51 protein-coding genes (2 of these 51 cut by a window edge) are annotated in these 57,671 nt (G+C 59.4%); 21 read left to right on the forward strand and 30 right to left on the reverse strand.

From position 1 onward, the window contains the following. Both HQL98_11515 and HQL98_11520 read right to left on the reverse strand, forming a co-directional pair. A protein-coding gene (locus HQL98_11515) for an efflux RND transporter periplasmic adaptor subunit (protein ID MBF0272677.1) crosses the window boundary here: on the reverse strand, positions 1–1,255 show its 5' portion. It extends 119 nt beyond the left edge of the window; the window shows 1,255 of its 1,374 coding nt (coding positions 1–1,255); its start codon is at positions 1,253–1,255; its stop codon lies off the left edge, out of view. A gap of 50 nt (positions 1,256–1,305) precedes the next feature. After that, positions 1,306–2,577 carry a TolC family protein gene (locus HQL98_11520; protein MBF0272678.1) on the reverse strand — a complete coding sequence of 424 codons (1,272 nt, stop codon included), beginning with the start codon at positions 2,575–2,577 and terminating at the stop codon, positions 1,306–1,308. A gap of 168 nt (positions 2,578–2,745) precedes the next feature. On the opposite strand from HQL98_11520, the gene grpE reads away from it, so the two are divergent. The 5 genes from grpE to HQL98_11545 all read left to right on the forward strand — a co-directional run bounded on the left by grpE (position 2,746) and on the right by HQL98_11545 (position 7,984). Next, positions 2,746–3,414 (forward strand): nucleotide exchange factor GrpE, encoded by a 669-nt coding sequence (gene grpE, locus HQL98_11525; protein MBF0272679.1) that lies wholly within the window; start codon positions 2,746–2,748, stop codon positions 3,412–3,414. 112 nt (positions 3,415–3,526) lie between these two features. After that, positions 3,527–5,467: a molecular chaperone DnaK gene (gene dnaK, locus HQL98_11530; protein MBF0272680.1), complete on the forward strand. Its 1,941-nt coding sequence runs from the start codon at positions 3,527–3,529 to the stop codon at positions 5,465–5,467. Continuing rightward, complete coding sequence (gene dnaJ, locus HQL98_11535; protein ID MBF0272681.1) at positions 5,464–6,618, forward strand: molecular chaperone DnaJ; 1,155 nt, start codon at positions 5,464–5,466, stop codon at positions 6,616–6,618. The genes dnaK and dnaJ overlap by 4 nt, the downstream gene beginning before the upstream one ends. 12 nt (positions 6,619–6,630) lie before the next feature. Next, the gene (gene dapB, locus HQL98_11540) at positions 6,631–7,452 is read left to right on the forward strand and encodes a 4-hydroxy-tetrahydrodipicolinate reductase (GenBank protein MBF0272682.1); all 822 of its coding nucleotides are present in this window, start codon (positions 6,631–6,633) and stop codon (positions 7,450–7,452) included. A gap of 280 nt (positions 7,453–7,732) precedes the next feature. Next, complete coding sequence (locus HQL98_11545) at positions 7,733–7,984, forward strand: hypothetical protein (GenBank protein ID MBF0272683.1); 252 nt, start codon at positions 7,733–7,735, stop codon at positions 7,982–7,984. A gap of 151 nt (positions 7,985–8,135) precedes the next feature. On the opposite strand, the gene HQL98_11550 is transcribed toward HQL98_11545, so the two are convergent. Then, positions 8,136–10,169 carry a TonB-dependent copper receptor gene (locus tag HQL98_11550; protein ID MBF0272684.1) on the reverse strand — a complete coding sequence of 678 codons (2,034 nt, stop codon included), beginning with the start codon at positions 10,167–10,169 and terminating at the stop codon, positions 8,136–8,138. 486 nt (positions 10,170–10,655) lie between these two features. Between HQL98_11550 and HQL98_11555 the strand changes: the two genes are divergently transcribed. The 5 genes from HQL98_11555 to HQL98_11575 all read left to right on the forward strand — a co-directional run bounded on the left by HQL98_11555 (position 10,656) and on the right by HQL98_11575 (position 14,405). Further along, positions 10,656–11,399, forward strand: coding sequence for a TonB family protein (locus tag HQL98_11555; protein MBF0272685.1), 744 nt, complete (start codon positions 10,656–10,658; stop codon positions 11,397–11,399). A gap of 34 nt (positions 11,400–11,433) precedes the next feature. Beyond that, positions 11,434–12,048, forward strand: a complete 615-nt coding sequence (locus HQL98_11560; GenBank protein ID MBF0272686.1) for a MotA/TolQ/ExbB proton channel family protein — start codon at positions 11,434–11,436, stop codon at positions 12,046–12,048. After that, positions 12,041–12,442, forward strand: a complete 402-nt coding sequence (locus tag HQL98_11565; GenBank protein MBF0272687.1) for a biopolymer transporter ExbD — start codon at positions 12,041–12,043, stop codon at positions 12,440–12,442. The genes HQL98_11560 and HQL98_11565 overlap by 8 nt, the downstream gene beginning before the upstream one ends. A 233-nt stretch (positions 12,443–12,675) precedes the next feature. After that, positions 12,676–13,416: a sulfite exporter TauE/SafE family protein gene (locus tag HQL98_11570; GenBank protein MBF0272688.1), complete on the forward strand. Its 741-nt coding sequence runs from the start codon at positions 12,676–12,678 to the stop codon at positions 13,414–13,416. Further along, positions 13,413–14,405 carry a sigma-54-dependent Fis family transcriptional regulator gene (locus HQL98_11575; protein MBF0272689.1) on the forward strand — a complete coding sequence of 331 codons (993 nt, stop codon included), beginning with the start codon at positions 13,413–13,415 and terminating at the stop codon, positions 14,403–14,405. Before HQL98_11570 ends, HQL98_11575 begins: the two co-directional genes overlap by 4 nt. A 196-nt stretch (positions 14,406–14,601) precedes the next feature. Here HQL98_11575 and cyoE read toward each other — a convergent pair whose 3' ends face one another. The 6 genes from cyoE to HQL98_11605 all read right to left on the reverse strand — a co-directional run bounded on the left by cyoE (position 14,602) and on the right by HQL98_11605 (position 19,953). Continuing rightward, positions 14,602–15,483, reverse strand: a complete 882-nt coding sequence (gene cyoE / locus HQL98_11580) for a protoheme IX farnesyltransferase (GenBank protein ID MBF0272690.1) — start codon at positions 15,481–15,483, stop codon at positions 14,602–14,604. Between the two features lie 47 nt (positions 15,484–15,530). Then, the gene (locus tag HQL98_11585) at positions 15,531–15,743 is read right to left on the reverse strand and encodes a hypothetical protein (protein ID MBF0272691.1); all 213 of its coding nucleotides are present in this window, start codon (positions 15,741–15,743) and stop codon (positions 15,531–15,533) included. A gap of 87 nt (positions 15,744–15,830) precedes the next feature. After that, entirely contained in the window at positions 15,831–17,435 is a 1,605-nt protein-coding gene (locus HQL98_11590; GenBank protein MBF0272692.1) for a cbb3-type cytochrome c oxidase subunit I, read from the reverse strand. Positions 17,436–17,494: 59 nt separating this feature from the next. After that, positions 17,495–18,226, reverse strand: a complete 732-nt coding sequence (locus HQL98_11595) for a hypothetical protein (GenBank protein MBF0272693.1) — start codon at positions 18,224–18,226, stop codon at positions 17,495–17,497. Positions 18,227–18,237: 11 nt separating this feature from the next. After that, positions 18,238–19,053 carry a hypothetical protein gene (locus tag HQL98_11600; protein ID MBF0272694.1) on the reverse strand — a complete coding sequence of 272 codons (816 nt, stop codon included), beginning with the start codon at positions 19,051–19,053 and terminating at the stop codon, positions 18,238–18,240. A gap of 123 nt (positions 19,054–19,176) precedes the next feature. Next, complete coding sequence (locus HQL98_11605; protein MBF0272695.1) at positions 19,177–19,953, reverse strand: heme-copper oxidase subunit III; 777 nt, start codon at positions 19,951–19,953, stop codon at positions 19,177–19,179. 357 nt (positions 19,954–20,310) lie between these two features. On the opposite strand from HQL98_11605, the gene HQL98_11610 reads away from it, so the two are divergent. Continuing rightward, the gene (locus HQL98_11610; protein ID MBF0272696.1) at positions 20,311–21,030 is read left to right on the forward strand and encodes a helix-turn-helix domain-containing protein; all 720 of its coding nucleotides are present in this window, start codon (positions 20,311–20,313) and stop codon (positions 21,028–21,030) included. A 45-nt stretch (positions 21,031–21,075) separates the two neighbouring features. Here the strand turns inward: HQL98_11610 and ccoP are convergent, their stop codons facing one another. Genes ccoP through ccoN form a run of 3 tightly spaced genes read right to left on the reverse strand, consistent with a single transcriptional unit; the run spans position 21,076 to position 24,208 of the window. Beyond that, positions 21,076–21,987 carry a cytochrome-c oxidase, cbb3-type subunit III gene (ccoP, locus tag HQL98_11615; protein MBF0272697.1) on the reverse strand — a complete coding sequence of 304 codons (912 nt, stop codon included), beginning with the start codon at positions 21,985–21,987 and terminating at the stop codon, positions 21,076–21,078. Positions 21,988–22,004: 17 nt separating this feature from the next. Beyond that, positions 22,005–22,721 carry a cytochrome-c oxidase, cbb3-type subunit II gene (gene ccoO, locus HQL98_11620; protein ID MBF0272698.1) on the reverse strand — a complete coding sequence of 239 codons (717 nt, stop codon included), beginning with the start codon at positions 22,719–22,721 and terminating at the stop codon, positions 22,005–22,007. Positions 22,722–22,735: 14 nt separating this feature from the next. Beyond that, positions 22,736–24,208, reverse strand: a complete 1,473-nt coding sequence (gene ccoN, locus HQL98_11625) for a cytochrome-c oxidase, cbb3-type subunit I (GenBank protein ID MBF0272699.1) — start codon at positions 24,206–24,208, stop codon at positions 22,736–22,738. Between the two features lie 103 nt (positions 24,209–24,311). Here ccoN and ccoG point away from each other — a divergent pair, with 103 nt between their 5' ends. Genes ccoG through HQL98_11645 form a run of 4 tightly spaced genes read left to right on the forward strand, consistent with a single transcriptional unit; the run spans position 24,312 to position 27,285 of the window. Beyond that, positions 24,312–25,718, forward strand: coding sequence for a cytochrome c oxidase accessory protein CcoG (gene ccoG / locus HQL98_11630; GenBank protein MBF0272700.1), 1,407 nt, complete (start codon positions 24,312–24,314; stop codon positions 25,716–25,718). An 11-nt stretch (positions 25,719–25,729) separates the two neighbouring features. After that, positions 25,730–26,245, forward strand: coding sequence for a FixH family protein (locus HQL98_11635; protein MBF0272701.1), 516 nt, complete (start codon positions 25,730–25,732; stop codon positions 26,243–26,245). Between the two features lies 1 nt (position 26,246). After that, positions 26,247–26,402: a cbb3-type cytochrome c oxidase subunit 3 gene (locus HQL98_11640; protein MBF0272702.1), complete on the forward strand. Its 156-nt coding sequence runs from the start codon at positions 26,247–26,249 to the stop codon at positions 26,400–26,402. Next, on the forward strand, positions 26,395–27,285 hold the full coding sequence (locus HQL98_11645; protein ID MBF0272703.1) for a hypothetical protein: 891 nt from the start codon (positions 26,395–26,397) through the stop codon (positions 27,283–27,285). Before HQL98_11640 ends, HQL98_11645 begins: the two co-directional genes overlap by 8 nt. 59 nt (positions 27,286–27,344) lie before the next feature. Here HQL98_11645 and HQL98_11650 read toward each other — a convergent pair whose 3' ends face one another. The 17 genes from HQL98_11650 to HQL98_11730 form a co-directional block, all read right to left on the reverse strand. Next, on the reverse strand, positions 27,345–28,586 hold the full coding sequence (locus HQL98_11650) for an FkbM family methyltransferase (protein ID MBF0272704.1): 1,242 nt from the start codon (positions 28,584–28,586) through the stop codon (positions 27,345–27,347). A 29-nt stretch (positions 28,587–28,615) separates the two neighbouring features. Next, positions 28,616–30,277 (reverse strand): NAD(P)/FAD-dependent oxidoreductase, encoded by a 1,662-nt coding sequence (locus HQL98_11655; GenBank protein MBF0272705.1) that lies wholly within the window; start codon positions 30,275–30,277, stop codon positions 28,616–28,618. A gap of 21 nt (positions 30,278–30,298) precedes the next feature. Beyond that, positions 30,299–32,338 (reverse strand): TolC family protein, encoded by a 2,040-nt coding sequence (locus HQL98_11660; GenBank protein MBF0272706.1) that lies wholly within the window; start codon positions 32,336–32,338, stop codon positions 30,299–30,301. Position 32,339: 1 nt separating this feature from the next. Then, positions 32,340–33,617, reverse strand: coding sequence for an HlyD family type I secretion periplasmic adaptor subunit (locus HQL98_11665; protein ID MBF0272707.1), 1,278 nt, complete (start codon positions 33,615–33,617; stop codon positions 32,340–32,342). Between the two features lie 2 nt (positions 33,618–33,619). Beyond that, the gene (locus HQL98_11670) at positions 33,620–35,254 is read right to left on the reverse strand and encodes an ATP-binding cassette domain-containing protein (GenBank protein ID MBF0272708.1); all 1,635 of its coding nucleotides are present in this window, start codon (positions 35,252–35,254) and stop codon (positions 33,620–33,622) included. A gap of 37 nt (positions 35,255–35,291) precedes the next feature. Further along, positions 35,292–38,381 carry an ABC transporter substrate-binding protein gene (locus tag HQL98_11675; protein ID MBF0272709.1) on the reverse strand — a complete coding sequence of 1,030 codons (3,090 nt, stop codon included), beginning with the start codon at positions 38,379–38,381 and terminating at the stop codon, positions 35,292–35,294. A 127-nt stretch (positions 38,382–38,508) separates the two neighbouring features. Then, on the reverse strand, positions 38,509–39,114 hold the full coding sequence (locus tag HQL98_11680) for a V-type ATP synthase subunit D (GenBank protein MBF0272710.1): 606 nt from the start codon (positions 39,112–39,114) through the stop codon (positions 38,509–38,511). A 6-nt stretch (positions 39,115–39,120) separates the two neighbouring features. Beyond that, positions 39,121–40,521, reverse strand: a complete 1,401-nt coding sequence (locus HQL98_11685; GenBank protein MBF0272711.1) for a V-type ATP synthase subunit B — start codon at positions 40,519–40,521, stop codon at positions 39,121–39,123. Continuing rightward, the gene (locus tag HQL98_11690) at positions 40,518–42,284 is read right to left on the reverse strand and encodes a V-type ATP synthase subunit A (protein MBF0272712.1); all 1,767 of its coding nucleotides are present in this window, start codon (positions 42,282–42,284) and stop codon (positions 40,518–40,520) included. Before HQL98_11690 ends, HQL98_11685 begins: the two co-directional genes overlap by 4 nt. Continuing rightward, a complete protein-coding gene (locus tag HQL98_11695) occupies positions 42,281–42,892 on the reverse strand; it encodes a hypothetical protein (protein MBF0272713.1) in 612 nt (203 codons plus the stop codon). The genes HQL98_11690 and HQL98_11695 overlap by 4 nt, the downstream gene beginning before the upstream one ends. Next, positions 42,889–43,191, reverse strand: a complete 303-nt coding sequence (locus HQL98_11700) for a V-type ATP synthase subunit F (GenBank protein ID MBF0272714.1) — start codon at positions 43,189–43,191, stop codon at positions 42,889–42,891. Before HQL98_11700 ends, HQL98_11695 begins: the two co-directional genes overlap by 4 nt. Then, positions 43,191–43,544, reverse strand: a complete 354-nt coding sequence (locus HQL98_11705) for a H+transporting two-sector ATPase C subunit (protein MBF0272715.1) — start codon at positions 43,542–43,544, stop codon at positions 43,191–43,193. The genes HQL98_11700 and HQL98_11705 overlap by 1 nt, the downstream gene beginning before the upstream one ends. Positions 43,545–43,579: 35 nt before the next feature. After that, complete coding sequence (locus HQL98_11710; protein ID MBF0272716.1) at positions 43,580–45,412, reverse strand: hypothetical protein; 1,833 nt, start codon at positions 45,410–45,412, stop codon at positions 43,580–43,582. After that, the gene (locus HQL98_11715; GenBank protein MBF0272717.1) at positions 45,409–46,110 is read right to left on the reverse strand and encodes a hypothetical protein; all 702 of its coding nucleotides are present in this window, start codon (positions 46,108–46,110) and stop codon (positions 45,409–45,411) included. Before HQL98_11715 ends, HQL98_11710 begins: the two co-directional genes overlap by 4 nt. 8 nt (positions 46,111–46,118) lie before the next feature. After that, on the reverse strand, positions 46,119–46,466 hold the full coding sequence (locus HQL98_11720; GenBank protein MBF0272718.1) for a hypothetical protein: 348 nt from the start codon (positions 46,464–46,466) through the stop codon (positions 46,119–46,121). Positions 46,467–46,649: 183 nt separating this feature from the next. Continuing rightward, the gene (gene glnA, locus HQL98_11725) at positions 46,650–48,071 is read right to left on the reverse strand and encodes a type I glutamate--ammonia ligase (GenBank protein MBF0272719.1); all 1,422 of its coding nucleotides are present in this window, start codon (positions 48,069–48,071) and stop codon (positions 46,650–46,652) included. An 84-nt stretch (positions 48,072–48,155) separates the two neighbouring features. Then, complete coding sequence (locus HQL98_11730; protein MBF0272720.1) at positions 48,156–49,448, reverse strand: ammonium transporter; 1,293 nt, start codon at positions 49,446–49,448, stop codon at positions 48,156–48,158. A gap of 357 nt (positions 49,449–49,805) precedes the next feature. Here HQL98_11730 and HQL98_11735 point away from each other — a divergent pair, with 357 nt between their 5' ends. The 6 genes from HQL98_11735 (at position 49,806) to HQL98_11760 (ending at position 57,517) form a co-directional block, all read left to right on the forward strand. Beyond that, positions 49,806–50,762: an ATP-binding cassette domain-containing protein gene (locus HQL98_11735; GenBank protein MBF0272721.1), complete on the forward strand. Its 957-nt coding sequence runs from the start codon at positions 49,806–49,808 to the stop codon at positions 50,760–50,762. Then, positions 50,759–51,526: an ABC transporter permease subunit gene (locus HQL98_11740; protein MBF0272722.1), complete on the forward strand. Its 768-nt coding sequence runs from the start codon at positions 50,759–50,761 to the stop codon at positions 51,524–51,526. The genes HQL98_11735 and HQL98_11740 overlap by 4 nt, the downstream gene beginning before the upstream one ends. 29 nt (positions 51,527–51,555) lie before the next feature. Continuing rightward, positions 51,556–52,920 carry a GldG family protein gene (locus HQL98_11745; GenBank protein ID MBF0272723.1) on the forward strand — a complete coding sequence of 455 codons (1,365 nt, stop codon included), beginning with the start codon at positions 51,556–51,558 and terminating at the stop codon, positions 52,918–52,920. 18 nt (positions 52,921–52,938) lie between these two features. After that, a complete protein-coding gene (locus tag HQL98_11750; GenBank protein MBF0272724.1) occupies positions 52,939–54,207 on the forward strand; it encodes a DUF4340 domain-containing protein in 1,269 nt (422 codons plus the stop codon). A gap of 144 nt (positions 54,208–54,351) precedes the next feature. Further along, complete coding sequence (locus HQL98_11755) at positions 54,352–54,858, forward strand: hypothetical protein (GenBank protein ID MBF0272725.1); 507 nt, start codon at positions 54,352–54,354, stop codon at positions 54,856–54,858. A 337-nt stretch (positions 54,859–55,195) separates the two neighbouring features. Then, a complete protein-coding gene (locus tag HQL98_11760; GenBank protein ID MBF0272726.1) occupies positions 55,196–57,517 on the forward strand; it encodes a methyl-accepting chemotaxis protein in 2,322 nt (773 codons plus the stop codon). Between the two features lie 27 nt (positions 57,518–57,544). On the opposite strand, the gene HQL98_11765 is transcribed toward HQL98_11760, so the two are convergent. Continuing rightward, positions 57,545–57,671, reverse strand: partial view of a glutamine amidotransferase gene (locus HQL98_11765; GenBank protein MBF0272727.1) — the end only. 578 nt of this gene lie beyond the right edge of the window; only the last 127 of its 705 coding nucleotides appear in the window; its start codon lies off the right edge, out of view; the stop codon is at positions 57,545–57,547.

Genomic DNA, 57,671 nt, shown 5'->3' on the forward strand with positions numbered 1-57,671 from the left:
TGCCCTTGGCCCCGGCCCGCACCGGTCGCGGTTCGTACAGCCCTTCGCCCCGTTCCACCAGCACCACCTGACGGGAGCCGCTGTCCAGCAGGGCGGAGTCGGGGATGGAAACCAGGGAGACGTTGCCCGGTGTTTGCAACTGCACGGCGGCGTAGAGGGCGGGACGCAAGGCGCCATCCGGATTGGCCAGTTCGATGCGCACCTTGATGGTGCGGGTTTCGGTGGTGAGGGTGGGATTCATGAAGGCCACCTTGCCGTGAAAGGTTTTGCCCGGCATGGCGGTCAGGGTCACTTCGGCTTTTTGTCCCACCTGGACAAATCCCATATCCTGCTCGAACACATCCGCCAGCACCCACACGGTGGACAGATCGGCAATGCGGTAGAGCATCTCTCCGGGCATGAAACGCATTCCCTGAATGGCGTTCTTCTCCAGGATCACCCCGGAAACCGGAGAGGGGATGGTCAAGGTCCGACTGGCGGCGCGTTTTTCCCGCAGTCGTTGAATCTGACCTTCGGACAGATCCCAGTTGCGCAGTCGGATCAGGGAGCTTTCCGCCAGATCGGCCGCTGTGCGCCGGGTCTCCGGATCGGCATCCCGCAGCGTTTCCGTGGCGCGCATCGTGGCCAGATACTCCTGCTGGGCCTGTACCAGGGAGGGGGCGTAGACCTCCATGAGGGGCTGGCCACGTCGCACGTTTTGTCCGGTGACATCCGCGTGCAGTGTTTCGATCCAGCCTTCGTATTTCAGATTCACCACATGCAGACGCCGTTCATCCACCGTGACGGTGCCCACAGCCCGGATGGAACGGGTGACCGGATTCCGGGTGGCGGTTTCGGTTCTGACCCCGAGCTTTTGCACCTTGTCCAGATTGATGCGCACCGCGTTGGCCGCTTCCGGTGGCGGGGCCTCGTCCGCGTAAACCGGTACATAGTCCATGCCCATGGAGTCTTTTTTGGGGGTGGGTGAGGTGTCGGGCTGTCCCATGGGGTTTCGGTAATACAGGATTTTGCGTTCGGCCTTCGGGGCCGGGGTTGTTTCGGGTGGCGGGGCTTCATCGACATAAACCGGTATATAGTCCATGCCCATGGAGTCTTTTTTGGGGGTGGGTGAGGTGTCGGGCTGTCCCATGGGGTTGCGGTAATACAGGATCTTGCGCTCGGCTTTGGCAGGGGTGGCCGCTGCGGGGAGCGGGGAGGCGTGTCCTTCGTGGCCCTCCTGGGCGCCGCTGCGGACCTCGGGGGCGAAGCAGAGCATCCCGATCAACACGGTGGGAATCCAGAGCCGTTTCAACCCGTTCATGCCGTTCACAAGTCACCTCCGATCAACCGTTCGATCTCCGCCAGTCGTACCTGCTGCTCGAACTGGGCCTTGACCCGTTCGATCTGGAATTTTTTCAACCGTTGCACCGCGTCCAGCACCGTGGTGGCTTCGGCGATGCCGGCTTCATAACCTTTGAGGGCCGACTGCAAGGCGATGCGTGCCTGGGGCAGGAGAATTTCCGTGGCGCTTTTTTCCACTTGACGGGCCTCTTCCAGACTGAGCAGTGCCTCCCGCAAGCCGGATTCCAGTTTCAGCCGTGCCAAGTTCACCCGTTCTCCGGCGGCCTGTTTTTTGGCGAGGGCCTCTTGTTCGGCGCTGGTGCGCCAACCGGTCCGGATCGGCAGATTGAGCCCCACCATGGCCTCGAACCCATCCTGCATGCCTTCTTCCCGTCGATCCACCAGACCGAACCCCACCTCCACATCCGGCAGCCAGTTCTTGCCCGCCAGACGATTTTCCCCTTCGGCGCCTTCCAGACGGGCTTGACTCATTTTCAGATCCGGATTGGCCGCCAAGGCCCGTTCCAGCAATTGCGCCGGATCCAGGGCACGGTCCGCAGGCATGGGACGCAGATGGGGATGTTCCACCAAAGGGGCGTCCGGGGGACGATTCACCAGGGCGTTCAGGCGGGCCCGGATGCGGTGACGCTCTTTTTCCAGCCGGGTCAGCTCTACGGACAAGGCTCCCCGTTCCGCCTCGGCGGAGGTGGCCTCCAGTTGTTGTCCCGCCCCCTGGGCATAGCGGACCCGGGCGAATTCCACCAGGGCGCGCATCACCTGGATCAGTTCGCTGGTCTGGTCCATGGACAGATGCACCCGGTGATAATCCGCATAGGCGGTTTTGACCCGCATCATCACTTCGGCCACGCGTTCTTCCAGTTGAGCGTTCGCCTCCCGACTGCCCGCCTCGGCAATGGCCCGACGGGTGGCCCGTTTGCCCCAACCGGGTATTTCTTGTTGCACGGTGTATTTGTAGATTCCGGTCTGACTCGGCCAACCGGCGTCGTTTTTGGAGATTTCGTCGAAGGTGATTTTGAGCTTGGGATCGGGCAGGGCGTCGGATCCTTGGATGCGCGCCTTGGCGGCATCGTTGTCCAGGGCGGCGGCGGCCAACTCCGGATTTAAGGTTTTGGCCAACTGCAACAACTCTTCGACGCTGGCTCCCACGGGTTGGGTGACCGGAGGGGCGGTTGGGGCTCCCCAGGCAGGCCAGGAGGTTGCCAACAACCATAAAAGCGCCAAAGCGCGTGCTTTCATGAGAACGCTCCCGGAATCCATGGGCGTGAAGTGTCGTTCAAACGGATTCTATCCATACAAGGCTTTCTTTCATCATAGAGCGAATTGATTGACAGGGAAAGTCTTGGAGGCTAACATGTTCAGGTTTTTGTGTCGATCACCCGTGCCTTTTTTTGAAACGAGATCAACATGTCCAGAAAAACAGTCGATGCGGGGGAAGAGACCCCCATGACCGGTCAGGAGCCGGATGTCGAGAACAACGCCCCGGAGGAGTCTGTGCCCGTGGAAGACAACGAAGCGCTGGATGACGCGACCCCCATGGAAGGAGATGGATTCGACGAGGAACCGGAGGAGAAATCCGAAGGGTATATCTCTCCCATGGAACTGCTGATCCAGGCCCAGGCCAAGGCCGAGGAGTATCGCAACGATTATTTGCGCGCTCTGGCCGACATGAAAAATTTGCGGCAACGCACCGAACGGGAGATCCAGCAGGCGCGCCAGTTCGCCATCGAGGCCTTTGCCAAGGATCTGTTGCAGGTGGCCGACAACCTGGAACGGGCCTTGAGCGCCATTCCCGCCAGCGACGATCCGGTGAGCGTGGCCGTGACCGACGGGGTGCGCATGGTGGCTTCCGGATTGGAAAATACCTTGAAAAAACATGGTGTCACCCGCATTCAGGCCATGAACGCCCCCTTTGATCCCAATCTTCACCAGGCGGTGATGCAGGTGGAAGATCCCACCGTGGAACCGGATCGGGTGGTGCGGGAGCTGCAAAGCGGGTATCTGCTCAATCAACGGCTGCTGCGTCCCTCGATGGTCGGGATTTCCCAGGGCGGAAGCCGGAATGGGAATTCTTGATCCGGATGGTCTTGACAAGCCGCGGGGGGATTCCCATATCAACATCGAATCCCGCATAATACGGGTTCCACCAACGATTCGCCAAACGGCATGTGGATGAGGGTATTAGAACATGGGCAAAGTCATCGGTATTGATCTGGGCACCACCAATTCGTGCGTGGCAATCATGGAGGGGGGTGACCCCAAGGTGATCGAGAACAGCGAGGGAAGTCGCACCACGCCGTCCATGGTCGCTTTCACCTCAAGCAACGAACGTCTGGTTGGACAGTCCGCGAAACGGCAGGCGGTCACCAATCCCAAAAATACTTTGTTTGCCATCAAGCGTCTGATCGGACGCCGCTATGATGATCCCACCACCCAGCGGGATCGGAAACAGGTTCCCTACGAGATCATCAAGGCGGACAACGGCGACGCGTGGGTCAATGGCGGGGACAAAAAAATGAGTCCCTCGGAAATTTCCGCCATGATCCTGCAAAAGATGCGTCAGACCGCGGAAGACTATCTGGGAGAGAAGGTCACGGATGCCGTGGTGACGGTTCCGGCCTACTTCAACGACGCGCAACGTCAGGCCACCAAGGATGCGGGACGCATCGCCGGCCTCAACGTGATGCGCATCATCAACGAACCCACGGCGGCGGCTCTGGCCTATGGCCTGGACAAAAAGGGCAGCCAGACCATCGCGGTCTATGACCTGGGCGGCGGTACCTTCGACATCTCCATTCTGGACATCGGCGAAGGGGTCTTCGAGGTCAAATCCACCAATGGCGATACCTTCTTGGGTGGTGAGGATTTCGATCACGCCATCATCCAGTATCTGGCGGAGACCTTCCAGAAAGAGAGCGGCATCAATCTGCGTCAGGACAACATGGCCCTGCAACGCCTCAAGGAGGCGGCGGAAAAGGCCAAGATCGAGCTGTCCAACAGCACCCAGACCGATATCAATCTGCCGTTCATCACCGCCGATGCCAGTGGTCCCAAGCACTTGAACGTGAGCATGACCCGGGCCAAGCTGGAAGCCCTGGTGGACGACCTGCTGCAACGCACTCTGGAGCCCTGCCGCATCGCCTTGAAGGACGCGGGCATTTCCACCCGGGATGTCCATGAGGTGATCCTGGTGGGTGGCATGACCCGCATGCCCAAGGTGCAAAGCCTGGTGGCCGAGTTCTTTGGCAGAGAGCCCCACAAGGGGGTCAACCCCGACGAGGTGGTGGCCATCGGCGCCGCCATTCAGGGCGGGGTGCTCAAGGGCGATGTCAAGGATGTGCTGCTGCTGGACGTGACCCCGCTTTCGTTGGGCATCGAGACCCTGGGCGGTGTCTTCACCAAGCTGATCGACAAGAACACCACCGTGCCGACCCGCAAGTCCCAGGTCTTCTCCACCGCCTCCGACAGCCAGTCCGCGGTCACCATCCGCGTGGCCCAGGGGGAACGGGAGATGTTCTCGGACAACAAACTGCTGGGTCAATTCGATCTGGTGGGTCTTCCCCCGGCTCCCCGTGGTGTGCCCCAGATTGAAGTCACCTTCGACATCGACGCCAATGGCATGGTCCATGTGTCCGCCAAGGACAAGGGCACCGGTCGGGAGCAGTCCATCAAGATCCAGGCCTCGGGTGGTCTGACCCAGGACGAGATCGACAAGATGGTCCGTGACGCCCAGTCCCACGCCAGCGAAGATGCCAAGAAGCGCAAATTGATCGACGCTCGCAACCATGCGGATTCTCTGGTTTACGCCACCGAGAAGTCGTTGAAAGAGCATGGCGACAAGGTGGATGGCGGCGTGAAAAAATCCATCGAGGATGCCTTGTCTTCCCTGAAAGCGGTTCTCGACGGGGATGACGCCGAAAAGATCGAAAGCTGCACCCAGGCCCTGATGGAAGTCTCCCTCAAACTGGGGGAGGCGGTCTACAAGGACAATGAGCAGTCTGCTCCCGGCGCGGGTTTTGGTGGAGACGCCCATGCCGCAGGCGGGAAAAAGGGCGCCCAATCCGGCAAGCCGGAGGACGTGGTCGAAGCGGACTATGAGGAAGTCCATAACGATAAAGACACCAAATAATGTCCAGGGATTTATACGAGATCCTGGGCGTTCCCAAAGACGCCTCGGACGCCGCCATCAAGAAGGCTTATCGTGGCTTGGCCATGGAACTGCACCCGGATCGCAATCCGGGTGACAAGACCGCCGAGTCCAAATTCAAGGAGGTCAACGCCGCTTACGAGGTGTTGAAGGACTCCAAAAAACGCGCCATCTATGATCAGTTCGGTCATGCCGGATTGAATCAGGCCAGTGGCGGCGGAGGTGGAGGTGGTTTCTCGGGGGATCCGTCCGGTTTCGGCGGGGGCTTCGGGGACATCTTCGAGGAGTTCTTCGGGGACATCTTTGGCGGTGGCCGGGGTGGCGGTGGTCGGGGCGGACCGCAGAAAGGCGAGGACTTTCGTTATGACATGACCGTCTCTTTGGAAACGGTCATGCACGGAGCCAGTGAACGGATCCGTATCCCCTCCATCGTGCGTTGTGAGACCTGCCGAGGCTCGGGCGCCAAGCCCGGAAGCGGTCCAGAGACCTGTTCCGCCTGTGGCGGCGCGGGTCAGGTTCGCACCCAGCAGGGATTTTTCTCCATCTCCCGGCCTTGTCCGACCTGTCGTGGGCAGGGCCGCATCATTCGCAATCCCTGTGGCGACTGTCAGGGTCAGGGGCGTCAGCGCTCCGAAAAGACCCTGACCGTGAAAATTCCTCCGGGTGTCGAAACCGGTACCCGCATCCGCCTCACCGGTGAAGGGGGGGCGGGACCATTGGGGGGACCGGCCGGGGATCTGTACATCATCATCGAGGTGGCTCCCCATCCGATTTTCGAGCGGTTCGGGCCGGACATTCTCTGTCACGCGCCCATCACCTTTCCCCAGGCTGCTCTGGGGGGCAAGCTGGAAGTGCCCACCTTGATCGGTCGGGCCATCGTCACCTTGCCTCCGGGGGTGCAGACCGGCAAGCGTCTCGCCTTGCGTGGCAAGGGGTTGCCCCATCTGAATCGTCCGGGGGTGTTTGGCGATCTGGTGGTGGAAGTGCGGGTGGAAACTCCGGTCACCTTGACCAAACGGCAAAAAGAGCTGTTGCAGGAGTTCGAGGAACTGTCCAACCAGGAGTCCCAGCCCGAGTCCCATTCGTTTTTGGGCAAGGTCAAGGAATTTCTCGACAAGATGTCTTCCAAGTAGGGAATGGTCGTCATGGGCGCGCAGCAAACAGAAATCACTGTGGTCGGAGCGGGTGGACGCATGGGTCGGATGTTGATCCAGGCGATCCAGGCCAATCCCTCGGCCCGTCTGGTGGCCGCCACCGAACATCCGGACTCCCCCTTTGTGGGTCAAGAGGCCGGGGAATTGGCTGGTGTTGGTCCTCTCGGGGTGATGATTTCCGGAGATGGGGCGTCGGGCTTTCAACCGGGTCGGGTGGTGATCGATTTTACCCGTCCCCAGGCAACTCTTGCCCATCTGGAATGGGCCATGGCGCAGAAAGCCCCCATGGTGATTGGTACCACCGGTTTCGATGCCGCAGGCCGGGAGGCGATTCGGCGCGCTTCGGAATGGATCCCCATCGTCTTCGCGCCCAACTTCAGCGTGGGGGTTAACCTCATGTTTCGATTGGCCGCAGAGGCCGCCAAGGCCCTGGGGGAGACGGTGGATATCGAGATCATCGAGGCCCATCATCGCCATAAGGTGGATGCCCCTTCGGGGACCGCGTTGGGATTGGGTCAGGCCATCGCGGGCGCATTGGATCGCGACTTGCAAGATGTTGCCGTGTATGGTCGTGAAGGCCATACCGGAGCCCGGGATCGTCGCACCATCGGATTTGCCACGGTTCGTGGCGGGGACATTGTGGGGGATCATACCGCCTTGTTCGCCGGCGAGGGGGAACGGTTGGAAATCACCCATCGCGCTTCCAGTCGCATGACGTTCGCCCAGGGCGCGGTTCGGGCGGCGGTGTGGGTGGGTTCCCGAAATGCCGGATTGTTCGATATGGGCGATATTTTGGGGTTTGGAAAAAGTTAGGGCTATTGCGTTGATTTTAATTGTCAAAAAAAACGCGGCCCGCAGGTCGCGTTTTTTTTTGGAACTTTCCTGCAAGGAGGGGGGTCAAATTCAATAGACAGCCCATCATGGAAGAGCCCATTCAGGGTGCGGAACGTTGACAAGCGTCCATTCATGATCCAAGCAGGTGAGCCAGCCAATCCATGGCGTTCACCATGGGCCTAAGGCATGAAGGAACCGATGGCCAAACATTCGACCAAAACGTTTCAGAGTGCACTTTACTAAAAAAGGAGAGATGCTAATGAACACTGGATTCGATTCGTTTGAAATGGAAGGTTACGGCCTGTGCAACGGTGTGCGTGACCATGTGCATATCGCGATGGGAGACAATGGTTTCAGTGTCTGTCGCAACGATCAGGCGCGGATTGGTGATTGCCTCATCGAGGGGATTCCGGATCTGGGGGTCGCTCACGAGTTGACCGAAATGCTGATCGGTGAGATCGAACAAAAGGCCCTGGAGGCGCAACAACGACCGGGTCTGATTTTTGGTTGATTCGGACGGTCTGAAAACCGGAAAAACAAAAATGCCAGGGGCGCTCCCCCTGGCATTTTTGTTGATGGGGTGATCAAGCCCGGTGGCAGGGGGGATGGCAGGCCGTGGAATGCGGAACTGGATCCGGTCATGCCACGGCCTTTGGTTTTTTTTAACGATCCAGATCGAAACTGAGCTTGACCCATACGGTGCGGCCCGGTTCGTTGATGCGGGTGTTGGCGGGAAAGCCCAGGGCGGCGAGGCCGTCGTTGGAGAGGTGTTCGGCGTAGGCCTTGTCGAGTACATTGTCAACGCCGGCAGTCCATTTGATCTCTTTGTTCAGCCGATATCCCCCATTGATCGAAAGCACCCCGAAACCGGCACTTTCATTGATGTCCGCGCCGCCAAAGACGATATTCCCGGAACCGATGTCGAGGCGATCTTGACTGGCGGCCAGACGCCACAAGACCCCGGCGGAGTAGGTCTTGTCGTCGTAGTCGGCGGCCAGGCGGAACTCCAGGGGAGGTTGTTGGGCCAGGGGTTTGTTGTCGGTATCGTTGTCCCCATGCACATAGGCCAAGGAGGAGCGCAGGGTCATGGTCTCGTTGATCTTGTAGGCCAAATCCGCCTCGCCTCCCAGCACGGTGGCATCCACGTTGCGGGTCAGGGTGGGGGCGGGAGACCAGCGAATCAGGATATAGTCGTCGATTTTGGCGTAGAATCCGGATAACGATCCTTGCCATGGCCCCTGATGCCAATTCAATCCCAGGTCCAACTGGGTGGTTTTTTCCGGATCTGTGGTGAGAAAGGCGCTGGTGCCGGTGGCGAGGGCCGTGGTGGTGGATGAGAATTTGTTGCGTTCCCAATAGTCGGCGGTGCGTTCGGCATGTCCCAACCCCGCATACCAAACCCCTTGATCACCGGACAACGCATGTTCGTAGCGGATGAAGCCGCTGGGCAGGGTTTCCCGGTCCACCGCTCCTTGCGTGTTGTTGCCCGCCGTTTGTTGACAGACGCCACCAGCGCTGCTCAGGCAGTTGCGACTGTCTTCCCCCCGATGACTGTCCAGACGTGTCCCGGCCAGCAGCGTGGCATCTTTGGAGAGTTGATGATTCATCTCTGCAAAGATGCCGTACTGGCTGAACTCCATATCCTGGATGCGGGGTGCGGCCAGCAGCGCGGCTTGCGCGATGGCCGCTGTGGCGCCACTGCCGCTGCGTGCGGTATGGATATCCTGTTTGCCATCGACTCCGAGGACCAGATTGGTCTTGTCAGTCACGGCCAGGGTGGTTTTCAGGTGGGCGCCAGTGGTTTCCCGGTCCGGATTGCTGGCCATCTGCATTCCGGTGACGGAGCGCAGGGTGTAGTTGTCCATCACGTGGTCCACGTAGTTGTAATAGATCTGGGCATCCACTTTCTGGATCAACGGGGTGATGTTCTTGCGTACCAGTTTGAGGGCGTAATGGTCCCGTTCAAACTGGCTGCCATCCATGGATCGGTCCGCGTAGGCCGCCTCTCCATCGCTGTGGGTGGTGGAGAACTCCAGCAGGGTATTCTGGTTCGGTGTCCATCCCAAGGACCCGTTGCCACTCCAGCGGGTGTAGTCCGAATGGATGGTTTTGCCGGCGCCATCCTGGTAGTTGCCGGATTCGGTTCGGGTCGCCCCCACTGCCAGATAGCCGGTGGAATTGCCGACACGGGCGTTGCCCACCTGATCGTTGCGACCCGCGCTGCCGACGGTCAGACCTCCATGCCCGGACCACCCCGGTTTCTGGAAGGTACTCTCCTTGTGTTCAAACAGGACGGCTCCTGCCGAACTGCCCGCGCCATTCAAGACTGACTGGGGGCCTTTGATCACGCTGACCTGATCGTAGCTTTCCGGAAACACGTAGGCGGTGGGGGGATCCATGCGATTGCCGCATCCGCCGTAGATTTGTTGACCGTCCAGCAGAATGTTCAGACGGGAGCCGGACATGCCCCGCAACACCGGATCTCCGTCGGTGCCGCCTTTGCGGATTTGGGAAAAACCGGGGATGCTTTTGAGATATTCCGAGCCGTCATGGGCGGGAATCGGCTGGCGGGGACTTTTGGGATTGGTGCGTACGGTCAGGGGTTCATCACTTTGGGGGGCGGTGACCACCACCTCGTCCAGAATGTCCATGGTATTTCCGGATTGGTTCTGTTGTGCATGACCGGTGATGGCCATACAAACCAATCCCCCGCCGGATAATAATTGTAACAGTATCTTTGGACGATTTGAAACTCCCATTTCAGGCCTCCCGGTTTCGATTTTCGTTTGTATTATTTTGAACCAAGCAATGATGTTCTGCAAAGGATGGACCGTTTTACTGTTTTGTTGTAAATCATGGTGTTGGTGATCCAGTTTTGTGAATATTTTTTATTGTCTGTGTGTTATGACGATATTGGTGTGTCAAATCACACAATTGGAAGTTTATATTCAGGAGTAGGCACTGTGTTGGTCGTGCAGGGGTTGAGGTTGACCCTGTATTGAAGATCATCTAGAATCTCTCTTTGGTCAGCATTCATTGTCCGCTCCTGCCCGATTGATGTTTCCGCCATGCCCATGTTTTCATCCAGCGTCACGGGGGAGGTTGTACAGGGCAGCAGCCGGGCATGGCGGTCGTTTGGCCTTTCGGTGTTGGTCCATGGGATGGTGGCGGGTGGGTTTTGGATGTCACCCCCGTTTGTGGTCCGGCCCGAGCCGATTGCGATTCCCTTCGAGGTGGTTCCCGCGTCGGATGCAGTGGCGACGGTTGCTCCCGGTCCGACTTCGGTAGCCGGCGCGTCGCCGTCCCAACCCGAAGTGCCGCCTCCCAAACCTGTGGAGACACCGCCCCAACCCGTGGAGACACCGCTCCAACCTGAGGTCTCCTCCCCGCCGGTGCGTCCCCCAGAGGTGAGCCGGAAGCCGTCCAGGCCCAGGGATCGACCCGTGGTGCGTACGGTGGCCAAGGCGTCGGCTTCCACTCCGGTTCCGGCGGTGGATGCGGTCCCGGCTCCGTCTCCCGCGGTGGATGTGGCCCCGGTTGCCGCATCCCAGCCTGCCGCGTCCGTGCCGCCGACGGTCCCCCGGATGGGGAATCCGGCCTTGGCCGGGTCTGATGGTCTGTCCCGGACGGTGGCGGAAGATCGACTCCCGGATGTGAAGGCGGCCATGGCCGCCAATCCCAAACCCGACTATCCCCGTTCGGCTCGGCGTCTGGGGCAGGAGGGAACCGTGCTACTCACGGTGGAGGTGACCGCCGCAGGGGGGGTGGCGGGCGTGGGGGTTCGGAAAAGTTCCGGCTTCGAGTCGTTGGATCAGGCGGCCACGGAAGCGGTCCGCCGTTGGCGTTTCATACCGGCGCGACGCAACGGCCTACTGGTCGCGGCGACCGTGAGTGTGCCGATTCGTTTTGCCTTGCAGGCCGAATAGGCGGTTGTTGGATCGGAAAAGAGAGAGGAATGACATGAACGATTCGGTATCCTGGATGGCTTGGTGGGTCCATGCCGACGGGGTGGTCAAGGGGATTTTTGTGGTGTTGATCCTTTTGTCCATTACCGGATGGACCATCATCTTGCACAAGTGGGGACGGTTTCAGGGATGGCTCAGACAGGAACGGCGGGTGCGCACCGCTTTGGATCAGGGGGAGCGGGTGGAACCGGTGGCGCTGCTGTTGGGTCCGGGTATGGCGGTCCCGGTCGGGAGGAGCATTGTTTTGCAAGAGGCCCGGTTGGCCCAGGCGGTGCGGGAGAAGCGGGTGGAACTGGAGAGCGGGTTGACCTTTTTGGCTTCCATTGGGGTTTCGACCCCGTTCATCGGACTGCTGGGCACGGTCTGGGGAATCATGCATGCGTTGGCCGGATTGGGTCACGGGGCGGCCTTGTCGTTGGATCTGGTGGCGGGACCGGTGGCCGAGGCGTTGGTGGCGACCGCAGCCGGATTGTTTGCCGCCATTCCCGCGGCGGTGGGATACAATCTGCTGGTGCGGCGCCTGCGGCGGGTGATGACCCTGGCGGAAGGCAATCTGTTGCGTTTGGTGTCTATCGGGCCGGGAGGTTCCCATGGCCGGATGGATGGTTGACCCGGATGGGGGGGAGGATCGGCCCCTGGCCGAGATCAATGTCACCCCATTGGTGGATGTGATGCTGGTATTGCTGGTGATTTTCATCATTCTCGCCCCGGCCATGGCCAATTCCCTGAAAGTGAATTTGCCCAAGGCCTCCGGGGATCCCACCCTCTCCCAAACCCCGTTGACCGTGATTCTGCATGCCGACGGTTCCACCCGGCTCAACGATGAACCCGTGGATGCCACCGTGCTGGCCCAACGTCTGCAAGAGGCGGTTCAGCGGGATCCGGAACTGCTGTTGCGCATCGATGGTGATGGGGCGACCCCCTATCAGCAGGTGGCGCAACTGCTCGCTTTGGTGCAGGGACAGGGCATACGCAAGATCGCGTTCACCACCTTGCGTCCGTAGGGAATTTTGAAGTTGCCCAGGGGGGAAAATCCAGGTAAGAATAGACCGTTGCCCGGCATCATGGTGGCACTTCGACTCGGGAGCAGGGTATGAGTACGTTCTGGATTGTGGGGATTGTGATCAACGTCACGTTGACCGGTCTGGGGATCTATTGGTTGTGGAGCAATCGGGCCAAAGATGATTCCGGGAAAAAATCCTAGCGTCTTTTGCGCTTGGGATTTTTCAACGGTCACGTGGATCACTTTTCGGTTTTGATTCCTTTGCTGCTGGCGTTGTCCAGCCTGCTGCACTGTCTGGGCATGTGCGGCGGGATCGTCGGGGCGATTTCGTTTCATCTGACCTCCGGCATGGGAGCAGTGCGGCGTCCCATCTGGCCTTTTTTGCTGGCGGCCAACCTGGGACGGTTGGTCAGTTACGCCATCGCCGGGGGATTGGTGGCGAGCTTCGGTCGTACCGTGTTTGAAACCTTGTCCCCGGATTACGGTCACACCCTGTTGCAAGGATTCGCCGCCTTGATCCTGGTGGGCAACGGTTTGTTTCTGATCGGTCGGTTTCCCGAAATGCACCGCATCGAACGTCTGGGGAACCATCTGTGGCGAGGACTGGAACCCCTCGCGAGACGTTTCATGACGCCACGCACCCTGGGTCAGGCGTTTTTGTTCGGGGTGGTGTGGGGTTGGTTTCCCTGTTCGTTGGTCTATGGGGCCTTGTTGTGGAGCAGTGGTTCCTGTTCGGCTTTGTCGGGTGCGGCGGTCATGGTGCTGTTCGGTCTGGGAACCTTGCCGGTCATGGTTTCTGCCGGCTGGCTGGCCGGAACCCTGGTGCGTTTCGGAGGGCTTTCCCGCTTTGGCCGGATCACCGCTTTGATCCTGCTGGGAATCGGCATTTTCAACTTGTTTTTGTTGGGCTTGAATGTGCATAATTCCCGCTTGCATGAAATCAATCACATTGTCAACTGTCTGATTCCGCCATGAATCCAGCTTCGCAACCCGCCATGATGGGCAATGCTCCCGCTTTCGCGGCCATATTGCGTGCGTCACGCTTGGTGGCGGTCACCGGAGCCACGGTCTTGATCCAGGGCGAGTCCGGCGTGGGCAAGGAGCTGTTGGCCCGGGCGATCCACGATTGCAGTCCCCGCTGCAAAGGACCGTTCATACCGGTCAACTGCGCGGCCCTCTCCGAGTCATTGGTGGAAAGTGAACTGTTTGGCCATGCCAAGGGTGCGTTCACCGGTGCTTTGAGCGAACGGGCCGGACGTATCGCGGCGGCTCACGGTGGTACGCTTTTTTTGGACGAAATCGGGGACATGCCGCTTTCCATCCAGGCCAAGATGTTACGGTTTCTGGAAAATGGCGAATGTCAGCCCCTGGGACAGGAGCAGCCCCGCAAGGTGGATGTGCGTGTCGTGGCTGCGACCAATCGGGATCTGGTGGCGTTGGTGGCTGCCCAGCGGTTTCGTCAGGATCTGTTTTATCGATTGCAGGTGGTGCCGTTGGTATTGCCTCCTTTGCGGGAGCGCAGTCAGGATGTGGCGTTGTTGACCCAGGCGTTCTTGAGCCATTTTGCTGGTCAGCACGGTGTGGCTGTGCCTGCTTTTTCCCGTTCGGCCCAGGAGATGTTGCGTCATTATTCCTGGCCGGGCAACATCCGGGAATTGCGCAATCTGTGTGAGCGGGCGGTGATTTTTCACGCCGGTCAGAACCTGGATGAAACTTTTGTCCAGGGGCAATTGATACCTCAGGCCATGCCGATGCCACATCCGGAAATCCCCTTTCCGGAGACCGGTGGTATGCAGGGCGCCATGGCCCTTCCTAATGGCGGCATCAGCCTCGACATCCTGGAACGTGACATGATCCGTGCCGCCTTGGCCCGTACCCAGGGCAACCGCACCCATGCGGCCAAACTCCTCAATGTCAGTCGTGATACCCTGCTGTACCGCATGAAAAAACACGCCTTGCGTTGATTGACTTCGAATTGTCCATAAGCCAGGAATCATAGGGAACAGGATAGGCACATGGAGGACGGATCACGCAGCCCAGGCGCGTTTTGCGCTGGTCCTCGTGATCCGTCCCTCCCTTGTGTGTGACGCCGGGGATGGTTTGATGCCGGGGATCGTGCGTCGGGTGGTTCTTGCGCCGGAATCGAGCAAGGCCAGTGGATCAGAATCCGGTCGCAGGCCAGTTCTTGTCCGCCAGGATGGAGATGAACAATCCCCCCAGATAGCGCATGGAAGCCATGAAGTTTTTCCAGGCGAGGGGACGGTTGTGGGGATCCTTGAGCAGGGCGTGATTGAGTCTTAAAAAGTCGATGCCGAACAGGACAGCTCCCACCGCGTAGATTGCTCCCAACTCATGCATGAACCAGGGCAGCAGGGAGATTCCCACCATCAGCAGGGTGTTGGCGAGGATCACCTGCGCGGTTTTGGCCTCTCCCACCACCACCGGCAGCATGGGCACACCCACCAGGCGATACTCTTCCTTGAGATAGATGGCCAGACTCCAGAAGTGGGACGGGGTCCAGAGAAACAGCACCAGAGCCATGAGGATGGGCAGGGTATAAAGTTCCGGGTGGACCGAGGTGGCGCCGGCCAACACCGCGAAGCTTCCCGCCGATCCACCGATGACGATGTTGAGCCAGGTTCGTCTTTTCAGCCAGATGGTGTAGACCACCCCATACAGAAAGGTGCCCAATGCCAGATGGAGCGCGGCCACCGGATTGAAGAACCACATCAACAGGCTGACACCGGCGATGGTAAAAAAGAGCGCCAGCCATAAAATGCGGGCGGGGTTTTGGTTGGACTCGTCGGCGGCCAGGGGGCGATGGGCGGTGCGGGGCATGCGGCGGTCGATGTCCCGGTCCCAGAAGTGGTTGACCACGGCGGAACCGGCAGAACCGAACATCATGGCCACAGCCAAGGCCAGAATCGCCGAAGCCCGATACTGTTCGGCCACGGCCATATGGGACACCACAGCGGTCAGGGCGATCATCAAGCCGATTTTGGGCTTGCACAGTTCAATATATTGAGTCCAGGTCAGGGACATGGCCGGATTCGCCTTGCGGTCGCGTGTGATAGGGATGAACGGGTGGATCAGGGCGTTTTTTGGGGAGCGTGTTGGGCGGCTTTGGCAGCGGCTTTGGCGGCAGCGGCTTCCAGATCTTTTTGCGAACGGTTGGCCGGATCATACTGCTTGACAAAGTTTTGGGTCAAAAAGCCGATCAGAATCAAAGCAAGAATAAAAAAGAAAATGCCTGCCCGGTTCATCCGTTTGCGCAGTTCCGGGGTGATGGGTCTGGGTTCCATATTGGTTTGACTCGTGGGTGCGTGTGGTGACGTTTTGTTTCGGGGAGCCGGGGAGGCTTGGAGAAGCCTCCCCGGTAAGGTCCATCATTATTTGTAGGTGTAGGGCGTCCAGTTGGCGTCCACGGTCACCGGTTTCGGGAAGTTGCCCGGGCCCGGAGGTGTGGCGGTGTGGGTCCACTCCAGAGAGTTGGATCCCCACGGATTGTCCGTGGCTTTTTCACCTTTGATGGCGCTGATGATCCAGTTGCTGATGGTCAGCACCATGCCGATGGCCACGATGAAGGCGCCGATGGTGGCCACTTTGTGGTAGCCGGCGAAATGGGCCGGGAATTGGGAGTAGTCCCAATACCGCCGGGGCATGCCTTCGACACCGATGATGAACAGGGGCCAGAAGGTGATGTTGACGCCGATGAAGTTGAACCAGAAGCCGATCTTGCCTTGTTTGACATTGAGCATGCGACCGGAGATCTTCGGGAACCAGAAGTCAACGGCGGCAAACACGGAGAAGGTGGCGAAGATGCCCATGATGAAGTGGAAGTGGGCATGGGTGAAGGAGGTTTCGCCGAGATGCACGGACATGGCGGTCAGGGCCAGGGGGATGCCGGTCAGACCACCGATCAGCAGCAGATAGAGGGCTGCGGTGCCATAGTACATGGGGATGTTGAAGGTGATGGCGCCCTTGTACAAGGTACCGAACAAGGAGATGGTCATCAGGCCCACGGGAACCGAAATCAGCAGGGTGGTGACCATCTGACCCAGGCGCAGCCAGTCGGGCATGCCGGAGTAGTAGAGGTGATGGATCCACACTTCGCCGGAGATGGCCACCAGCAGACACATGCCGCCGTAGACCGCCGCCTTGTAGTTGAAGATGGGGTTTTTGGCCATGGTGGCGAAGATTTCGTAGAAGATGCCCATGGCCGGCAGGAAGATCACGTAGACCGCCGGATGGGAGTAGAACCAGAAGAGGTTTTGATACAGCAGCACGTCGCCGCCGTTGGCCGGATCGAAGAAGTGGGTACCCAGATAGCGGTCAAACAGCAGCAGGGTGACCGCGGAGGCCAGCACCGGCACGAAGATCAACTGGATGAGCAGAGCGGTGAAGCAGGACCAGACGAACATGTTGAGCTGGTTCCAACCCATGCCCGGGGCGCGCATGTAGATGATGGTGACCAGGAAGTTGACCGCCGCCAGGATGGAGGAGAAACCCATCAGGTGAACGGTGAAGACGTACAAGGAGGTGTTGCCCGCCGTGGTGACGGAGTAGGGGGGATACCCGGTCCACATCACGTCCGGTTTGTCCGGCACGACGAAGGTCAACAGGGCCACCACGATGCCGGCCCAGAAGAGCCACACCGACAGGGCGTTGATGCGGGGGAAGGCCACATCCTTGGCGCCGATCATCAGGGGCAGCAGATAGTTGGCCGCAAACCCGGTGAGACCGGGAATGAGGAAGCCCAGAATCATGGCCGCGCCATGAAAATAGAGCCAGACATTGTATTGATCACCACCGGTATAGACATCGGAGACGATGGTGGGTCCGGGTGCGGACTGCTCGATGCGGATCAGCAGTGCCATGATGCCGGCCACGGCGAAGGCCGCAATGGATCCGATGAGATAGAGGATGCCAATGCGTTTGTGATCGGTTGAGAATATCCATTCACTTAATTTGAAGCCAGACGATGCGGTGCTCATACGATCCTATCCCCTTTTTCCTTCCAAAGATCTGTTATAGGCCAACCGTGCGACCGATTTCAGGCACCGGCGCCCTGTTTTTGTTTCGCGACCCAGGTGTCGAACTCGGCCTGGGGAACCACCTTGACCTTGGTCCACATGAAGGAGTGGCGGTTGCCGCAATATTCGGCACAGGTGGCGATGGTTTCGCCCTCTTTGGTGGGCTGGAACCACAAGTAGGTCACACGACCGGGCATCAGGTCTTCCTTGACCCGATAGTCGGGCAGGAAGAAGGAGTGAACCACGTCGGTGGAGGTCATGCGCAGCACCACGGGCTTGCCGACCGGAACCACCAAGCCTTCGCCTTCCTTGGAGTCGGGCATGAAGGAGGTGCTGACACCGTTGTCGTATTCAAAAGCCCAGTTCCACATGCTGCCGGTGACTTTGACTTCCATGGCATTGCGGGGAACGTTGCGGTATTCGTTCCAGACGGTCCAACCTTTGGCCGCCAGATAGAAGTCGTCGGCCATGAAGAGAAACGCCGGCACAACGGCGAAGCTGATCGCACCGATTTTGCTCAGTTTCGGACCTTCTCCGATCTGATTGGGACGGGTGGCGCGATATTTCCAGACCCAGTACAAACCCGCTGACAAGAAAATGATGCCGATGATCAACAGGTCGAGCAACACGTGATACCAAAGATGATTCCAACTGGCCGTTGGATCCGGCATCGCCACCTTCTCACCCGCCCCGGCCATCGCGGCGTGTAGTCCGAGGCCCATCAGGACCATCGCGGAAACTGCCCGTTTCATGAATATTCTCCTCATTTATTGATGTGCTTGCGATGATAAATCCGATAGATCCCCAAAGATCCCACCAATAGGCCGATGCCCAGAAGGAAAGATCCCAATCCTACAAAGACCGGAATGCTCAAGGTGTAACGACCTTCCTTGAAGTTATAGCTGTAACAGAGGCTTACCAAGTAATCAATCGTTTCCGACGGATGGAACTGATTGGATTTGGCCTCCAGCAACGCCAGTTCGATGTCCTTTGGGGTGACGTTCAAAACATTAAGGTAACGGGCCACCCGGCCTTCCGCATTCAGAATCAGCACGATGGTAGGGTGGAAAAACGTTTTGTCACGGGGGGACCAGAAAAACTTGTACCCCACTTTGCCCATCTCTTGTTGGATGATTTCCGGATTCTCGAACCGGGTGAAACGCCAGTCCCGGATGGGATCATCGGGCAGATCCAACTGTTTGGTGAATTTGCTCAGGCTGTCCGCAGTGTCGTTTTTGTCAAAAGAGACAAAGACCACATTGAATCCTTTTCCCGCCTTGAGCGCCTTGACATCCTTCAACAACTCTTTTAATGCGATTCCGACATTGAAACAGGCACCATCACAGGTGTAGTAAGCCGGAACCAACACGAACGGCAGATCGGGGAGATCCTCGAATTTCAGTGGCGCCCCTTTCTCATCCAGCAGGGTCACTTCTTTGCCGAATTTGACCCCGAGGAATTTTTGTTCATCAATGCGGAAGATGGCAGGGTCGATGTCGGAGTTTTCCGTGGGTTTGGAAAAGGCCCAGGCCCCGTTGGTCATCACTGCCCAGAACACTATGGCTGTAAGCCACGACATCCACCGCTTGCCCATGATCGCCCGCTTGATTCCTAAAGACTGGTACTGGGTCGGAAAAGGCCTGGATTGCGCCCGTTTTTGATGGCTGGGCGCAATCCGGGAGAGTTTCCGTTGTATTTTCTATTACCAATAATAGATCTGGGAGACCACGAAGAACCAGACCACGTCCACGAAGTGCCAGTACAGGCCCACGCAGAAGGTCAGATACTTGTTGGTGCGGCCTGCCAGGGCGGCGATGAGTACTGTCAGGAACGAGCCGAGACCCACCACCACATGGGAAGCATGAAAACCGGTGATGGAATAAAAGGCCGTGCTGTAGGCGTTGGTGGACGGCTTGAAGTTCAGGTGGAAGAGATGGCTGTACTCGTAAACGGTACAGGCGAGAAAGATGCCGCCCAGAACGATGGAGATGAACACCCACAAACGGAAGCCACCGATATCGTTGTGGCTCATCTTTTCTTCAGCCACATGATAGGTGAGGCTGGAGGCCACCAGAATGACGGTCATGATGATGGGCAGCACCAGATTCATTTCCGTGGGGGTGCCAGCCGGGGGCCAGTTCGGGCCTGCGGAAAGACGCATGGTCCAATAGGAGATGAACAAGCCCAGGAAGATGAAGACTTCGGAAACGATGAAGATCGGCAGGGCGATCGGGGTCAGGCCTTCCATGACCGGTTCCTGGGTCAAGGCTTCGGCGGTCCATTTGGCGATTCCGGCCAGCAACAGCGGCACGCCGAGTCCGGCACAGATTTGGGTGTATAAAATGTTGTTGTAGCTGAACCAGGAAATGAAACCGAAAACAACCAGGAATAAAACGCCCAACACAATCAACAATGGTGCTACGCTGGTTTCCCAGTGGTGGGCATGCGCATGGGCATGACCGGATGCGGAATTCGCCATCTTGCTATTCTCCTTAGTTTCATTAATGAATCGATACAGGGTCCCTTGTTTAAGGGCGCCCGATGGAACTAATCCCCAAATTTTTGGTCACAGAAAGTATCATTGATGGATGTTAGAGTCAATTCAAATTTTGACAATTGTCAAAATTATGTGGCTGTGAGATCTGGAGGTGAATTGTCATTAAAAATATACGTTAATGATTACTAATTTATATTTTATACGAAATATATTTTGAATTGGACTGGCAGGCTTTCTCTGGAATAGGATCCGAAAAGTCTCTATTATTGTGTATTCGTATATCGCATGAAAGATGACAATCTTGCGATAATCTCTTTGGAATCTGTCTGGGAAAATCCTATGGAAGTTGCAGAAACCGGTTGTCCCGATCCGTTTGAGGTCGCCTGCGAGCATTGCAAATTGTATGGTTTTTTGCGTCTGTTGGAACAAATGGGGCTGGATTCTTCCCCTTATTTTTTGTCCCGCCATCGTGAGATTGCCAAAGGGGATCGACTGTTTGAAACCGGTCAGACCTTTCATGGTATTTATGCGGTCAAGAAAGGCAGTTTCAAGAGTCATACGATGGCGGATGATCCGGAAGGACAGATCTCCGGATTTTATTTGCCAGGAGAGTTGCTTGGATTGGATGCCATTCGGATCGGGGTTTACGGTTATCAGGCCACGGCCCTGGAGGCTGGTCTGGTGTGTCTGTTGCCGTTCAATCGGCTGGAACAACTGGGAGCCAGCGTGTCCCTGTTTCAAGAGCAGTTGATTCAGGTACTGGTGGAGCAGGTGCGGCACGATCAGCATCAGGCGTTGCTGGTTGGCAGACGGAGCGCCGAGGAGCGGTTGGGGATGTTTTTGCTTAATCTGGGGGAGCGCTACGAACGGCACGGATTTGGGAGTGGGGAGTTCCGTTTGCCCATGTTGCAGAATGATATCGCCAATTATCTGGGATTATCCATCGAGACGGTCAGCCGCACCTTGCGCAGTTTTCGGGAGCAGGGGTTGGTGCGGGTGCAAGGCAGGCGGGTGAGTCTTCTCGATTCTCCCCGCCTGCGTTCTCTGACCCGCACCTGAAAGCCTGGGCGTGTCTTTGGTCGGCTGACCGTCTCACGACTTTGATTATTGACCGCCGCCCAGACTGTGGACGTAAATGGTCAACTGCTTGATGGCCAACGGATCCAGTTGCCGACCCGTGTCCTTGGAGCCTTTGGCCCAGGCGGGCATGAGGCCGCTGCGACCCATGGCGATGGATTGACGCACCACGGCGGGGTCTCCGCCATACAGCCAGATCGCATCCGACAGATTGGGGGCGCCGACCGGGGGCGGCGGTTGGCCGTTCACGGTATCCTTGAGGGAGCCTTTACCCTTGTCCCCGTGGCAGGCGTTGCAGGCGGCTTCCCCGTGGAACAGGGCGTCGCCACGGACGGCGGCGGTCGCATCCTGGTTTTTGCCCGACAGGGACAACACATAGGCGGTCAGGTCATTGACCTGGGCCTCCGAGAAGTTGCCTCCGGCGGATTTCAGATGTGCCGGCATCTGTCCCACGCGGCCATTGGAGATGGTCTCGTGAATGGTTTCCAGATCGCCGCCGAACAGCCAGTCGTCATCCGCCAGAGTGGGGAAGCCTCCCGCCTTGACGCCAACGCCGCCGCTGCCGTGACAGGGCGCGCAGTTGTCGCCAAAGAGCGCCTTGCCACCGGAAATGGCGTATTGCAGCAGTTGATTGTCCTGGCTGATCTCCTTCAAGGAGAGCTTTTCCAGTTTGTCGTTGAACGGCTTTTGATGGGCGCGGGCGGCGTCCATTTCTTTGTTGTATTCCCCGTGCATGGACCAGCCCAGGGTTCCCTTGGTAAAGCCATCCGCCAGGGGCCAAGTCGGATAAAGCACCCAGTAGCCGAAGGCCCAGACGATCGTGGCCCAGAAGGTGTAAAGCCACCATTTCGGCAAGGGGTTGTTGTATTCCTTCAACGGGAAGCCTTCGTCGTCATCCCATTGGTGACCAGTGGTTTCCACTTCTTTCTTGTCCGCCATTGAAGTCTCCTTTCAGTTCAGCGGGCTTTCGCCTGTTGACCGGAAAAATCCACCAGCGTGCCCAGCATTTGCAGATAGGCGACCAGGGCATCCAGTTCGGTGATTTTATCGGGCTGACCATCGAAATCGGCTTTGGGAACCTTGTTGCCATACCGTTTGTTCAGACCGGCGGCGTCGGCGGATCCAGAGGCTTGCGCGGCCAGATCCTGTTTGGCGTTGGCGATCTGTTCGGCGGAATAGGGGACTCCCACCATGGAGAGAACTTGCATGCGTTTTTCGATGTCATCGGTTTTCAGGGTGTTTTGCTGCAACCAGGGATAGGCGGGCATGACCGATTCCGGCACCACGTGCTGAGGTTTTTGCATGTGGGCTTTGTGCCATTCGTTGGAATACTTGCCGCCAATCCGGGCCAAGTCCGGACCGGTCCGTTTGGAGCCCCATTGGAAGGGATGGTCATACATGCTTTCCGCGGCCAGGGAGTAGTGCCCATAGCGTTCGGTTTCGTCGCGGAACGGACGGATCATCTGCGAATGGCAGTTGTAGCACCCTTCGCGGATGTAGATGTCCCGGCCTTTGAGTTCCAGAGGGGTGTAGGGGCGCATGCCCTCGACCTTTTCGATGGTACTCTTGATGTAAAAGAGTGGCACGATCTCCACGATACCGCCGATGGCGACCAGCACCAGCGTCAGGATCGACATGAGGGGAATGCTTTTTTCGATGGTGGAGTGTTGCATCGGAATCCTCCCTGTCAAGCGGCCGTGGCCGGGGTTTGTTTGGCGCCACCGCGCACGGTCATCACCAAGTTGTAGACCATCACCAAGGCCCCGACCAGGAACACGATTCCGCCAATCGAGCGGATCAGGTAATACGGATGCATGGCCGCGACGGTTTCGGCGAAGGAGTAGTTCAGGTTGCCGAAGGTGTCATAAGCACGCCACATCAACCCTTGCATGATGCCGGAGATCCACATGGCGACGATATAGATCACCACGCCGATGGTGGCGAGCCAGAAGTGAAGATTGACCAGACGGGTGGAATAGAGGGTTACGCCCCAGAGTCTGGGCATCATGTGGTACAAGGCGCCGAAGGAGACCATGGCCACCCAGCCCAACGCGCCGGAGTGGACGTGTCCGATGGTCCAGTCGGTGTAGTGGGACAGGGCGTTGACCGACTTGATGGACATCATCGGCCCTTCAAAGGTGGACATGCCGTAAAACGACAACGAGACGATGAAGAAACGCAGGATCGGATCGGTACGCAGTTTATGCCAAGCGCCGGAGAGGGTCATGATGCCGTTGATCATGCCACCCCAGGAGGGGAGCAGCAGCATGATGGAGAAGGTGGCGCCCAGGGTGCTGGCCCAATCCGGCAGGGCGGTGTAGTGCAGATGATGGGGACCAGCCCAGATGTACATGAAGCTCAACGCCCAGAAATGGACGATGGAGAGACGATAGGAGTAAACCGGGCGTTCCGCCTGTTTCGGGACGAAATAATACATCAGCCCGAGGAAGGCCGCCGTCAGGAAGAAGCCCACGGCGTTGTGGCCGTACCACCATTGAATCATGGCATCCTGCACACCGGCGAATACGGGATATGAATCGGTCAGGCTCACCGGAACCGCCAGATTGTTCACGATGTGCAGCATGGCCACCGTGATGATGAAGGCCAGATAAAACCAGTTGGCCACATAGATGTGAGGCTCTTTGCGTTTCGCCAGGGTTCCCACAAAATTGATGAAATAGGCCACCCAGACCACCGTGATCAGCAGGTCGATGGGCCAGATGGGTTCGGCGTACTCTTTGCCCTGGGTGATCCCCAAAGGATAGGTGATCACCACCAGCACGACCACCAGATTCCAGCCCCAGAAGGTGAGATTGGAGAGAAAATCCGAAAAGAGTCGTGCTTTGCAGGTGCGTTGCACCACGTAATAGCTGGTGGCGAACAGCACGGATCCACCAAAGGCGAAAATTACTGCGGATGTGTGAAGCGGTCTGAGTCTTCCAAAGGTGATGTAGGGGATGTCTGCGTTGAGGCCGGGAAAGGTCAGTTCAAGGGCGAGGATGACCCCGACCAGGAATCCCACGACTGCATAAATAACAGCCGCGATACTGAACTTTTTGATCACTTCATAGTCATACGTTCGTGCGAGGTTTTGGTCCACTTCGTCCTCCTTATCAAAGGGAAAGCGAGAAAAAAATTTCGACCCGGGCCAGATGCGCATAATCCCGAGACATTGGTTTGGAACTGTTATATATACATTCAAGACAGTGTGCAATGAAAAAATTGCAAATGCGGCATTTCTCTTTTTGATGAGTAGCCTTGATATGGAAAACACATCGCTCTATGCGGAATGGAAGAAAATTTATCCACGTTATCAAGCCGGTTTTTTCCGGAACTTGCGCTTTAAAATCTATGCGGCGGAGTTGGCCGTTTTTTTTCTGCTGCCATGGCTGCGCTGGGAACGGCCCGGAGGATTGCCAAATCAGGCGGTGTTGTTTGATTTGCCGGAAAGAAAATTTTATCTTTTTGACCTGATGATCTGGCCGCAGGATATTTTTCTGTTGGCCTTCCTGCTGATCGCGGCGGCCATCGGACTGTTTTTCATGACCGCGTTGGCGGGTCGGGTCTTTTGCGGCTACATGTGCATGCAAACCATCTGGACCGATTGGTTCCTTCTGATTGAAAAGATCTTTGAAGGCAACCGCAACGTGCGTATGAATCTGGATAAATCCTCATTGAGTTCGAGAAAAGCCGGAATCAAGACCGGGAAGCATCTGGTCTGGCTGCTGATCAGCGGTTGGACCGGAATCACGTTCACTTTGTATTTTGTGAACGCGCCGGAATTGATGGGGCAATTCATGGCCGGAACCGCCCCTTCCCAGGCTTGGTTCACTTTTTTGTTCCTGACCGCCACGACGTATGTGATGGCCGGTTTCGCCAGGGAACAGGTCTGCATCTACATGTGTCCGTATGCCCGTTTCCAGGGGGTGATGTTCGACGAAGACACCATGATCGTGGCCTATCATCCCGAACTGGGTGAACCCAGAGAGTCCAATCGTCGCAAGCGTTCCGCCATGGGTGAAAAGGTGGGGGACTGCATCGATTGTGATTCCTGCGTGACGGTCTGTCCGACCGGGATTGACATTCGCAATGGACAGCAATATGAGTGCATCACCTGCGGTGCCTGTATCGACGCTTGCGACAGCGTGAAACTCAAAACCGGCATGCCCAATCGTCTGGTGCGTTACACCTCCTTGCGGGAGATGCGCGGAGATGGCAAAACCCGTTGGATCCGGGGCAGGATTCTGGTCTATGCGACGTTGTTGACCCTTTTTCTCGGGGGGATCGTGTTTTATCTGGCCCACCATGTCTCCGTGGAATTCACGGTGATCGGCCATCGGCAACCGCTTTACATCCTGCTGTCCGACGGCAGCATTCAGAACAACTATACCGTGCGGGTGCTCAACATGACCTCCACGGGTCAGAGTTATACCTTGTCCGTGTCGGGTCTGCCGGGAGCCGCCTTGACCGTGGGAGCCATCAACGCCCGGAGTCCGGAGGGGTATCCGGTTTTGACCGTGGCCCCTGGATCCGTGACCACCTTCTCGGCCTATGTGCGTCAGGATCGGGCCAAGGTGGAGACGGGACCGCGGGAGGTCGTGTTCAACCTGAAGACTCTCGCTTCACAAGGGGGCGAGACCACCTACAAGAGCGTATTCATGAGGCCATGATGGAACCTGTGATGCCGGATCGTGCTAAGAAATCCATTTTTCGGCTTGAGCCTTGGCCAACCGCCATTGTATTGTTTTTCGTGGTGGTGGTGGTGGTCAACCTGATTTTTATCCGTCTGAGCATGACCACCTGGAGCGGTGTGGTCACCGAAGGCGCCTATGACAAGGGGGTGGCCTACAATCAGGTGCTCAAGGCCCAACAGGCGCAAGATGCCCTGGGGTGGCGCGTCACCCTGGATGAATCCGCGTTGCTGGCGGGCCAGGAAGGAGCGTTGCGGCTCTCGATCCTGGATCGTCAGGGACAACCGGTGGCGGGAGCGCGGGTCGAAGGCGATCTGATGCGACCGGGGCAGAAAGGATTGGATCGGGCCTTCTCCATGACCGAGCCGCATCCGGGGGTGTACGAGGCGCGTCTGCATATGCCCCTGCCTGGTCTATGGGATTTGAAGTTGCGTATCGATGGGGCCGGTGGGGAGTATCGTCTCGCCCGTCGCATCCAGACACAAGCCGCAGGATTGGGAGGTTGACATGGATTTTGACACCTTGGTAGCATTCAGTCGGCAATTCGGAGTCATCTGGTTTTTCCTGCTGTTTGTGGGGATTGTGGCCTGGGCCTATTGGCCGGGAAACAAAAAGCGGTTTGAAAAGGAAGGTCGAAGAGTGCTGGAGGAGGGGGATGAGTAAATACAAGGAACGCAAGTGGCGCGTGGGGTGGATCCTGATCATGACGGTGATGATCTGGAGCGGGGGTATCCCCACACCGGATGCGCTTCGGGTTCCTTTGACGCGGATCGGAGCCGCGTGGGCGGCAGACCCCGCGCTTCCCGTGGGTGCCGTGCCCATGGGTACGGTCAACGCGGAGATCGGTGAACAGGGCAAATTGGCCGCCGAGCAGGAGGCGGCTTTTCTTGCTTCGCAGAAGTTTAAGGATTTCAGGAATTTTTTTGTAATCTGGGTGTTGTTGATGTTGGTCGGTTTCCTGATCTGGAGATACCGCCCCCGCAACAAGCATTGGGTGCCAGAGTCCGCCCCTTCCAAGCCGGAAGTGGAAGTCGAAGTGGAAGAGGAGATCGATGCGTCGGTCTTGCGTCCGGTTCTCTCCGATGAACAGAGCCGACGTTCCCGGGATGCCATGACCATGGTCGCGCTGGCCTGGGAGGAGCGCTATGGGCTTTCGCCCCTCAACCTCTCCGTGCTGGCGGCCCGTGACGCGGCGTTGCTGGTGGGCATGTCCGATGAACGCTATTCGTTGCACATGCAGGATCGGGTCTTTCCGGCCCCGAGCGATGTGGATTTCATTTACAATAAGAGAAGGTTTATCGTTCGCTCCGTGCGCCACAGCCCCAGCACGGATGCCCGTCATGTTGCCAAGGCCCATGCCAGCGGATGGGATTTATTGGTCTTTATCGTTTACGACGCCCAGTACGAGATCCTGGGAGCTTGGCAGATGTCCAACGAAGAGTATCTGGTGCAGTGCGCTCAAAAGGAGCGGCTGGTGCCCGAGGATTATCAGGTGGGGAAACGATTGCCAAATTCACCGGTGGCCCGCTCCGGGGCGACGGCCTGAAGTCGGCTCTCCTTTCTTTCTTGGGATCCCCGGCACTTCCCGCCCCCAGTTGGGGCCTGTCATGAATCCCGGGTGAAAATCCGATTGCCCAATCCCTGCATGGGTGGTCCCACCCGTTCAAATCCCCACTGCTTGACCATCCGTTCCGCTTCGCGCACTTCCTGATCGTCACGCATTTCGATCAACAGATGACGCAGGCGGGGATCGGCGAGTGTGGCGGCGGCCCCCCGCAAGACTTTCAGTTCCGGTCCATCCACATCCACCTTCAGGTGGGTGGGGTGGGGCAGGAAGGTGGCGGCACGCAGAAAATCATCCAGGGTATAGGCGATGCATCCGGTGAAAAAAGTCTCCCCCGAGGCGGAGGGCTTGCGTCCGTCGATGCCGGCGTGGGACCATCCCCCGCTGACGAAATAGGAGTTGCCGAAACGCATCACGCCGGTCTCATCCGACAAGGCAATGGGAAAGGCCATGACCGCGTTCCCCTGTCTGTTGACATGAATGTTGTGATTCAATCGGGCCACGTTCAGGGGGGCCGGTTCAAAGGCCACGGCTTTGGCACCGGTCCGCATGGCGACCGCGTACAGGCTGTAATAGCCCACGTTGGCCCCGACGTCGTACAAAACCGAATCCGTTTGAATGGTTTTTTCCAGCCATGCCACTGTATCCGGTTCCGGAATGGCCAGTTGGCGCAATTCGCTTTCGTTGCCGATGATCATGACGAAGGGATTGCCCGGAGTCTGGATCGATACCGGTTCCTGAAAGACCACCGCGTCCATGGGACGGTTCACCTGGGGCATGCCGTTGTGGTCTGTGGTTCGGAAAGCCAGGGGCAAGGGTACCCGGTTGCTGTCCGCCAGTTGAGCGGTGAGTCGTACCCCATCGTGGATGCAGGCCAGGGCCTGGGCACGGGAGAGTCGATGATCCCGGATGGCCTGGGTCAGACAGGCTTCGTGCTGAGCGCTGATTACTCCGAAATCGTGGCGCACCGGCAAGGAGAGGGGAGTCCCGGCGTGGGCGGCCTGAAACAGGGACTCCACCGAGGTTTGCTGTTCTTGCAGAAAGGGGGTCTCCGCCGAGGTTTCATCCAGGGTGGTCCGGACCAGTTCGATCCGTTCTTCCATGCTGAGGAAGGTTGGAATCAAGCGCAATTGGGTGATGGCGGCATCCACCTCTTCGGCGGCGGGTTGGCGTCCAAAGACCAGAGCCAATCCGGCGCCCACCCCTGACCGGTCCACCTCCCGGCCCTCCTCGATGGCCAGGAGAGTCTGTCGGACCACTGTCAACAACATTTGTTCAGTCATGGAGGGGGTACCTTTGTCGAGTATGGATATCACAATGCGGCACGTCGCAACGCCTTGAAGGCGTTGTCGGCGGCAACGGTTCCGGTCAGGATGGCTTTGCTGTAGCCCGGTCCAAAGGCGAACGAGGAGGCCAACAGCAATCCATCCACGGCGGTCATGCAGCCCCGGTGAAACGTCTGGCTGATTTTCATCAGTTCCGGATCCCCGAATCCATGTACACCGCCCAGCGGGTCGTTGAGGTAGGATTGCACGGTTCGGGGGGTGGCCATTTCCTGATAGACGATGCTCTCCCGGATGCCCGGAAAGGCCCGATCCAGGGCGTCGATCATCGCCGCCAGCCAGCCTTGCTTGTGGGCCTGATAGGCGGCTTCGTCGGGAAATTGCCAGTTGCTCAACCGGTCGATCCAGTTCATCAAACCCAGACACTGGCCATTTTCCCCGATCATTTCCCCCAACTGGCTGTAGTCGCAAAACAGGAACGGCGCCTCTTTGCTTCCCGGGGGCAGCCCCATGATGGCACAGCTTTCCGGCATTTTTTTCATGCTGTCGAGCCAAGCGGGATAGACGAAATGGGCGTAATGGCGTACCCCGTAATGGGAGGGTGGTTTGGAAAAACCCAGATAGATGGTCCAGTTGGACAGATCCGCCGGAATGTTGTCATAGGGGCGGTGAAACGGTTCCCGCCAGGGTTCCGGCAGCAATCCCCGGATCACCCGGGGGGTGGCGTTGCCCAGGATCAGTTTGGCGAAACTCTCCTGGGGATCCGGTTGGGCGACCGGCTTGCTGGAACCGATGATGGGGGCTTTTTGATGGGCCACTCCGACGGCTCGATTCTGGTCCATCAGGATGCGGGTCACCTCCCGACGGGGGTGGGCCTCGCCTCCCGCTTTCCGGATAATTTCCACCAAACGGTCGCTCAATTTCTGGGAACCCTGGCGGACGTAGTGGGCTCCGTAGTGGTACGACCCCTGGGACAGGGAGTAATCAAACAGCGAAATGTGATCCAATGTGCTGGTGAAAAATTGCAGATTGGCGCACAAAGCGAATTTGATGGCTTCGTCATCGCCGAACAGGGTCTGCATGAATCGGCCCATGGAGATTTTCTGGGCTGAGGCGAGGGCATCCCGCTGTTGCGGTGGCGTGGGAGGTGAAGTGGCTTCTGGGTCCGTGCCGGCCAGCGTGGCCTGGATTCGGGCCAGATCGCTCAGAGGGGTGTTGCCGGTGGTGAAGTGTTGAATCAGGGTCTGATTGCGCAGATTTCTCAGATGGCGGATGGTATTGAAATAGGTGCGAATGGATTTGGCATGATGGCCGAAACGTTGGGTACAGGCGTCGATGGCCGCGTCATAACCCCGGGGCATGACAAAATCCGTGCCCAGCAACGGATGGCGCAGACAAAAGAACTGTTCCGCCGTGGCCACCGGCACCGCATCCAGCAGCCCCAGCTTGGCGAAAAGCGGAGTCTTGAAATCCTGCGGATCCAGCCCGTCCATGACGCACAGGCTTACTTCCACCTGCAAATCACGCCGTCTGAAGGTGGTGGCGGCTCCGCCGAATTTATCGTGTCGTTCCAGCAGTTGGACCCGTTTTCCCCCCTGGGCCAGCAGGGCGCCCGCCACCAGTCCCCCCAGACCGGAGCCGATGATGATGGCATCGAATGGAGGGGATTCCCCCGGGATGGTGACGTGCAAAGGGTTTCCTCCTTGGATTTTTTATAAAGGCTTCACCAGACTGGAGGCAATCCAGGCCTCGGAATCCAACTGCAACCACAATCCATCTTCGCTGCGGTTCATGACCGTCACCTGGGTGCCTTCATGCAGGATCTTGAGCGTTTTGCCATGGACATCGGGTTGGAGGCGTAGTCGGGAGACGGTGTTGACAACGCCTTGATAGGGGAACTTTTCCACCGCTTGTTGCGTGGGTGGGGGGACATCCTCGGATTGGGTCTTGGATTGGGTTTTGGATTGGTCGGTGACCATCCTTGCCGAGATCCAGAGGTCATCATCCAGGCGCAGCCAGTGTCCGCCGTCTGGGCTTTCTTCCACCACGGTCACCGAACTGCCTGCCGGCAATCGTTTGATCACCTTGGCGTGTTGATTCGGCCCGGAGCGCAATCGGGCATTGTGGATCAAGGTGACGGTTCTGGCCGGAGGTGTGGAGGCTTCCGGGGGGGTGGAGGAGGCCGGGGTCGCCGGAGCGGTTGACGGGGCTTCGGAAGCCGGGGAGGTGGAACGGGGTGCGCGGGAGGGTTGTTCTTCACCCTGGGCGGGTGGGGTGGCATTGGCTTTGGTGCTGCGTCCGTCATTGGCGGACGATGGCTGGGAGGAGGCCGATGGGGTCGGGGCCGATGGCGGGGTGGAGGTCGGTTTGGCAGGCGTTTCCAGCGCATCCACCTTGGGCAGGACAAAACGTTCGCCACGGTTCAGCAGTTCCAGATTCAGCAGTCCCATGGTCTTGAGCAATCCGAACTGGGCGATGGCCACATCCGCCTTGGCGGCCAGGGCGTCGCTTTGGGCGTTGATCAGGGCGGTCTCTCCGGACAGCACGTCGATCAGGGAACGGGCACCGTGCAGACGTTCTTCCCGGGCCATGCGCAGAAATTCCGCGGAAATGCGCGCCTGGTTTTCCAGGAAGTTGGCGTTCTCCTGGGTGGTGGTGATGGACTCCCAGCCGTTGCGGGCCTGTTCTTCCACGGTGTGACGGGTATCCAGAAGGCGGTTGTCGGCGGCGGCGATGCCTTCCCGGGCCCCTTCCAGGGCGTGAAAACCCGCCAGTCCAAGGTTGAACGGATAACTCACCTCCACCCGCGCCGCCAGTTCCTGTTGATTACCTTTGGTGCCTTCGGCGTCTTCTTTATATTTTTTTTCCACCACCGCGCCGACCTTGGGGGCCAGTTCGGCTCCGATCACCCGGTTCTTTTCCATCTGACTGGTGGTCACGGCCACCTGGGCGATTTGCAACTGGAGGTTGTGGTTCAGGACGTTTTCCAACACCTTGTCCAGGGTATCCGGCAGATGTTCCGTGGGGTTTTGCAACTCGTACAGGGTCTCCGGCGCGTTCGGTTCTCCATCGAACAGCACCCGGAAATGGTTGAGAGCGGTATTCAAGGCCCCTTTGGCCCGGGCCTCACGGGCCTGCGCCCCGGAGAGTTGACTGCGGGCCTGAAGGGCATCGGTTTGCAGACCGCCGCCCAGTTCGACACGGCTTTCTTCCAATCCGGTCTGCTTGCGTATGTTGGCGACGGACTGTTCGGCGAACGCCAAAGCGCGATAGGTCCGCAACAGGTTGATGCAGGAACTGGCCGCATCCAGCAGCAGGTCGGCCCGTTGATTGGTCAGGTTGAGTTCCGCCTGCAACAAGGCGAGATTGGCTTTGGTGACCTCGGCGTTGGTTTTGCCGAAATCCCACAGCGCCTGATTCAGGGTCATGGTGAGGGTGCGGGCGTTCATGTCGGTGGGGGTGCCCCCATTGGCGGGTTTACGGGATTCCGATCCCATGGCGCCACTGGTTTTCATGTCCGGAAACCAGCCGCCCCGCACCTTGCCCACGTTGGCCTTGGCTGCCAGCGCATCCCGTTTGGCCGCCTCCAGTCGGGGATGGCGTTCCAGCATCCGTTCCGCCAGAACCCGACACTCTTCCGCCCAGGCGTCCGCGCCGCTGGCCAGGAGCAACATTCCCGCCACGAGCAACGTTTTGCCGATACGCCATCTGCCAGCCGGGTGGATACCCGCGTTCAATCGGTTCAATACCATTCTATCGTTCCTGGAAAGTGGCGTGCAACGAACGCAGCCACGGAGTCAACAGATATTCTAGCACAGTTCGACTGCCAATCAAAATCAAACAAACCACCTGCACCCCCGGATACAGGGAGTAACTTTGTTGGGTGCCTTCAAAGCGGTTTTTCGCCGTGACGATGCGGATCCGGTAAAAGGTTTTGCCTTCGGAGGTGACCAGGGCATCGGGGCTGACACTTTCCACCTTGCCCGGAATACGTCCGAACAAAATGGCGTCCTGGGAGTTGAGAGTCACCCAGACCGTCTGTCCCGCATGAACATAACCGATATCCTGGACCGGCAGTTTGGCGTCGATCACCAGTTGATCCTCGACGGGCACGATATCCATCACCGTCTGTCCCGCCTGGATGACTCCCCCTTCGGTGGAGATGGCGATACTTTTGATGATTCCGTCCACCGGCGAACGCAGGATGGTCAATTCCTGGGTATGTTGCAACTTTTTCAGTCTTTGCGCCAGTTCTTCGTAATTTTGTTTGGCTTGGTTCAACTCTTTGTGGGCGGTTTCGATGAAATTGGCCTGGAGGGAATCCGCCCGTTCCCTGGCCTCCTTGAGCGCCGCCTGAATGCGGGGTTGGGCGGTTCTGTCCGCCGTGATCTGGCCTTCCATGGTCTGTTTCTGTCGGACCAGATCCAGATGGGTCATCCGGCTGGTGAGATTGCGCTCCATCATCTTCTTGCTGATCTCCACCTGATCGGAGACCGTGGCCAGGATCTTCTGATTGTTCTCCTGGCGGCTGCGGTTTTCCACCAGTTCCTGTTCCCGTTGGGTGATCAGGCTTTTCAGCGTGGACAACTCGTGCTGAAACCGTTGCCGACGGGCGGTGAAGGTGGCCAGTTCGGTGTTCACCAGCTCCGGATCCGCCTGGATCACCTGGGGATCGAAAACCGGGGTATCTCGTTTTTCCACTTCCGCGGTCAGGCGTCCCATCTCCGCCAGCAGACCCATCAGACGCCGTTTCAGCTCATCCAGATCCGCGTTGGATCGGAGCGGATCCAGGCGCAACAGGGGTTGATTGCGCTGGACGGTCTCCCCTTCCTTGACCATGATTTCCTGGATGATGCCGCCTTCCAGGTGTTGGATGGACTTGATGCGGGAACTGGGCATGACCACGCCTTGAGCTTGGGTGGTCACATCCAGCGGGGAAAAGGTGGCCCAGATCAACAAGGAGAGAAAAAACAACGCGCTCAAATAGAGCAAACGATGGGTATGGCGTCGGGTCGAGGAGGGATCGGCCATGCTCATCCCTCCTTGGGATTGGCCAGATCGATGATTTGACCCGCGCCATTCAGAATGTTTTCGTCGTGGGTGGCGATCACCAAGGTTTTGCCTCTTTTGGCCAGGGCGATCAACAGGCTGTAGACCACGGCGGTTCCTTCCCGGTCCAGCCCCACGGTCGGCTCGTCGAAGAGCATGATGGGACTGTCCAGGGCCATGGCCCGGGCCAGGGCGAAGCGGCGACGAATCCCCGGAGGAACCTCCTTGCCGTCATGGCTCAACCCCAGATCCAGCCCCGCCGGATGCTCGGCCAGAAAACGACCCGCTCCCGCGCTGGTCAGCAGCGTGCGCATGGCTTCTTCGCTGAGGGTCGGGTCGTTGGCCAAAAAATTTTCCCGCAGGGTGCCTGCCAGGAAAGTCGGCTCCTGGGGCAGGAAACCCAATTGGCGGCGGCGCCACTCCGGAGCCAATTGCCGCATTTCGATGCCGTCGAGCAGAATCTGTCCGCCGGTGGGTTGCTGCAAACCTACCATCAGGTGCAAAAGAGTGGACTTGCCCGAGCCGTTGGGTCCGGTGAGTACGCAGATGCTTCCCGGCGGCACCTGGAACGACAGGGCGTTGAGGAGTGGAATGGGGCGTCCTGGCCAGTGCATCGTCACCTGACGCAACTGGAGTTGACCTTGGCATTGGAGCGGGGTACTGCCGGATTCTCCTTCGGGTTCCAGGTTGCGGGCAAAGGTTTGAGCCGTGGCCATGGTGGCTTCGGCCTTTTTGAAGGCCTCCCCCAGGGATGCGAGACGGGACAGGGGGGAAAAGGCGCGATTGGCCAGGATATTGGCTCCGATCAGGGAACCCACATCCAGGGAACCATTGACGATCAGAACCGCACCCACGGCGATGATGCCCACCCCACCCACAGCCTGAATGGTTTGCGCCCTGGAGGTCATGGTGCTGCTCAGGCGGGTCAGTTCGTGGCGCACCTGGGCCGATTCCTGGACCACGGTGCTCCAGCGTTCCATGAGCAGCCCTTTGCCGCGGAAATGACGCACGCTTTCGGCAGCCCGCAACGCGGTGGCCAGCAGGGCGGCAAACCGGTTGGCCAGCTCCCGCCCCTGGCGCACGGGTGTGATCATGCGTTTTTGTCCGCGCCATCCCGTCACCAGCAGAATCGTCATCACCGCCAGGGTCACCCAGGCCAGGGGCGGAGCCAGCAGGGCGATCACCAGCAAAAAGATCAGCACGAACGGCAGATCCGACAGGGCCGCGATATTGGCGGCTCCCAGGGTGTTGGCCTCCTGATCCACCCCCCGCACCATGGCTTCCAACTCCTCCACCGGACGGCGTCGCAAGGAGTCCAGAGGTGTGGTCAGAATCAGGCCATACAGCCCGATGCTCAAGCGGATCTCCTCGTCGTTGGAGATCTCTCCGGCCAGTTGCAGGCGGATGGCCCGAAAGGCGTACTCCCCCGCAATGGCCAGCAGCACCCCCAGGGTCAGGGTGGCCAGGGTGCTGGAAACTCCATAGACAATGTAGCGGTTGAGCACATGAATCATGTACAGCGATGAGGCGATGCCCAGCAGATTGACCATCAAGGCGGCGAACAGCAGGCGCGTCAAGGCTGCCGGGTTGCGTCGCAGACGATCAAGCACGATTTTCATGGGCGACGATCATCGGGTGTGGCTGAAGCCGGATGCCTCACGGTTTGTGGGTGGCCGTGGCTGCCGCTGGAACCGGCACTGGCGGTGTGATCTGGCCCGGATCCTCATCTTCCAGGGCGTCCCGCCAGATGATGTCGTTTTCATGGAATTTCTTCCAGATCAACTGCCAGAACTCCTGGATGGCGGCCTTTCTTTTGGAAAAGGGCATATACAGACCCACCGGATAGAAGGAGACCCAGCGATCATTTTTCAGTTGCACCCCGTAATAATAGACCTTGGGGGCATCGGAGGGCAGTTCGTTGGGTAGGCTTTTGACCTGGGCCAGACACTCCTTGATGATCTTCAAGACCAGGGCCGGATCGTGTTTGGGATCGGTGTAGACCTCCAGATTGCGTTTGATGCAGCGTGGCTTGGTGAAGTTCTGAATCTCCGTGTCCGAGGTCTTGCTGTTGGGAAAGGAGATCATCTGGCCATCGAGAGAGTTGATGCGGGTGGTACGCCAAGTGATGTCCGAAACCACGCCGATGCTGTTGTTGAGTTTGATGGTATCGCCGATATTGAAGGGGCGTTCGATGTTCAGCATGATACCGGAAACGATATCCCGCAGATTGGACTGAACCGCCATACCGATGATCATGGCCATCATGCCGGAGGTGGCGAGCATGCTGGTGATGCTCTTGTCAAAGACGAAGGCCACCACCCCGAAACCGGCCATCACGTAGATGAGCAGCACGATGGTCATGCGCAGCACGTTGGGGATCTTGCGTTGGGTCCGGGTTTCCAAGGGAACCCAGATGAACCGTTCCAGGGAGATGATCGCCAGTCGGGCCGGGACGATGAACCAGCAGATGTCGAACACCATCACCACCGAGTCCACCGTGGAGTTGGTAAAGTTCTGCAAACTGTAATCCCGGGCCAAGTTGCCCAGGGTCATCAACAGCAGAGGCCAGAAGATCATGCGCAGGAACAGGGTCTGGATCCGCCAGAATTGACCCCGTTCCTTGATGTCCAGCAGTCGGGCCAGGACGCTCATCACCAAAGAGAAGATCGCCAGATAGACGAACTGATCGGTGCTGGAGAGGACATCCCGGGCGTCGAAACGGTCGGGTTTAAGCACCATGCCCGCGTCCAGCATGGAAAAGAGGGGACGGGGCTTGCCGAATCCCACAAACAGGGGATTGCCATCCACGCCCCGCGGTTTGATCTCCTGGGAGACCCAGCCCCGCATGATCAACCAGCCGCTGGCCCCGGCCAGCACCTGATCCCGCATCAAGGAGGCCACCATGGGATCGGTCATATCGTCGTTGGAATGAAACCAGGAGAGAGCCTTGTTCAGCCAGCCATCGGATTTTTTTTCAGACTCCGCGTGGCTGATGGACAATTTGGATTCCAGGGGATCCTTGGCATCCTGACCCAGATGTTGATTTAACAGGTTGAGTCCGAGGATATCTCCCACATACATCAGGTTGTGGCTGCCGAGGGTGCGGTGGTGAAACGCCAATCCCACCAGCAGGGTGCCATAGTTGCGTTCCGCTTCCGAGTAGCCCAGATAGAATTTGCCTTTGATGCGATAGGCCCGATAGCTCATGTCGCCATCTTTGCCCTCGCGCACCGGCTGTTCCAGGGCAATCGGCGTCACCGCGTTGGTAAAGACCACATCCTGAGGGGCAAAATCCCCCCGCCAGCGGAACCAGACGGCAAAATCGATGTCGGCGGTATTGGCGCTGCGGTCCAGGGCGGAGATTTTCTCCAGACGCACACCGGTATAGACCACATTGGTTTTGTACATGAAACGATTGTTGACATACAAGGCCCGTCCGGCGGTCACTTCCGCCAGCAGGTTGGTGACCCCTTCCTCCCGGATGGGAGACAACTGGGTCAGGGCCGAAACCAGATTGGTGCCGTCGTAATTGCCCACCATGGAGTCCCGGGTGGCGACCCCCTTGGCGTTGAAGAACAGTGGTCCATTGAGGCCGACAAAGGCGTTTTCCACCGAATTGCGGGCGGCGATGCGGTCCCGGAGTCGTTGGCGCAGGGGGGTATCCCGGTCTTTGCTGCTCACGGCGTCGAACAGACTGGCGGCGATCAATTTGGCGCTTTCGTAGGCGTAGGCGGCCACCCAGTCCGGAGCGTTGCCGTACTGGTTGGTGAAGCTGGTGTTGAATTTCTGCGCCCGGTCCCCGGAGGTGTCGAACAACATGGGGGTGGTCATCAGGGTGCCGTTGAGGGCGGATGCGGAGGTGCCTTTGCCTTTCCAGTTGGTGATGAAGGTCTCTAAGAAGCCCTTGGAGGCCAGATGGCGCAAGCCGACGATGCGCTGGCGGATGCCGGCTTCCCGCAGGGCGGCGATCATGCGGGTGGTGCTGTCCACCTCGCCCAGCACCAGGAAAGAGCCAAAAAGTTTTTTGGATTCGACTTCGGCGATGACGTTTTTCAGTTCCTGGTCCATGGCCTTCCCATCGGTGGGCATGGCCCACTTGTAGAGGATTTTGGTCCCGAAACGTTGATACACCTCATCGAAGCTGGTGGCCAGTTGTTCTCCCCGTGGGGTGGCCTCGTGGAGGATGAAGACGGTCTTTTCACCGACGACGTTGCGCAGATAGTTGGCCAGAAAACGGGTTTCGGTGCTTTCGTCGATCAGAGGCTGGAATACCCAGGTATTTTCCTGATAGGCCTTCTCCGGACCGTTGGTCATTAAAATGGCCGGCAGCGCCCGATCTCCGTAATAGGGGATGGCCTTGGCGGTGGCGGAGCTGTTCCAGTGACCCAGCACAGCCACCACATCCGGGTCGGCTTCCGCCTGTTGGGCGGCCTGGAGGGCCTCTGCCGGAGAGTTGCCTTCATCGACGTATTTGACGGCCAGTTGTCTGCCGTGGATGCCACCCTGTCGGTTGATCTGTTGCACCAGCAGCGCAACCCCCTGTTGCATGGCGTCGCCCTGGCTTTTATCGGGCCCGGTCATGGGGGCCACGACGGCAATGCGCATGGCATTGCCCGCGGGTTCTTTCAGAATGAACAGACCCACAAAGAGCGAAATCAAACTGGCGACCGCCAATGCCGCCGCCAGGATGAGCATGAACAGTTGTTTTTTGTTGAGCGTCGCGATCCACTGCCGAAATTTTTGCATACTTACCTGTTCTGGGCCAGACTTTTGATCGTTGTGAGCATCAAGCCGTGTGAGGAGGGTCGAAAGCGTTCATGCCGCATGCATATCTTCTTTTCAGCTTCAAATCAACCGAGAAAGTGTGTTTTGATTATCTGGCCAATCGTACCCGCACGGACTCTTCCTGATCCAACTCTTCCAGGCGGATTTCCATTTCGTGGATGGCGGCGTCCAGTTCCGGGAGGATCACGTCTTCCAGGGCGCGGGCGCGTCGTTCGGTGCGTTGGTATTCGGCGAGCAGACGGTGCAGATTGCCGGAAAGGGCGGCCAGTTGTACCGCGAGAGTCAACAATTGTGCGTGGGAATGCTGACAGGATTTCTTTTCCCGGGAAGGAAACCCGGAAGAGGATCCCCCTTCGGTGGGAGCGTCTCCCAACGTCAGTGATCCCTGGTCCACCAGGGCAACCCCGAAAAAGAGCCGCTCCTGACGGATCACCCGGGCATCGGTCAACTCTTGAACCGGTGTCACTTGAAGGTCATGCAGTCCATGCAGGGCCACGGCATCCGCCAGGGAGGTCATGGTGTGATGGTGTTGGGTCTGATAGCGTTCCGACAACTCCCGATAGCGGGTGAATTGCTGGATGATCTCCGTGGCCAGCAACAGGCGTTTCTCGTCGAGAAAACGATACCCTTCCCGCATGACCAGACGTTCATCCCGGCTTTCCAGCAACGCACTGCGGGTGGGGGTGATCTCCATGGGCGGTTAGGGGGTGGCCCCTCCCTGACGCAAATGGCGTTGGATCTGATCGTCGGAGAGTCGGGACAACTCCGAGTCCGGCAGAATCTTCAGCAAGGACCATCCGACCGCCATGCTCTCTTCCAGGGTGCGGGGGCCATCCGGTTGGGCGATGAAACGGGTCTCGAACCGGTGACCGAACTCCAGAAACAGTCGATCCGTCGGGGTCAATCCTTCCGCGCCCACCACGCCGGCCAGCAGACGCACCCCCATGGTGCGGGCATAGGCGGCATACAACTGATTGGCCAGGGCCGGATGGTCCGGATGGGTGAACCCTTCCCCGATGCCATCTTTCATCAGACGCGACAGGCTTGGCAGCACGGCGATGGGCGGATGGATCCCGGCCCGGTCCAGTTTGCGATCCAGGGTGATCTGGCCTTCGGTGATGTAGCCGGTCAGATCGGGAATCGGATGGGTGATGTCGTCGGCGGGCATGGTGAGAATGGGAATCTGGGTCACGGAACCGGGACGCCCGCGGATGCGACCGGCCCGTTCGTACAGGGTGGCCAGATCGGAATACATGTAGCCCGGATAGCCCTTGCGGCTCGGGATTTCGCCGTGACTGGCGGACACTTCTCGCAACGCTTCGCAGTAGTTGGTCATGTCGGTGATGATCACCAGCACATGGCGTCCCTCCTGGTAGGCCAGATATTCGGCGGCGGTCAGGGCGAAACGGGGAGTCAGCAGCCGTTGGGCGCTGGAGTCGGAAGCCAGATTCAAAAACAGCGCGGTATGACCCAGAGCGCCTCCCTCTTCGAGGGCGTGACGGAACCGTTCCGCCTGATCGAAGGGCACCCCGATTCCGGCGAACACGATGGCGAAGGGCTCCTCCTTGGTGGAGCGCAGCCGGGCGTGCAGGGCGATTTCCACCGCCAACCGGTTGTGGGGCAGACCGCCACCGGAGAAGATCGGCAGTTTCTGTCCCCGCACCAGACTGTCCAGCACATCGATGCCGGAAATACCGGTTTCGATGAAATCCTCGGGTTTGGCCCGTCGCAACGGGTTGATGATCGCCCCGTCGATGGGGGCTTTGACCTGGGCGGCCACCGGGGGTCCGCCATCCGCCACCCGACCCACCCCGTCGAACACCCGACCCAGAATGCCCGGTCCCAACGCGAAGGTGATGGGTTCGCCGATGAAGCGGATCCGGGTTCCGGCCATGGAGAGTCCGGAAGTGGTGTCCAGGGTTTCGATGGTCATGAAGTCGTCGTCCAACGCCGCCACCCGACCCAGACGGGTACGGCCATCGGTGCCGATCACCTCCACGGCGTCGTTGAGTCCCACTTCCACCTGACGCCGCGCAAATACCAACGGCCCTTCGATGCGGGTGACCGCATCGGTCAGATAGAGATCCGCGTGGACCGTCATGGTCGTTTCTCCTCTCCGCTTGTGCCGCCCAGGGAGCCGAAATCCGTTTCCAGCAACCCGTCCAGGGTGTCGAACCGTTCCAGTTCCTCGTCTCCGATATCCTCTCCCATCCGTTGCAGACGACGGGTGATGGGCAAGGAGATGATCCGTTCCACCCCGATCCCGGCTGCCACCGCCGCCTCGGCCCGATCCATGAAGCGGATCAACAACCCCATCATCCGGGTCTGCTTGCGGGGAGAGGCGTGGCGATCCTTGACCGAAAACGCCGATTGGCGCAAAAACCCGTCGTTCACCAGTTCGGCGCACAGCAGGGTCAGCCGTTGGGCCTGGGGCAGGGCGTCCTTGCCGAGAATGCGGGCCATGCGTTCCAGGCGGGTCTGCTCTTCCAGCAGGGTCAGAAAACGACGGCGGTGTTCGGCCCAGTTGGGGGCACCCTCCTGGCTCCACCAGGAAGACAGGGTGTCCGCGTCTTCCGAGTAGGAGGCGATGGGGTCGATGGCCGGATAAAAACGGGCCTGGGCCCGTTTTCGGTCCAAGGCCCAGAAGTTGCGCACATAGCGTTTGGTCTGGATCGTGACCGGCTCGGAAAAGTCGCTGGAGGGGGGACTGACCGCCCCCATGACCGTCAGGGAACCGTTTTTGCCCGACAGGGTGATCACCCGTGCGGCCCGTTCGTAGAACTCCGCCAGCCGGGTGCTCAGATAGGCCGGATAGCCCGCCTCTCCGGGCAACTCTCCGAGACGGCCTGAAACCTCCCGCAACGCCTCGGCCCAACGGCTGGTGGAGTCGGCCATCAGGGCCACCTTCAATCCCTGATCCCGGAAATACTCCCCCACCGTGATGCCGGTGTAGACACTCGCCTCACGGGCGGCCACCGGCATGTTGGAAGTGTTGGCGATCACCACCATCCGTTCCATGAGGGGGCGACCGGTGCGGGGATCCTCCAGATGGGGAAATTCATCCAGCACCCCAGCCATTTCGTTGCCCCGTTCGCCGCAGCCCAGATAGATGATCACCTCGGCGTCGCACCATTTGGCGATGGTTTCCAGCAGCACGGTTTTTCCGGTCCCGAATCCGCCGGGCACCATGGCTTTGCCGCCCCGGGCCACCGGAAACAGGGTGTCGAGGATGCGCTGTCCGGTCAACAACGGCGGGCCAGCCGACAGACGTTCCGCGACGGGTCGGGGACGACGTACCGGCCAGGGATGGCTCATGGCGATGTCGATGCGTTGACCCTGGCCATCCCGCAGTTGGCAGACGCTTTCCACGTCGGTCCGTTCCCCCTGGGCCACGATCGATACCACTTCTCCCCCCTGATCCGGGGGAATCAGACAAAGCTGCTCACCACTGGCGCCGTCTATGGGACGCACCGTGGCGAAGGGATCGCCTCCTTTCAGGATTCTGCCCGGTTCCACCAGGGGGGTGAACAGAAAACGTCCCGCCGGGGGATCGAACCGTCCGGGGAGGAGAAAGTCTCTGCCTTCGCCGCTCAGGGGACGGAGCAGGCCATCGAAAATATGTCCCAGCAGTCCCGGACCCAAGGGCACCGACAGGGGCATGCCCTGACCCACCACCGGGTCTCCCGGACGCAATCCCGTGCCGTCCTCGAAGAGCTGAACCGTGATTTCATCCCCTTGCATGCGGATCACTTCGCCGAGCAGCCCTTTGCTTCCCACCTGGACCGCTTCGTGAATGCGAAACGGGTCGCGGGTGGCTCCCCGCAACACCGGGCCACTGATCCACCGTATCACGGCTTTGTTCATGACGACGCTCCTTCCGCGTGCATCAACGCCAACAATCCGGCGTCGATGGACAGGCGATTGGCCACCACTCCGGCCGCGCTGCCATCGACCCAGGCTCCCTGACAACCCAGACGCATACCCGCCTGCAATGAGGCATCCATCACGGCCTGGGGTTTGGGCAGACCGCTTTCCAGCAGACGTTTTTCCACCATTTGCCATTCGGAGGGATCCAGATCCGATGGATGGTGGATTTCCCACTCTCCGGTAGGCAGAAAGGCCATGGCCCGTTCCACGGTGGAGGTGATCCAGAGTTTACGGGATTCCGGCTCGCGCCAACGCTCCAGCAAAGCCTGATCCAAGGCGCTTCGGGCCTGTTCCAGATGGCGATTGTCCACACTCAGGGCGTGGTTGCGCCGTTCGGTTTCCTCTTGGGAGCGGGCGCGGCGCAAGGCCTGTTCCATGACGTGGCGTTCCCGGTTCACCATGTCCCGCATCCGTGCCCGGGCCTTGCGATGGGCCTCGGCGATCAGGATGGCGGCTTCGTTTTGGGCCTGATGCAGGATCCGTTCGTGTTCGGTCAGCCGTTTCTGCTCGATCAGGGCCAGCATGTCGTCCAGGATCGTTTTCATGGGCTCATCCCCAACCGGCCCCGTACCCGTGTCGCCAGATCCGGGGGTTGCGCCAGACCACGGGCATCCGGGACCACCAGGGTCAAGGGGATCACCGAGGTCAGAAAACGCTCCAGCAGCGTGGCGGGAAGCAGCCGGGCGCACGGAGCGGCCAGCAGGGCCAGTCCGCTCCTGTTATCGTCCAGCACCCGGGTGACCGCTATCGCCTCTTGGCCCGGTTCCGGGATGATCACCCGGACTCCGGCCAGTCGCCAGCCAGCGGCGCTCACTTCGTCGCCGATGAAGACCGGGGCAGGCATCAGCCCAATCGATTCAGGATGAGAATCGAGATGATCAGGCCGTAAATGGCGATTCCTTCCGCCAGTCCCACCAGAATCAGCATGCGTCCCAACAGTTCCGGTTTTTCGGTGATGGCGCCGATGGCGGCGCTGCCCACGTGGGCCACGGCGAAACCCGCCGCCAGGGCCGAAATGCCCGTGGCCAGGGCCGCGGCCAGATATCCCATGCCCGGTTCAATCGGGAGTCCTGCCGGGGGAGCGGTGGGGGCGCCACTGGCGATGGCGGATGGCACAAACAGGGCGATGCTGGCTCCCACGGCCAGCAAGGCGGTGAACAGGGTCAAAGCAAAGGCGATCTTGGCGCGTGGCGACATGGCCGCTCCTTATCAAAGGTTTTGCGTCATTGGGGTTACTCCGGAGGCGGCAAGGGGCGGAAAGGCCGTCCGTCGCCACCCAGAAAACGTACAAAAAATTCAAACAAAATCAAACGGGTTGTCTGAACCGACACCACCATGCCCTCCAGGGCGAGGATCAGCAGATTGCCCAGAATCAATACCACTCCGCCCCACACACCGCCACCGGTCAAGGCCGCCAGAGTGATCACCGCGTGGGAAAGTCCCGCGTGGGCCAGGGCAAAGGCGCCGACACGGGCGAAGGAAAAGGTGTTGACCCCAAGCTGCAACAAGGTTTCCACCAGATGGGCCAGCCGGCCCGGGAGGGCGAGGGGGGCGTCCAGACCATTGCCCACCACAAACGCGATCACTCCCGACACTGCCAGAGGATAACCGATTGGCGAGAAGAAGGCGAGCAATGCTCCGATATAAATCAAAATCACACCGGCTTCGTGTTGCAGCCATTTGCGCCCATGGCCTTGCCAGTAGGCCCCCAGACCATGGAATCCCAGTCCGGTCAGGATCAGCCCCACTCCGAGCAGCAAGGGCACGGCCAGCACATCAAGGGGTCGGCTGGTGGGGTGCAGCCACAGCGCCGGAATGATCGCTTCCGAGCAGAACAGGGAACCGAACAGCAGTCCGAAAAAGATTGACGACATCCCGCCGGATTTCAACAGCCAGGAGATTTCCTGTTGGTCCCGCAGCGCGTATCCGATCCCGAACAGCACCGCCCCCTGACCCACATCCCCGAACATGTAGCCGAACAGCAATGGCGCCACCCAGGCCAGCAGTCGGCTGGGATCCACCTCGTGGCGATTGGGCATGCCCAGCAATTTGGGAAAGATCTCGAATGGTCGGGCCCACCAGGGGTTGACCAGCACCAAAGGGGGCGCTCCCGGCCCGGAATCCGACACCGAAGCCAGCGCCCGGACCCCGGAGCGTCGCAAAAGGCCATTGAGTTCCTGGGCATCGATGCCCGGGGCGACCCATCCTCCCAGTTGGGAGAGGGTCTGTCCGGCTCCCACCGAACGGATGGCCTGGAAAAACCATTGCAACCGATGGACTCCCCGGATCCAGCGGGCCACCTGATGGCGTTCCCCGGTCTGGCGCAACGCTTCTTGCAACGAACCGATCTCGGCGCGGCACTCCACCAGCCGCTTTCGGATCACATCGGCAAACGACGCGTTCGACAGGTCTGCCTGATCCAATTCCGGGGGCAGGGTCAGGGGGCGGCCGTCGTGGCGGCTTACGGTATCGTTCAAGGAGGCCAGAGAAGTTTCGGTCCCCACCGCCAGAACGAAGGCGTGGTCTCGTCCTTTCACCAAGCGGAGCAAGGCGCCGGGAGTTTCCAGGTTCAGGGCGGCGGTGTCCGGTGGCAGGAGAAACATTCCTCCCCGGATGCACAGGGCGGCATGCTCCTCCCGGGCGAAATTTCCCCAGGCGAGAGGCCCGGGAGGCACGGCCTGCGCCAGATCGGACAGCAGTACCCATTCGGCCTCTCGGGCGCGGCAGGCCTGTTCCCGTTGGATCAGGGGTTCGGCCTCGTGTTGCCATGCTTCGAGGGCCGTCATGGCCTGATCGAGGGTCTCCAGCGGGGTGGCGGGAAGAGTGGGGATCTCTGAGGAATCGGGATCCAGCCGGGGCCACCATACATGAAAAGCCTGGGCCAGGGCGTCGAAACGGTGCAGACGGCTGGCCAGTTCCGGGGTCAGGACCGGTTTGGATTCACCGGACAACGCTTCCGGTTCCACCGGTGCGTGACGGGCCAGGGTGGTGAGGGCCGCCGGCAGATCGTCGTCGATGGCCACCAGTCGCATCCAGCGGGCGGGCATGGGACGGGCGATCATCATGGGCCACTCTCCGGGGCGAACAACCGTCTGCGGCACAACTCTCCCCGCAGGCGGTGCAGATCCATGGCCATCAGCCACAGGTGAATGAACAAGGCTCCCGGTCCCATGGCATGCCGCCGGAAACGCAACTCCAGGGTTCCCCGGAGTTCAAACCAAGCGCTCAGGGAGGTTTCGTTCTCCCCCAGTGTGGCAAACCGTTCCTGGGTGGCGTGGGCCAGTCGGATCAGAGCGGTCAGGACGGTTTTCGCCGCCGGATCCTGGGGCCAGAGTTTTTTCCAGCGATCCAGCCACCAGGTCAGGGAGTCTTGGTCAGTCGGGGGTATTTCCAGAGGTTCCAGTCCTTCCACGCGCGTCATCCAGGGATGGTCCGCCCCATGGAGATGTCGATACCGGGCGGTGGAGATGTCCGCCAGAGTCGCCACCCAGCGTACCGCCGGTTGCCACTCCCGGGGGGTCAATCCCGCCACCAGGGCCACCTGCCGGATGAACAGTTCCCGCATCATCGCTTCCAGATGATGCACATCCCCGTTCGGATCCACCCCTTCCAGCCATCCCCCCAGAGTGGTTTCACGGGCGCGGGCCAAAAAGGGATCCAGCGCCACCACGGCAGCCAGTCGGTTCCATTGGGCCGGATCCAGGCGTTGGCCGTGACGGGCTTGCAGACGGGCTTGCAGGGTTGCGAACCGGGGAGAGGACATGGAGAGGCTCACTTGGCGCCAGTCAGACGGGCTGCGAGCCGTTGGGCCGCCCCGACGGGATCTACTACCGTTCCCCGGGCATCCCCTTCAAAGGGGGCGGCCCGCTGTTGATGGCGTTTGATGGACTCCAGGCGTTTTTTCAAGGATTTGGCCTGTCCCTTCTGGAGGGAGGTCAGGCGTCGGTCCGTGCGGGTTTCGATTTCGGCCACCACGCGGTGGGCCTGCAGCAGAATCTCTTCCGCCTGTTTGCGGCTTGCGGCCATGGTTTCGGCGGCCTGCCGGTCGGCCTCCAGGGCTTGATTCATGGCCGTCTCCAGCCACGCCCCTGCTGCATCCTCCCTGTGCGCCTCACCCATCGGTTTTTCTCCCTTTGTGACTCGCGACTTTTGGCTGCGGTGCCTATTGCTCCCACGTCATACTTATTTTACAGCAAAGCGGGTCGGATAATCCAGCATGGTTATGCGTCGGAACCGTGTATATAAAAAAAGCCGCCCCCATGGGGGCGGCCCGGTGCCACTTCGTTTGACCGGAAAGAAAGGTCAGACGCTGTAATACATCGAGAATTCCACCGGATGCGGGGTGTGCTCGACTCTGTAGACATCCTGCATCTTGAGGTTGATCCAGGCATCGATCAAGTCGTCGCTGAACACGTCGCCTTTTTTGAGGAAGTCGCGGTTTTTGTCCAGAGCGTCGAGGGCTTCGCGCAGCGAGCCGCAGACGGTCGGGATGTGCTTGAGTTCTTCCGGTGGCAGGTCATAGAGGTTTTTGTCCATGGGGGCGCCCGGATCGATCTTGTTCTCGATGCCGTCCAGACCGGCCATCAGCAGGGCTGCGAAGGCCAGATAGGGGTTGGCCGAAGGATCGGGGAAGCGGATTTCGCAACGCTTGGCCTTGGGATTGGTGGCCGCCGGGATACGGATGCTGGCGGAACGGTTGCGGGCCGAGTGGGCCAACAGCACCGGCGCCTCGAAGCCCGGGATCAGGCGCTTGTAGGAGTTGGTGGAGGGATTGGTGAAGGCGTTCAGGGCGCGGGCGTGTTTCTTGATGCCGCCGATGAAGTGCAGGGCCATTTCCGACATATCGGCATACTGGTTGCCGGCGAACAGGGGCTTGCCGTCTTTCCAGATGGACATGTGGACATGCATGCCGGAACCGTTGTCGCCGCTCATGGGTTTGGGCATGAAGGTGACCGTCTTGCCTTGCTGATGGGCCACGTTGTGGACCACATATTTGTATTTCTGGATGTTGTCACCCATGGAGACCAGATCCGAGAAGCGCATGTCGATTTCGCACTGACCGGCGGTGGCCACTTCATGGTGATGGAACTCAATGGTGAGACCCATTTCTTCCATGAGCATGCACATTTCGGAACGCATGTCCTGGTAGGAGTCCACCGGGGGAACCGGGAAGTAACCACCCTTGATGCCGGGACGATGGCCGGAGTTGCCTTCTTCGTACTCGGTATCGGTGTTCCAGGCGCCTTCGATGGAGTCGATCTCCACCGACACCTTGTTGATGCGGGAGGTGTAGCGCACGGAGTCGAAGATGAAGAATTCGGCTTCGGGCCCCAGATAGGCGGTATCGCCGATGCCGGTATATTTGAGGTAGGCGGCGGCTCGTTTGGCCACGGCGCGGGGATCACGGCTGTAGCCTTCGCCCGTGAAGGGATCGACCACGTCGCAGATCAGGATCAGGGTGGGGACATCCGTGAAGGGATCCAGCACGGCGGTGGCGGCATCCGGCTTGTAGACCATGTCCGACTGGTTGATTTCGCACCAACCGGCGATGGAGGAGCCGTCGAAGCCGAAGCCGTTTTCAAACACTTCTTCGGTGACCATTTTGGCGGGGGTGGAGATGTGTTGCCATTTGCCATGAAAATCGGTGAAACGGAAATCAACGAAACGGACATCGTTGGTTTCGATCATGGCCAGGGCATTACGAATCGCGTCTTGATCTGACATAACGGTTTGGACCTTTCAAAAGGGGGGTGGATGTATAATGAAACCGATTCAAGAATACGTTAAGACCAGCGAACCTGTGAGGCGTCAATCCAGATTATAGCCTCTTTCGTCGTGCAGGACCAAGTCCAGTCCTTCGGTCTCTTCATCCCGTGAGACCCGCAGGCCGACGACGGCGTCAATCGCTTTGAGTATGACCACGGTCAGCACGCCGCTCCAAAGCAGGGTGGCGACGGCGCCGATGCATTGGATCCACACCTGGGAGGCCATGGTGACTCCCGGGGGATAGCCGACTCCCCCCAGCGACGTGGAGGCGAACACGCCGGTGAGGAGGGTTCCCAGGATTCCGCCCACGCCGTGGACCGGCGAGACATCCAGGGAGTCATCGATCTGGAGTTTGCGTTTGACCAGTTGGGTGGCGAAGTAGCACACCACGCCGGCGATGGCGCCGATGATCATGCCCCCCATGGGGCCGATGTAGCCCGAAGCGGGGGTGACGGTTCCCAAACCGGCCACCATGCCGGTGACAATGCCCAATACGCTGGCTTTGCCGTGTCGCATCCATTCCACGATCATCCAGGAGATGGATCCGGCGGCGGCTCCCATATGGGTGGCCAGCATGGTCATGCCCGCCGAGCCGTTGGCGCCCAGGGCGCTGCCGGCGTTGAAGCCGAACCATCCCACCCACAGCATGGCCGCGCCGGTGAAGACCATGGTCATGTTGTGGGGAGGCATCATGCTGGTCGGAAAGCCGCGTCGTTTGCCCAGCATCAGGGCGGCGACCAGGGCGGCGATGCCTGCGTTGATATGTACCACCGATCCACCCGCAAAGTCCATGAATCCCATGGTCGCCAGCCATCCTCCGCCCCACACCCAGTGGCACAAGGGCAGATAGACCAGGGTGAGCCACAGCACCGTGAACCACAGAATGGCCGAAAAGCGCATCCGTTCGGCGAATCCGCCCACCACCAGAGCCGGGGTGATGATGGCGAAGGTGAGTTGGAACATGGAAAAGACCGTTTCCGGGACATCCCCCTTGAGGGTCTCGGTGGCGATGCCCCGCAAGAATCCCTTGTCCAGTCCGCCGATCCAGGCGTTCAATCCGCCCCCATCGCCAAAAGCCAGCGCATAGCCATAGACAAGCCACAGCAGGGAGACTACACAGGTGATGGCAAAACATTGCATGAAGATCGACAGCACGTTTTTGGTGCGCACCAGCCCGCCATAAAAGAGGGCCAGACCCGGCAGGGTCATGAACAGCACCAGGGCGGTGGCGGTAAGCAGCCAACCGGTGTTGGCCGCGTTGAGCATGACAGTGGTCTCCGCCCATCCGATGGTGGGGAGAATCAACAATGCCGCGAGTGTGAAAGAAAACACCATAATGTTGCCTTTGATCGATTTCTTTGTTGAATGGTAAGGGGCTCGATTCCGCATACACGGAATAGCGCCATTTTCGCAAGCTTTGTTCCAGGATGGGGAATGTGGATTATTGTATTGATAATGGGGTATTTTTTCTGGATATTTTTTTGCGGCTTTTTTAGCTGATGCTTATTTTTTCAGCATTTTGATTATTTTTTGCACACCCAAGCCTGCATTATATGCATGCCGCTGGTGCCTGACATTTTTTTTCATCCCTCTTGCGCATGACCAGGACATGCCTATATGCACTCATGGCTCGGTTCTGGATCCCTCTCGAACCCTCTTAACCGTTCCACGAACGAGGTAAAGAAAACAGCAATGACGGAAACCATGATCCACCTGTCCGGGGTGACCCGGCTGTTTGGCGGCGTCAAGGCCCTGGACCACATCGACCTTGAAGTGCGTCGCGGCGAGGTGATGGGCTTTCTCGGACCCAACGGGGCCGGGAAAACCACCACCATGCGCATCCTGAGCGGTCTGCTGGCTCCTTCGGAGGGGAGCGTGGCCGTGGCCGGCGTGGATGTGCTGGAAAATCCGGTGGAGGCCCGTGCCCGCATCGGTTTTCTGCCGGAAAATCCCCCCATCTATGGCGAAATGACCGTGCGGGAGTATCTCTCCTATCTGGCCACCCTGCGCCGGGTGCCGGGGCAGAAACTCCGGGTCGCGGTGGACCGGGCCATGGAGCGTTGCGGCCTGACGGCGGTGAGCGATCGACTGCTGCGCAATTTGTCCAAGGGGTACAAGCAGCGCGCCGGCATCGCTCAGGCCATTGTCCATGGTCCGGATGTGGTGGTGCTCGACGAACCCACCGTGGGGTTGGATCCCATCCAGATCCGGGAGATCCGCGCCTTGATCCGGGAGTTGGGAGGGGAACATTCGGTGCTGCTTTCCACCCACATCCTGCCGGAGGTGCGCATGACCTGTCAGCGGGTGGCGGTGATCCATCAGGGGCGCATCGTGGCCGACGACACCCTCGACGCCCTGGAAAATCGCGCCCAGGGCAACAGCGTTCACTTTCTGCGCTGGAAAAATCCCCCCGCTGCCGACCTGCTGCGACGGATTGCCGGTGTGGCCGGTGTCACGCCACGGGAGGATGGCTGGCTGATCACCGCGGCTCCGGAGGCGGATCCGGTGCCGGAACTGGTGCGGCTTTCCGCCTCGTCGGGATGGGATCTGCGTGAATTGTCCCAGGCGGGTGGCTCCCTGGAGGAGATCTTCCTGCAATTGACCACCCGTGAGGAGCGCCCGGAAGAGGGCGAGGAGGTGTCCCCATGAGAGCCATCGTCACCATCGCCTTGCGGGAACTGCGGGGCATGTTTTATTCCCCGTTGGCCTGGACCCTTTTGGCGGTTTTGTTCGCCATCTGCGCCTATATGTTCAACGCTGGGGTGCTCAGTTATCAAATCCAGATGCTGGAGTATCAGACCTACGGCATGCGGGGCGGTCTGCCTTTGACCGAACGCACCATCGCGCCCATGCTTGGCAACGCGGCGGTGTTGCTGTTGCTGCTCATGCCTTTGCTGTCCATGCGTCTGATCGCCGAGGAGAAACGTCAGGGCACCTGGCCCGCTTTGGCCTGCTCTCCCATCTCCCCCACCGGGATTATCTTGGGCAAATATCTGGGTCTGCTGCTTTTCCTGGCCATTGCCGTCGGGCTGTTGGCCCTGCCTCCCTTGACCCTGTATGCCTATGGCAATCCGGATACCGGGCAGTTCCTTGCCGGACTGCTGGGGCTGTTTCTCACCGCCGCGGCCTTCGGTGCGGTGGGACTGGCCGCTTCCAGCGCCACGGAGCATCCCAATGTGGCGGCGGTGGTCTCCTTCGGTGTGCTGCTCATGCTGTGGATTCTTTCGTGGATGGGGAACGCCAGTGGCGGGACGGTGGACAAGATGCTCGCCTATTTCTCGCTCATGAACCATTACCAGAACTTCCTTTCGGGCGTGATCAGCAGCGCGGATCTGAGTTATTTCCTGCTGCTTTCCGCCGCCGGACTGCTGTTTGCCCGGCAGCGGTTGCTGGCCGATCGGGTTCAAGGTTAAGCGACGACTTTGCAAGGATAAAGACGACGATGAAGATGGACCGTTCTACCCGTTTGAACATCCGGTCGCAGAACTTCGTCATGGGCCTGATCCTGACGATTCTGCTTGCCCTGGCGGCTTACGCCAGTCACCGTTATCAAGTGCGTTGGGACTGGACCAAAGGGGGTCGGCACACCCTGGCGGAACAGTCGGTCAAGGCGGTCAAGGCCTTCCCCGAAGGGCTGACCATGACCGTCTATATCCAGGAGCGGGGCGATCGACGCCAACAGATCCAGGATTTGATGGAAAAATATCAGGTGATCAACCCCTCGATGACCATCCGCTACGTGGATCCGGATCTGGATCCCGCCGCGGCCCGTCAGGCCGAGGTGGCGGTCTATGGCACCGTGATTCTGCGGGCCGGGGAGAAGACCGAAAAAATCACCGAAGCCAGCGAAGAGGCAGTCACCAATGGTTTGATCCGTCTGTCCAAGGGCAGCGCCAAGACCATCCGTTTTGTCAGCGGTCATGGCGAACACCCTCTGGACGAAACCCCGGATGGGGGCGGTGGCAAGGATCGTTTTGCTTATACCCAGGCCAAGGCCCTGCTCAAGGGTGAAGGCTATGGGGTGGAGGGGATCAATCTGGCGGAAGCCGAGAAGGTGCCGGAGAATACCTCGGTGATCGTGCTGGCCGGTCCCCGCAAGCCCCTGCTCGACATCGAGCGGCAACGGCTGAAAACCTGGCTGGATGCCGGAGGCCGTCTGCTGGTCATGCAGGGACCGGGGAGCGATGCCGGACTGGAGGCGATGCTCAAGGAGCATGGCGTCACCTTCTTGAAAGGGGTCACCCTGGATCCGGCGGCCCAGATGATCGGGGGATCGGCCTCCACGCCGCTGATCAGTCGTTATACGGTGCAACACCCCATCACCAAGGGAATGAGTGCCGCCACCATCTTTCCCGACAGCGGCGGCATCGATCTGGAGACCCCTCCCGCCGACAGCAAGGAGCAGCGCATCCGTTTGCTGGAAGGGGCGGCGCGGGGTTGGCTGGAGACCGGGGATCTGGCCAGCGGTCAGGTGGAGTTCAATCCGGAACAAGATCGCAAGGGACCCATCGTGATCGGCGTCGCGGTGGAATCCGGCAAGCAACGGCTGGTGGTGACCGCCAACTCCAATTTTCTCGCCGACGCCTATGTGGGGGCGTTGGGCAACGCGGATTTGTTTCTCAACATGGCCCGCTGGCTGGCCGAGGATGAGAATTTCATCGCCATCAAGCCCAAGGAGGTGCAGGACGGGGGACTCAATCTGCCGGGGGCGGATGCGGTGTTGCTCTTCTGGGGACTGGTGGTGTTGATTCCGGTGTTGCTGGTGGGGATCGGAGCGACCATCTGGTTGAAAAGACGGCGGCGCTAATCAAGGGAGGATCACCACATGTCCAAGGGATGGAGAAACAATCTGATTCTGGCGGCGATCATGGCCGCAGCCGCCGGCGGGCTGTGGACCCTGGATGCCCGGGAGTCGGCCCGCGACGAGGCGGACAAGCTTTCCCGCTCGGTCAGCACGCTGCGGGCCGACGGGGCCACCTCCGCGGAGTTCCGGGACGGTGCCGGCCAGAGCGTTACCCTGACCCGGGAAGGGGATCGGTGGGCCATCACCGGACCTTCCAGGCTGCGTACCAACGGCGAGGCGGTCAAGGGCATGCTGGAGGTGTTGGGCCGGAACTATGAAAAAAAAGCCGTGGATAGCCTCACGGATCCGGCCCCTTTTGGTTTGACCGCTCCGGCGGCCCGGCTGCTGGTGAAGGATGACAAAGGTGCTTCCACCGTGTTGCTGGTGGGGAGCACCACTCCCGCCAATCCCCAGAAGCGTTATGCGAGTCTGGGAGAAAAGGGGCCGGTGGTGCTGATGGCCAACAACGATCTGGCCAAGGTGATGCAACCGGTCAACGATCTGCGGGACAAGCGACTGGCCCGCACCGAATCGACGGATTTGACCCGGATCGTGTTGAAGAAACAGACCGGGGAGTCGATCCGGCTGGTGCGGGAGCAGGAGGGGGTGTGGAATCTGGAAGCCCCCTTGAAGGATCGGGCGGACGCCAATCGGATCAACGCCTGGATTTTTGCCCTGACCGGTTCCCAGGGTACCGCCTTTCAGAAGGACAAGCCCGAGGGGGAAGGGGCCTGGACCGTGGAGTTGACCCCGTCCAAGGGTGACAACGAGACTTTCACCATCTGGCGGGTGGGGGAGACGTTGTTGGCCTCGCGAGCGGGTGAGCCGGACTGGATGATGTTGCCGAAATATCTGGTCGAGGAGTTGGACAAGAGCGCCTTGGAACTGGTGGCCATGCGACCGGTGGAGTCCAAGAGCGATTTCGATACCCTGCGGTTGGAGTCCGAGGGCAAAACCCTCAGTGCCGAGAAGAAGTCGGGCCAGTGGCCCCGGGACGAATGGGGCAGCATCGAGGAGATGTTGTTGCGGGATGCCTATCGGGGGGTACCCCTCAAGACCGATGGCACCCCTTTGGTGACCATCACCCTGGGACAGGGGGACAAGGCCCGTGTGTTGCGGGTCTATCAGGAGAAGAAAACCGTCATTGTCACGTTGCCGGATCGTCCCATCTCCCTGGAGTTGACCCCGTTGCAGGCCGAAAGTCTGCAAAAGGCGGTAGGCACCCTTCTGCCCCCTCCCAGCGCTTCTTGAATCCTTTTTGGGCCGTGGATGCAGGGATCCCCTCCCGCGCATCCACGGAATTTTTCCAGGAACACCTCAACTTCTCCGGCTTTTCAGACGAAAAGAGTTCCATGTATCCCGTGGACCCCTGGAGGAGTCGAGGAGACTGTTCCCATGAAAAAAGATCCCAAACTGGATGGCTGGATCTCCCTGGAAGAATATCTGGTGGATGGCGTGCGCAAGCCCAAAACACGGATCGTCCATCCGGTGGGCAAACACCCCGGTCCCATGCCCGATACCTGGGTGAGCTATGATGATCACGTCTTGCGTGGCGTGCGCAAGACGCGCGAAACCGCCAACGATGAAGCCTTTATCGATCGCCTCAAGCCTGCTCCTCCCCCGCCGGAGGTGCCGGAAGAGGCCTATCAGACCGCTTTCGACGCCCTGCAGGAGGTCTGGGCGGTGCCTTCGGGCAATGGGGCGGTGTTCACCCGTTTGAAAATCCTGGCCCTGGGGGATCGGGCCGACTGGTCGGCGGGTCGCATCACGGAAGTGGAGTACAAACGGCGTCAGGCCGCCATCGAAGAGATACGCATCCATTATGCCATGCGCGCCGAGGAGGCGACGGAATGGTTTTTGGATCACCGTTTTCGCTTGTTTGAAACCTTGCCCAATACCTGAAAAGGTATCACAATAGTCCTCTTGAAGATTCGACTCCATTCTTGCGAGTCGGTATTCCCCGATCTTGATTCGTCACGCATGGATCCCACCCCGATGGCTTGGTTTCATGAAGCCATTCGGGTGGGATCTGCACGACTTGAAAGCATTTTGCGCAAATCTCCGGATTGGCTGGATTGGCCAATTTGCGGGATCGCCGTGTCTTTTTCTGATGCCTGTGCTCGGTTGTCATGCCCAGGACGGCATGATTTTTTCATTCAGTGGAGAATGCATAGGTTTTCGAGTGTTTTTTGACACGTCGGATCCCGGGGCGACGTGAAGACCGAAGGGGGCGAGTGCAATGCAGTGGCAGCATGGTTTGCGATTCAAGATCATGTGGGTGATTCTGGTGTCGATGCTGTTGATGGGCGGCATCTTGAGTTATCTGGGGCACCGAGAGGCGGACGCCGCCCTGACCCGCAAGGCCGAAGAGAGTGCCCGGGTTTTTGGCGATATCGTCACCCATCAGATCGATAACCGTGGTGTGGATCTTTCCATGGCCATGGAGGCCCTGCTGAACAGTCGGGAACTGGTCTCCGCCTTCGCGTCCCGGGACCGGGACGCCTTGGCGAAATTGACCACTCCGTTTTACAAGCAGCGACTCGAACCCCAATACAAGATCGATCAGTTCCAGTTCCATCTGCCCCCGGCCACCAGTTTCTTGCGTGCCCACAAGCCGGAACAGTTCGGGGATGATCTTTCGGCCTTCAGGAAAACTGTTATTGTTGCCAATCAGACCCGCAAGCCGGTGGTGGGGCTGGAGGTGGGGCGGGGTGGACCGGGATTGCGGGTGGTCTATCCGGTGTTCCACAAGTCCGAGCCCATCGGTTCCGTGGAGTTGGGAGGCAGTCTGACCGACATTTTCGCCGCCGCCCGCAAGACCACGGGACTGGAGTTCGCCATCGGCATTCGGGAGTCGGTGTTCCGGGCTGCCAAACGTTTCGCGGACGAAAAGGCGGATGTGGTGGTCAACGACATGATCTATTATGATTTTTCCGATCCGGAGATTCGTTCTCTGCCGGTGCTGGCCGCGTCAGCCAAACGCAACGAAACCATCGAGGTTCAGGGCAAATATTGGCTCGCGTCGAGCTTTCCCTTGCGGGATTTCAGCGGTCAGGAGATCGGCGCGGTGTTGGTGCTCAATGATGTCAGCGCGCTTTTGGCCGAGTCCCGCGCCGCAACCCGCAACAAGATTTTGCTGATTGTGCTGTTGAGCCTCGGGGCCAGCGTCGGACTGTTCGCCATGATCCGGCTGGTGGTGCTGGTGCCGGTGAAACAGGTGGTGGCCGTGACGGAACGGCTGGCCCGTGGCGATCTGACCGTGGCCCTGGATCAGGGGCGCAAGGATGAATTCGGGGTGCTGTTTGGCGCCATGGAGACCATGGTGCGGCAATTGCGGGGTTTGCTCACCGGGATCGTGGCGCATGCGGGTCAATTGACCGGCAGCGCGGCGGAACTCAACCGCGTGGCCGAAGAGTTGACCCGGGGGGCCGGAGAACTGCGGCTGAAAGGAGAAACGGGGCTGAATTTCGGCAGTCAGTTGAACGCGGATATGTCCGGCGTGGATGGGGCGGTGCGGGCCATGGCCGGCTACATGAACGAGGTGCTGTGTTCGGCCCAGGAGATCAACGACAACATGGGCACCATCTCGGCTGCGGCGGAGCAGGCCAGCGCCAGTCTCGGGACTGTGGCCTCGTCGGCGGGGGCCTTGTCGAATGGCATGAGCGGCGTGCTCGGGGCCTCGGAGCGCTCCAGCGAGAACATGGTGCAGGTGGCCTTGTCCGTGGATGCCATGAACACCTCTTTGGCCGGCGTGCGGGAGCGCTGTTCCGAGGCCGCGACCGTCTCCGAGGAGGCCCGTATGGCTGTGGAGGCCAATGGCGAGGTGATGGTGCGTCTGGTGGATTCGGTGCGGGAGGTGAGCACCGTGGTGGGCTTGATCCAAAGCATTGCCGAGCAGACCAACATGCTCGCCTTGAACGCGGCCATCGAGGCGGCGGGGGCGGGGGAGTCGGGCAAGGGATTCGCGGTGGTGGCCAACGAAGTCAAGGAGTTGGCCCGTCAGACCGCCCACGCCACCGGAGAGATTCATGGCCGCATCGATCAGATCCAGGACCACATGGAGCAGGTCAACCGGGCCATGGAAGGGGTGAATCATCGGGTGCATCGCATCCGCGAGGTCAATGGCGAGATTCTGGATGCCATGGTGGAACAGTCCCGCACGGTCAACGAGATTTCCGGCTCCATGGACGCCGCCGCCGGGGAGACGGAATCGGTTTCGCGGCTGGTGGGGGAGATCACCCGTGAGGTGGAAGAGGTGAGCCGCAGCGTGCAGGAAATCTCTTTGGGTATCGACGAGGTGACCCGCAATGTCTCCGCCGCTTCGCAAGGGGTGGACGGCATGACCCGCTCGGTGGAGAAGACCTCGGCCCATGGGGAGGTGATCGGTACTGCCGTGGATGGCACCATGCAGCGGGCCGGTGATCTGTCGGGCCATATGGAAGAGATTCTTACCTCGGCGGAACGGATGCGGCTGATCAGCACCACGGTCACGCAACGGGCCAAGGTGGCGGAAGAGATCGCGTCGGTGCTCAACGAGGAGTTGCACCAGTTTCATTTGTAAGGGGTGGAGGCGACAGGCCGGTTTGTGTTATGCAGGCAGTCCGTCCAGCCACTCCCCCAGACACAATCCCCCCTGGACTTCCAGGGCCGGAGCGAGTTGTCGGGTTTCCTCCCGCAGTCGGGGAATGGAGATGCCATTCTTGTTCAATTCGATG

This window comes from Magnetococcales bacterium (genome assembly GCA_015231755.1).
Classification (GTDB): domain Bacteria; phylum Pseudomonadota; class Magnetococcia; order Magnetococcales; family Magnetaquicoccaceae; genus Magnetaquiglobus.

Bases quoted from the DNA above. Each gene is read 5' to 3' on its own strand.
- HQL98_11520 (MBF0272678.1), bottom strand. From the start codon at position 2,577: ATGAAAGCACGCGCTTTGGCGCTTTTATGGTTGTTGGCAACCTCCTGG.
- grpE (MBF0272679.1), top strand. From the start codon at position 2,746: ATGTCCAGAAAAACAGTCGATGCGGGGGAAGAGACCCCCATGACCGGT.
- dnaK (MBF0272680.1), top strand. From the start codon at position 3,527: ATGGGCAAAGTCATCGGTATTGATCTGGGCACCACCAATTCGTGCGTG.
- dapB (MBF0272682.1), top strand. From the start codon at position 6,631: ATGGGCGCGCAGCAAACAGAAATCACTGTGGTCGGAGCGGGTGGACGC.
- HQL98_11545 (MBF0272683.1), top strand. From the start codon at position 7,733: ATGAACACTGGATTCGATTCGTTTGAAATGGAAGGTTACGGCCTGTGC.
- HQL98_11550 (MBF0272684.1), bottom strand. From the start codon at position 10,169: ATGGCCATCACCGGTCATGCACAACAGAACCAATCCGGAAATACCATG.
- HQL98_11555 (MBF0272685.1), top strand. From the start codon at position 10,656: ATGTCACCCCCGTTTGTGGTCCGGCCCGAGCCGATTGCGATTCCCTTC.
- HQL98_11560 (MBF0272686.1), top strand. From the start codon at position 11,434: ATGAACGATTCGGTATCCTGGATGGCTTGGTGGGTCCATGCCGACGGG.
- HQL98_11565 (MBF0272687.1), top strand. From the start codon at position 12,041: ATGGTTGACCCGGATGGGGGGGAGGATCGGCCCCTGGCCGAGATCAAT.
- HQL98_11575 (MBF0272689.1), top strand. From the start codon at position 13,413: ATGAATCCAGCTTCGCAACCCGCCATGATGGGCAATGCTCCCGCTTTC.
- cyoE (MBF0272690.1), bottom strand. From the start codon at position 15,483: ATGTCCCTGACCTGGACTCAATATATTGAACTGTGCAAGCCCAAAATC.
- HQL98_11585 (MBF0272691.1), bottom strand. From the start codon at position 15,743: ATGGAACCCAGACCCATCACCCCGGAACTGCGCAAACGGATGAACCGG.
- HQL98_11590 (MBF0272692.1), bottom strand. From the start codon at position 17,435: ATGAGCACCGCATCGTCTGGCTTCAAATTAAGTGAATGGATATTCTCA.
- HQL98_11595 (MBF0272693.1), bottom strand. From the start codon at position 18,226: ATGAAACGGGCAGTTTCCGCGATGGTCCTGATGGGCCTCGGACTACAC.
- HQL98_11600 (MBF0272694.1), bottom strand. From the start codon at position 19,053: ATGTCGTGGCTTACAGCCATAGTGTTCTGGGCAGTGATGACCAACGGG.
- HQL98_11605 (MBF0272695.1), bottom strand. From the start codon at position 19,953: ATGGCGAATTCCGCATCCGGTCATGCCCATGCGCATGCCCACCACTGG.
- HQL98_11610 (MBF0272696.1), top strand. From the start codon at position 20,311: ATGGAAGTTGCAGAAACCGGTTGTCCCGATCCGTTTGAGGTCGCCTGC.
- ccoP (MBF0272697.1), bottom strand. From the start codon at position 21,987: ATGGCGGACAAGAAAGAAGTGGAAACCACTGGTCACCAATGGGATGAC.
- ccoO (MBF0272698.1), bottom strand. From the start codon at position 22,721: ATGCAACACTCCACCATCGAAAAAAGCATTCCCCTCATGTCGATCCTG.
- ccoN (MBF0272699.1), bottom strand. From the start codon at position 24,208: ATGCGCATCTGGCCCGGGTCGAAATTTTTTTCTCGCTTTCCCTTTGAT.
- ccoG (MBF0272700.1), top strand. From the start codon at position 24,312: ATGGAAAACACATCGCTCTATGCGGAATGGAAGAAAATTTATCCACGT.
- HQL98_11635 (MBF0272701.1), top strand. From the start codon at position 25,730: ATGCCGGATCGTGCTAAGAAATCCATTTTTCGGCTTGAGCCTTGGCCA.
- HQL98_11640 (MBF0272702.1), top strand. From the start codon at position 26,247: ATGGATTTTGACACCTTGGTAGCATTCAGTCGGCAATTCGGAGTCATC.
- HQL98_11645 (MBF0272703.1), top strand. From the start codon at position 26,395: ATGAGTAAATACAAGGAACGCAAGTGGCGCGTGGGGTGGATCCTGATC.
- HQL98_11650 (MBF0272704.1), bottom strand. From the start codon at position 28,586: ATGACTGAACAAATGTTGTTGACAGTGGTCCGACAGACTCTCCTGGCC.
- HQL98_11660 (MBF0272706.1), bottom strand. From the start codon at position 32,338: ATGGTATTGAACCGATTGAACGCGGGTATCCACCCGGCTGGCAGATGG.
- HQL98_11665 (MBF0272707.1), bottom strand. From the start codon at position 33,617: ATGGCCGATCCCTCCTCGACCCGACGCCATACCCATCGTTTGCTCTAT.
- HQL98_11670 (MBF0272708.1), bottom strand. From the start codon at position 35,254: ATGAAAATCGTGCTTGATCGTCTGCGACGCAACCCGGCAGCCTTGACG.
- HQL98_11675 (MBF0272709.1), bottom strand. From the start codon at position 38,381: ATGCAAAAATTTCGGCAGTGGATCGCGACGCTCAACAAAAAACAACTG.
- HQL98_11680 (MBF0272710.1), bottom strand. From the start codon at position 39,114: ATGGAGATCACCCCCACCCGCAGTGCGTTGCTGGAAAGCCGGGATGAA.
- HQL98_11685 (MBF0272711.1), bottom strand. From the start codon at position 40,521: ATGACGGTCCACGCGGATCTCTATCTGACCGATGCGGTCACCCGCATC.
- HQL98_11690 (MBF0272712.1), bottom strand. From the start codon at position 42,284: ATGAACAAAGCCGTGATACGGTGGATCAGTGGCCCGGTGTTGCGGGGA.
- HQL98_11695 (MBF0272713.1), bottom strand. From the start codon at position 42,892: ATGAAAACGATCCTGGACGACATGCTGGCCCTGATCGAGCAGAAACGG.
- HQL98_11700 (MBF0272714.1), bottom strand. From the start codon at position 43,191: ATGCCTGCCCCGGTCTTCATCGGCGACGAAGTGAGCGCCGCTGGCTGG.
- HQL98_11705 (MBF0272715.1), bottom strand. From the start codon at position 43,544: ATGTCGCCACGCGCCAAGATCGCCTTTGCTTTGACCCTGTTCACCGCC.
- HQL98_11710 (MBF0272716.1), bottom strand. From the start codon at position 45,412: ATGATGATCGCCCGTCCCATGCCCGCCCGCTGGATGCGACTGGTGGCC.
- HQL98_11715 (MBF0272717.1), bottom strand. From the start codon at position 46,110: ATGTCCTCTCCCCGGTTCGCAACCCTGCAAGCCCGTCTGCAAGCCCGT.
- HQL98_11720 (MBF0272718.1), bottom strand. From the start codon at position 46,466: ATGGGTGAGGCGCACAGGGAGGATGCAGCAGGGGCGTGGCTGGAGACG.
- glnA (MBF0272719.1), bottom strand. From the start codon at position 48,071: ATGTCAGATCAAGACGCGATTCGTAATGCCCTGGCCATGATCGAAACC.
- HQL98_11730 (MBF0272720.1), bottom strand. From the start codon at position 49,448: ATGGTGTTTTCTTTCACACTCGCGGCATTGTTGATTCTCCCCACCATC.
- HQL98_11735 (MBF0272721.1), top strand. From the start codon at position 49,806: ATGACGGAAACCATGATCCACCTGTCCGGGGTGACCCGGCTGTTTGGC.
- HQL98_11740 (MBF0272722.1), top strand. From the start codon at position 50,759: ATGAGAGCCATCGTCACCATCGCCTTGCGGGAACTGCGGGGCATGTTT.
- HQL98_11745 (MBF0272723.1), top strand. From the start codon at position 51,556: ATGAAGATGGACCGTTCTACCCGTTTGAACATCCGGTCGCAGAACTTC.
- HQL98_11750 (MBF0272724.1), top strand. From the start codon at position 52,939: ATGTCCAAGGGATGGAGAAACAATCTGATTCTGGCGGCGATCATGGCC.
- HQL98_11755 (MBF0272725.1), top strand. From the start codon at position 54,352: ATGAAAAAAGATCCCAAACTGGATGGCTGGATCTCCCTGGAAGAATAT.
- HQL98_11760 (MBF0272726.1), top strand. From the start codon at position 55,196: ATGCAGTGGCAGCATGGTTTGCGATTCAAGATCATGTGGGTGATTCTG.